Below are 56,215 nucleotides of genomic sequence, written 5' to 3' on the forward strand. Positions count from 1 at the left end.
GCAATTCGGCCAATGTCTGCGCCGATTTCAGCCAGGACAGCTGGTGCCATTGCGCAAAGGCTGCGTGGAAATAGGCGGGGATCGGCAAAAGCTTGTCGAACGAGCGGAAGAGCGTGCCCTTGCCGAGCTTCGGCGAGACGACATGGTCGATAAGGCGAAAATCGAAGGTGTCGCCGGCAATGCCGACACCGCCGTGGGCGAGCGCTCGGGCATCGAGGATCGAGCCCGCACGCTTAAACCGTAAAACCGAAAAATCGCTGGTGCCGCCGCCGAAATCGGCAACCAAAACGATTTCTTCGCCCTGGAGCTTTCGCGCATACCAATAGGCAGCGCCCAGCGGCTCGAACGCGAATTCTATTTGCTCCTTCCCGACCAAAGCATAGGCGCTTTGGAGACGAGTGAGAGCCAAATCCTCGTCCGGCCGCTCGCCCGCGAAAACGACCGGGCGCCCCGCCGCAATGGCGAGGGGCGCGGACCCGCGCAGCGCCGCCTGATCGAACAAATCGCCGAGGAAGGCCGCGACGAGCTGTTCGATCGTGAACCGCTTGCCGAAGAGCCTCGTTTCCGAAAAAAGCGCACTGGCAAGATGGGTCTTGATCGACTGAATGAATCTTTGCTCACCCTCTTGCGCAACCGCGCGGGCGATGGCCTCAGGTCCGGACACATGGGCAATCTTGTGCCGGCCTTCGCGCCAGAACATCAGGGCGGTACGAAAAGTATCGGTCAAACCAAATGCGGAGGGCCAGGTCAGGCTCTCGACATGGCCGCCGGCATAGGCAAGTGCAACCACGCTATTGGTAGTGCCAAAGTCCACGCCAAGGCCAATCGGCGGACCGTTGCCGGACATCGTCAAATCCCCGTGCGCGCAAAACAAAACCCGCGCGGAGATTTCCGCGCGGGTGTTAAGTACCGGCAGCCGCTCAGGCGGCTAAAGGCTTATTCGTCGGCCTGGTCCTTGCCGCCCTTTTTGGGCGCTTCCTCGCGTGCCTTCAGCGCGGCACCGAGAATATCGCCCAGCGAGGCGCCGGAATCGGCGGAGCCATATTGGGCGATCGCCTCCTTCTCTTCGGCAACTTCCAGCGCCTTGATCGAGACGGAAACCTTTCTTGCGCGACGATCGAATATGGTGACCCGCGCATCGACCTTCTCGCCGACCGCAAACCGTTCCGTTCTCTGATCGGCGCGATCCCTGGCGAGTTCGCTCCGCTTGATGAAGGCCGTGAAATCGGTTCCGGCGATCTTGACCTCAAGGCCGCCTTCCTTCACTTCGAGGATCTCGCAGGTGACGACCGCGCCCTTCTTGAGTTCGGCCGCGGCATCCTCACCAGGCTTGGCACCGGCCGCATCGGGCGTCTTCGCCGCGAAGGGATCGGGGGTCAGCTGCTTGATGCCGAGCGAAATGCGCTCCTTTTCGATATCGACATCAAGGACCTTGGCCTTGACGATATCGCCCTTTTTATATTCCTCGATGACCTGTTCGCCGGGCTTGTTCCAATCCAGATCGGAGAGGTGGACCATGCCGTCGACGTCGCCATCGAGACCGACGAAGAGACCGAATTCCGTCTTGTTCTTGACCTCGCCCTCAACTTCCGAGCCGACCGGATATTTGGACGCAAAAGCCTCCCAGGGATTGGTCAGCGTCTGCTTCAGTCCAAGCGAAATCCGGCGCTTCACCGGATCGACTTCAAGCACCTGAACATCGACTTCCTGGCTCGTCGCGACGATCTTGCCCGGATGCACGTTCTTCTTGGTCCAGGACATTTCCGAGACGTGGATCAGCCCTTCAATGCCAGGTTCGAGTTCGACGAACGCGCCGTAATCGGTGATGTTGGTCACCCTGCCCTGGAACCGCGCGTTGATCGGGTATTTGGCCTCGATGCCCTGCCACGGATCCTCGAGCAATTGCTTCATGCCGAGCGAAATGCGGTGGGTTTCGTGGTTGATCTTGATGATCTTGACCCGCACCGTCTGGCCGATGGTCAGAACTTCGGTCGGATGATTGACGCGGCGCCAAGCGATGTCGGTCACATGCAAGAGCCCGTCAATGCCGCCAAGATCGACGAAGGCGCCGTAATCGGTGATATTCTTCACCATGCCGTCGATCACCTGACCCTCTTCGAGGTTGGCGACGATTTCATGGCGCTGTTCGGCGCGGGATTCTTCAAGAACGGTGCGGCGCGAGACAACAATATTGCCGCGGCGGCGATCCATTTTCAGAATTTGGAAGGGTTGCGGCCCCTGCATCAGCGGCGTCACATCGCGGATCGGGCGAATATCGACCTGGCTCCGCGGCAAAAATGCCACCGCGCCGTCGAGATCGACGGTGAAGCCGCCCTTAACCTGGTTGAAGATAATGCCTTCAACCTTTTCTTGTTTCTCAAAAGCCTTTTCGAGCTTGACCCAGCTTTCTTCGCGGCGTGCCTTGTCGCGGGAAATGACCGCTTCGCCGAGCGCGTTCTCGATCCGCTCGAGATAAACTTCAACTTCGTCGCCGACCTTGAGCATGCCCTCTCGCCCAGGTCCTTGAAATTCCTTCAACGCCACGCGGCCCTCGGTCTTCAAACCGAGGTCGACAACGGCGATGTCCTTTTCGATCGCAACGACGCGCCCTTTGATAACGGACCCCTCGAAAGCCTCGTTGCTGCCGTAGCTTTCGTCGAGAAGTGCCGCGAAATCCTCGCGCGATGGCGCGTAGGTAGTGGTAGATGCCATTTGCTCTCCTGGGTGCCCGTAGTCGGGCGGCGCCGGGGTTCGGGTTGATTGCACTTCTAATCCGCCAGCGTTCGTCGCGTTGCGACCAAACCACCGCATAGAGCGGGCCGGCGCTGGGACGGCGGAAAGAAGCAGGGTTAAGGAGGGGTATGTAGCAAGCGACAGGCTTGGCGGCAAGGGGCGGAGAGAGCGGAAGTGAGTCGTTTCGCGGTCCCCCCGGTCATGGCCTGATCCAGACCTGATCCCGAAACGACCCACTTCGGCTTGTCGCCCACTCATATTGGCCCGCGCCGGTGGCGCTGGGCTCATTACCAAGGGCGAAATTTTAAAGATTGATCGAAGATGCCCGGTTAAGGCGAACAATCTTTAGGGTTGCAGTTCCCCGCTCAATCATCCCGATCGCGGCCGCTGCTCCCCTCGCAAGGTCGAGATCCCGGCCCCGAATAAAGGGCCCCCGATCATTAATGCGCACGATCACCGACTGCCCCGTCGTGGGATTGGTCACATGGAGCAGCGTTCCGAATGGCAGGGTTCTGCTCGCAGCAGTAAATCCATGTTGATTGAAGCGCTCCCCGGATGCCGTAAGGCGACCCGACGAATAGAATGAGGCCTTCAGATAATAGCCCTCATATGATCTAGCGTGAGAAGCTGTAGAGAACAATGACATCAACGAGAATATGACAGTTACTACACCTGATAATCTCAACATACCTACCCTTTTTGTTAACGATGCGGGGCAGATATATTTAGATTGTGACCAAAAAGAGATGCCTTAGGTTTTCTCCAGGTTAGGTGAGCATAGATACCTTTTGTTGCTGGAAGTTGATCGAGATAAATTGGAGAAACTCCGCTTTATAGCCTACATAATACAGCCTAGCTGGCTATAGAAACTCAAAAGATTTCGGTCTGTTAGCTCAAGCCGTAGCTTGGTTACTACAAAACTGTTGCGCTTTTGGCTCTGCTCCAGCTGGGCAAAATGAAAAAGCCGGCGTCTCGCGCCGAGGGGACGGCACGCTTAAGTCTGATCGACTGATAATTTTTGCCGGAAGCGCGGCGCGGAAACGTCGATTAGCGCTCGATCTTTTCGCCGGCCTGCGCCCATTCCTGGAAACCGCCGGGATAATGGGCGCGGACGTCGTCGCGGCCCGCCTGTTGGGCCAGAGCCAGCGCGGTGAGAGAACGCTTGCCAGAGCGGCAGGAGAGGACGACCCGCTTGCCGGGGGCCTCCGCGGGCAGGGCTTTGGGATCGAACCGCTGGAGGGGATTGAGCACGGAGCCTGGAATGCGCCCGGCGGCGAATTCATTGGGCTCGCGCACATCGACGAGAAGGATCGAGCCATCGGCCAATCCTTTTTTCAATTCGTCGAGGGGAACGTTTTCAACTATCGCCTTGGCCGTCATGTGCAAGCTCCTCAATCACGCTGTCCACGCCCTACGCCGATGTAATAGTTTTGTCACGCGCGAAGAGAAGTGCCTCGGCCTTTGCAAGATCGGCGGGAGCGTTGACATTGAAAAAGGGATCGTAGGGCTCGCTCGGCCAGTCCACACGGGCGCAGCGGTAGTCTCGCATGAACCGCTCGATCTTGCGCTGATCCTCGCCGACGAGGGCCGAACGCAGATCCTTCCGGATCGCGACCGGCCAGAGAGCCACGACGGGATGTGTCCGCCCCCCTGAAGCCGCGCAGGCGATTTCCGCGCTTTCGGCTTCCCGCGCGAGCGTGAGGCGGGCAACGAGATCGTCCGGCAAAAAAGGCGTGTCGGAGGGAACACTGATCATATAGGCCGCGGAGGGATGGTTTTCGGCGATCCAATCCAATCCCGCGAGAAGACCGGCCAGCGGCCCTTTGAAGTCCGGCACATCGTCGGCAACAATTGGCAAGGAGAAGCTTTGGAATCTGGTCACATCGCCATTGACGCTCAAGACCAGGCCGGAGCATTGCGGCTGGATCGCCGCGATGACGCGCGCGATCAGTGAATAGCCGCCAATGGTTTGCAGGCCCTTGTCGCCACCGCCCATCCGCCGCGAAAGGCCGCCGGCGAGAACGATGCCGTAACATCTCTCAGTGGCCATTGAGACCGCGCCTCGTTCGCTTCCCCGGTGCAGACGAAAGGTCGTCGCGCAAGCTCTTGTGAATATGTATCCAATTAAGAATAAAGTTCATTAAACCAATTTCAGGTCAACGCTCCTCCGAGGTGACGACATAGCCGCTCCGTCGATTGTCAGCATATTGGCAAGACCGAATAATAGCGCTTCGACTTCCAGTGCGGGGACGGAAATAGCATCTGCTATTTTGTTTTTAGTGACCATTCTAGAATTACAATCGCTTATTACATCTTGCAATATATAAGACTGTTCCTTAGTAATTCCATCCGGCTCTATTTTCAGCCATCCCCTCCTAGACATTTCAACATAATTACTTGTGCATTTTCCTTCGCTTATCATTGCAAGCTCACGCAGTCTGTAATTGAGCGCAGAAACTGAGACACGCCAACGCTTTTTATATGCGCGAAGGTCATCAACACTGTGTAATGGCAGCTTACATATCGCTCTTACATCTATTTCTGGCATTAAAAACGCTCCTGCAAAAGCGTTTGCTTCCCTTTCCAGATTATCATTAATGTAATCGCTACCAGCTCCCCCATGTTTGTGAAGGGACAAATGAGCCAGTTCATGGGCCGCATCAAAGCGGCTTCTTTCAGATGATTTGAATCTATTAAGGAATACATAAGGAATATCATCTCGCCACAATGAAAAGGCATCGACTTCTTTAGTGTTTTCAGCAAGAGAAAAAACCCTAATGCCTTTGGCCTCGAGCAAGTGAACCATGTTTTCAATAGGCTTATCACCAATTCTCCAATACTGACGCATAAGCATCGCAGCAGAGATTGGATCTTGGTGCTGTAAATCTAAAACATCTGGTTCTGGACGCGAGTATGATCGAGCTATCCAATCGTCCAGCAGAAATGCAATAGCACCTGACGCCAATGCGGCGTCCATTATCTTGCCAGACTTACTCGCCATGCCGCGGAAACTGGCATTATCGCGACGCGGCTCGTCAATTTCCTGCCCGTTGAAAAATGAGAGAGGGAATTGGAGCTGGGAAGCGATCTTCTGCGCTACCTCATCGGATACAGGAATTTCACCAGTCTCGTAACGCAATATAGTATTCGGAGCTACGCCGATTAGGTCAGCGAGTCCCTTCTTTGTCATCCCACGGCGGCGGCGTGCGAGACTTATTCTGGAATGCGTAGCCATCAATTACCCGAGCTTACGAGTGACAGGAGGCTTTGGCACATCCGCAAAATCTTGCGGAACAATAATCTTACGGATTCCTGGAATTTCTCCGGGCCGAGCAACGATTATCCGATGAGAAAAATTGGTTATTACTCCGGCCGACTCAGAGTCTGGCCGTGATATCTCAATCAAAATACTTTCTTTTGAAAAAGCCACACAAAAATACCATAAATCATCAAGCTCTTCTTTCTCAATAAAATTCATTACAAGCTGACGACCGTTATACCCGATTAATCTACAGGAAGACGGGCCTTTTTCTGATAAGTTTTTCGGGGCCTTCGCTATATTTCCAGTATTTGAATCAGTATTACAAAATACTAGCTTAATCCCGAGTGCTTCATTTCGAATACCTGAAACTTGGTGCTTATCACATAGCTCCCATTCCAAGCTTTTTAGCGCCTTATCTTCTCTGGCGTAACGGGTCCCCCATCTCCAAGTTTCGTATCCTCTGACCGGGGTAGGCTCTTCGTCCGTCACGTTGGCTCTCTCGCCAGCAACTTTGGATGCAAGCTCAAGAATAACCCATCGCGGTAACCTCATTTTCGTCAGAAGGGGAACGACTTCGGTCTCTTCAACAAAGATTTGAGTAGCCATAAATTGGCCTCGCGTTGCGATTTCGGAAATTAATTAAAATCAGAAAACGCAACGCCGGTCAATGGAGTGGCGACTTATCCCATCTTTTTGCGGCGGCTTTCTTGGCAATTTCCGCCCGCCATTCTGGCGTCATGCTTTTAGCCCTTGCCGCGCCGTCTTTTTTGCCAAGCGCCTTCGCGGCGGGATCTTTGCCGTCGTCCGAGATGGTTTCTTCAATCTCGCCGGTGCAATACACATGACACGGACGGCATTGCCGATTACGTCGGCGGGACGCTTCTCGCCTTTAGGTCCGGTCGGCATCGTATCGCTTCACCTTTGCTAAAAGATGGGCAAACTCCGGCGGACTATAAATCGCTCCTTCTGGAGTTGTGATACGAACCCCTCGCTGTCCTTCGCCCATGAGTTGGACAGCCAACTTAATGGCTTCGACAATATCTTCGCGAGCAAAAGAATTCGTGGGTAATGAAGTAGCTCAATCTTATCGGCTCCTTGCTTTGCGCTAAGCATAGCAGGGAGTTGGGCGACGCGCGGGCGCCCGTCAAGGGCATCAAATTTCAAACTGAGACACTACCCCATAGGTTCAAAATCGATACCAGAGCCCCGCAACCGGGCCCAACTCGCGTCCGGCGTTCACCCCCGCAATTGTGAGAAAGCCACCGATCTGCACCGACCATTGGGGCAACAGATCATAGATCAGGCTCGGCTGCAGCTTGGTCCAAATAACTTCTCCGAACTTGCCGGACCCAAGCGAAACCGAGGTGAAGCTTTGCATCATGACGAGGATCGGCGGCAGGGGTCGAAGGCCAGCGGTTGCATCCATTCGCCATTCGCCCGGCTGATTGGCGGCATAGAAACGATAGGCGCCTTCAAGTGCCAAAAAGCCGCTCATCCCGGCGATCGTGAAGCTCTGCCCTGCCAGGCCGCGGACATCGAGGGCCGCCGCGCGGCGCACCTCAAAGGGACCAAGGGAATCCGCAAAGGAAGCCCCCGGGCTGCGCCAACCGATCTGCAGCGAAAGGACGCTTGTGTCCGAGCGATAGAGGCCTACACGCGCGGCGATTTCGCTCTCGCCAATCCCTTCATAGGATGCCCCCGGCGGCGGATTCTTAATGCGGTCATAGGACGGAGAAGCAACCAGCGTCAGCCAATCGGTCAGACCATATTCGATATAGGTGCCTAATTCGAACTTTTGATAGGCTGGAACCGGAATGAGATGGCCTTGGGCGTCGAAAGCGCGGGTCGAGTCGGAAAAAGCCGTATAGGTGATGACCTGCCCGGTGCCGGGGGCCATCAGCCAGGCGCCGCCCCGCGCAACGCCCACGCTTGCACCCAAGGATCCGCTGGCGACTCCCAGGAAAAGAGCGAGATTCAGAACTGGAAAATTACGCAAGGATGGGGCTTCACCGATTGGTGATGTATTGATTGAATACTACCAATAATATTTATCTCATAGTTTATGGGCAAATGCCAAGGCGAAGCTGGCGTTTTTGCGATTCGCCTGCTGCTGGTGAGGCAAAACCGCGCGGATAGTTGCCTCTCGGCGGCGCGATGAAAAACTCATCTTTCAAAGCGATGGTGCTTGTGGTCAATGCGGCCATCTCCTCCCTCGCCTTAAACTGACGCACTCCAGAAGGACGACGACGCTGTGACTCGACTGGTGCGGGGGTTGGCCGAACTCGCGAGCGGCTATGACGTCGTGTTGAGCGACGTCTGGGGCGTCGTCCACAATGGACTTATTGCGTTCAGCAAGGCCGCCGACGCGCTCAGCCGTTTCCGGGCGCAGGGCGGGACGGTCGTCCTCATCACCAATTCGCCCAATCCAAGCCGGTTCGTACAGGCGCAGCTCGATCGGCTGGGCGTGCCGCGCGCAGCCTATGACGCCATCGTCTCCTCCGGCGACGTCACCGTTTCCCTGCTCGTCGAGCGCGCCGACAAGGGAATGTTCCGGATCGGCCCGCCTGAAGAAACCGCTCTTTTTGACGAGATCCTAAGTCGGCACGGAGAACCGCCGCGCCTTGTTCCTTTCGAGGAAGCCGCCTTCGTCCTCTGCACCGGCCTTATCGATCCGTTTCACGAAGCGCCGGCCGACTATGATCCCATCCTTGCCCGGATGCTTGGCCGCCGCCTCGATCTCATTTGTGCCAATCCCGACATTGTGGTCGAGGACGGGGGCCAGCTTTTTTATTGTGCAGGGGCCATCGCGGAGCGCTATGCCGATATGGGCGGGCATGTGATCCAGGCCGGCAAGCCGTTTGCTCCCATCTTTGCAAAGGCGCTGGCGCTCGCCCGTCAGGCAGAAGGCAAGACCGCCGACAGCGCCCGGATTCTGGTGATCGGCGATGCCATGCGAACCGATATCAAAGGCGCCTATGAGCAGGGTCTCGACAGTCTTTTCGTGACGTCCGGCATCCACCGCAGCGAATTGCATGGACCCGTGCAGGGAGCGGCGCTCGACGCTGCCGCATTCCGCCAATTCGTGGAGGCTGCGGATTTCGCTCCCACCTCCGCAATTCCCGAACTGGTCTGGTAGGGCTTTAGGCCCAACCGGGACGAAAACCATCCCCCCGGCTTGACGCAGCCCGGTGGGCAATGCAGGTTCGCGCCGCGTTCGGGGCTGTATCGGCGCCGGCGTGGCCGTCCTTACGAATTCTGGTTCCCTTGGTCGATCCATCCGCCCAGAAGAAATTCATTGTCGCGATCGACCCGACCGCGCCGCCGCCCGGCCTGGCCGGCGCGGTCATTGCGATCGGCAATTTCGATGGCGTTCACCGTGGTCATGCAGCGGTGATCCAACGCGCCGAGGCGCTCGCCCAAAAGCTTGGCTGCCCCTGCGCCGTGCTCACATTCGAACCCCATCCCACTGATTTTTTTCGCGGCCCCAACACCATCTTTCGTCTCACCCCCCTCGATGCAAAGGCGAAAGCGCTCGAGCGGCTTGGCATCGACGGCATGATCGTCGTGACCTTCGATCAAGCGCTGGCGAGACTCTCGGCCGAGGATTTCATATCTGAAATTCTGCTCCGCCGTCTCGGGGTCCGCGCGGTGGTCGCCGGCTATGATTTCCACTTCGGGGCGAATCGTTCGGGCTCGCCGGCTTTTCTGAAGGAAGCCGGCGCACGGCTTGGCTTTACGGTCGAAATCGTCGAGCGGGTCACGGCTGACATAGCCGGCGATATTGAAGCCGCATCCTCGACGGCGACCAGAACGGCGCTGGAGGCGGGAGATGTCGCCCATGCGGCGCGATTGCTCGGCCACCCGTTCTCGATCATCGGCAAGGTCATCCACGGCCAGAAACTCGGCCGGACGCTGGGATTTCCGACGGCCAATGTGCTTCCCGATCCGAGTTGCCGGCTGCGCCATGGCATTTACGCCGTGCGTGTCTTGACCGACGCAAGAAGCTACGACGCAGTGGCCAATTACGGGCGCCGGCCGACCTTCGATGATGGCCGCGCCTTGCTCGAAGCCTTCCTCTTCGACTTCGCCGGCGATCTTTATGGCCAGACCATCGAAGTCTGCTTCGTCGACTGGATCAGAGCCGAGGCGAAATTCGCTTCGGTCGACGCCTTGGTCGCGCAAATGAAGGAAGATACAGCGCGGGCAAAGGCAATTTTGGCAGGTTGAGCCTGCGGATCTCACGGTTTTGGCGCCGGTGAAACATCGATTTTACTTGTGTTCCCAGTCAGCTCCACCTAGATTAATTAGGAATTTGAGGTGAGTTGCTGACGTGAATGCGAGCCCAAAATATTCGCAAATAATGGGTGCCGGGCAAATTATTGCTCCGCCCTGCGGCGGCGCGGCGTTGGCGCTTGCTGGATTGCTTCGGCTTATCCGCCCCTGAGGACCGGCCGGGCCATGAGCCTTGGTGCTCAGGGGTAGCCCAAGCCCGAACGACAATCCCTCACCGGACAATAGCCATGAACGACATTGCATCACCCACCCGAGCCGCCACGAGTCGGCAAAATTCCCAATCCATTGTGATCTTCGACACCACGCTGCGCGATGGCGAACAATCGCCCGGCGCGTCGATGAACTTCGAAGAAAAGCTCGAAGTTGCCGATCTCCTCGACGCTATGGGCGTGGATATCATCGAAGCCGGCTTCCCCGTCACCTCGGAAGGCGATTTCGAGGCGGTTTCCGCGATCTCGAAAAGGCTGAAGAACGCGGGCGTCGCAGGCCTCGCCCGCGCCGCAGCCAAGGATATCGATCGTTGTGCTGAAGCGGTGCGCGACGCGCGGCGGCCCCGCATTCATTTGTTCATTTCGACCTCGCCCCTCCACATGAAATACAAGCTGCAAAAGGAGCCGGCGCAGGTTCTCGAGATGGTGACCGCGAGTGTTGCACGGGCCCGCAATCTCGTCGCGGATGTCGAATGGTCGGCCGAGGATGGGACGCGCTCCGAGATCGATTTTCTCTGCCGCTGCGTCGAAGCGGCGATCAAGGCCGGCGCAACCACGATCAATATTCCAGATACGGTCGGCTATGCGGTGCCGCACGAATACAGGAAACTGTTCGAAACCGTGCGGGAACGCGTGCCCAATTCGGACAAGGCAATCTTTTCGGTTCATTGCCATAATGATCTCGGCCTCGCCGTCGCCAATACGCTCGCCGGTGTGGAAGGCGGCGCCCGACAGATCGAATGCACCATCAACGGGCTCGGCGAGCGGGCCGGCAATGCCGCCATGGAAGAGGTGGTGATGGCCTTGCAGGTACGAGGCGACACCCTGCCCTACCACACCAATATCGATGCGACGATGCTGACGAGAGCCTCCAAGCTCGTCTCGGCGGTCAGCTCGTTTCCGGTCCAATACAATAAGGCGATCGTCGGCCGGAACGCCTTCGCGCATGAGAGCGGCATCCACCAGGATGGGATGCTGAAGAACGCCCAAACCTATGAGATCATGGTTCCCGAGAGCGTCGGCGTCAGCAAGACGTCGCTCGTCATGGGCAAGCATTCAGGTCGCCACGCGTTTAAGGAAAAGCTCAAGGAATTGGGCTATGAGCTCGGCGACAATGCGCTGGAAGATGCCTTCACCCGGTTCAAGGACGTCGCCGACCGCAAGAAGATCGTGTACGATGAAGATCTGATCGCGCTGGTCGACGATGAAATCGTCAATGCGCATGATCGCATCAAGCTCGTCGCGCTGACCGTCATCGCCGGCACCAAGGGACCGCAGTCGGCGGCATTGACCCTGGACATCGATGGCGAGCAAAAAACCCATCAGGCGACTGGAAACGGCCCCGTGGATGCGATCTTCAATGCAATTGTCGCATTGGTGCCGCACACAGCCGTGCTCGAACTCTATCAGGTTCACGCGGTGACGAAGGGAACCGACGCGCAGGCCGAGGTGTCGGTCCGCCTTGCCGAGGATGGCAAATCGGTCACCGCCAAGGGTGCCGATCCCGATACTTTGGTGGCCTCGGCCAGGGCCTATATCGCGTCCTTGAACAAGCTGATGGTCAAACGCGGAAAATCGCGTCCGGGCGCCCTGACCGGTTGACAGGCGCCTTGGTTTGCGGGCGAGGACGCTTTGGATCGGCTCTCAAGGCTGGACAGAGCGGACCTCGTTTGCTACATGCGCGCATGACCTTCCTTTCAGCGGGGCTTGCAGCACTGGAAGCGAAGCCGCTTCGATGGGCGTATAGCTCAGTTGGTAGAGCAGCTGACTCTTAATCAGCGGGTCCACGGTTCGAGCCCGTGTGCGCCCACCATCGAAAAATCAATGGCTTATGGTGATTTCGGGACGCGGTTTTCAAACTGCTAAAATGGCGCTGGGTAACCCATAGGGTAACGATTGACGGGGATGCGGGCCTGTTCGGGGCGGGGCAAACCGTGTTGCCCGCACGACCTGGCAGTGAGATCAAGGGGCCGGTCGTTGCCGTGCCGCGTCTGCCCTGCCTGCTCGATGCGGGCCGATGCTATCGATGCCTGCCGATGCGATGCGGGCCGGAGCCGCCATGAGGAAGCAAGGCGTTTGAATCGATCAAGGAGTCCGATATCAGCCTATCCCTAACGGAAATATTGAATTGGGCCCCGAAATCGGAAAATAGCTAGCGTGCTAGCTTGCAGGTCGCATGGGCCGGCGTAGCCCGCATCGATCGGGTAGACCGGAATTTTGGCTAACTGCAACTCTTGATCATCCTCCGGGACGCGGCCACCGCGTGCGCCGCATAGACCCGCGCCCAGTGTGCGCTCGAACCAGAACAAAGCGAACGCAAAGGAAATGGCGGTCACACGGCCCCGCCCTTATAAACGGCAATCGAGGACAGGGCGCAGCGACAACGGGAGCAGTTGCAAGCTGTAGCAACAACGGCTGATGCGCGCTCGGAGCGTTGGCGCTGGCCACAAGGCAGGACCGAGCGGCATACCGCTTCCAGGCATGGCGGCCGACAGCTCTAGGGAATTGATTGAGATCAATGCGGCGTACAAGCTTTGTGCGATAATTTCAACATTCAGATGGAGATTGTCCATGAGCCCAACGCCGCCCCCGCGGCTTTGCAAGCTGCGGGTGTGCCGATAGACACAAACCTACTAACCAGACGAGACACAGATCGGCTACGCGACGTGCTCGGACGGCTTCGGAACATGGTCGTAGCCGGAAAGTTGGCAAGGGACTTCCGTTTCGAAGAGGTTTTTGCGGTCGCCCAACCCAATGCCTACCAAGAGCAGCGGTCAACTTCTGAAAGCTACGCCTATACCAACTTCGATCACAGCGCAGACGGACAATCGGCTGAGAACAAGAGCCATACCGAGGGCGGCATTAAGACTGATTTTTCCTCTCATGGCTTTGGACGGGTGTCGGAAATATTAGCGCCTCTCATAAACCCCGCCGATTTGGCGACGATCAGCGCCTTGATGCACGCCCATATTGAGGCTCAAGGGGAGCGCTGACGCCACAATGAGAGGACTCGGGGAGTTAGTATTCAGCACCACCAATAAGTGCAACGCGCGTTGCCAAGATTGCCCCATCGTTCCCAGCACGCGCCCATCAGCCCGGCTCCGACTGAAGGATATGACTGGCATCGTTGACGAGGTTCATGCCTGGGGGAGCCTGAAGCTCGTCGTCTTTACAGGGGGCGAGGCATTCCTCTTGGGGGACGATTTACGAAAAGCTGTTTCGCACATCTCTACGAAGGGCGTCTCCACTCGAATAGTCACGAATGGTTTCTGGGCGGACTCTAAGGGAAAAGCGCTTAAGATACTCGGCGATCTCAAGGATGCAGGGCTTACCGAGCTGAACATTAGCTGCGACGACTACCATCAAGCCTTCGTCGCCCTGGACAATGTAAAGAACGCTAATGAGGCCGCCATCGAAATCGGACTTCCTGCGTTGCTCGTGCACCGAAGGAAGCCAGGTGGAACAATCACCGTCGAATATCTTTCAAACTACCTCGGTGTCGACCTGCAAATCTGGCGCGCTGGAAAGGTCAACTCGGATAACAACGTAATCTGCACCTCCCGCAACATTCCGCTTAGCCCACATGCTGACGCGGATGGGGCAAATGCCTGCGAATACGCCGACGAACGCGAATGGGCCGGGCCATGCCAGTCGGTGCTCCGGAGCATCATCGTGTTTCCGGATTTGTCTGTGCAACTATGCTGCGGTATTGCCCTGAACTGGATACCCGAACTAACCATAGGCTCTCTTCCCGAGGACACTCTCCAGACTGTACTAACCAGGGGAAATCAGGATCTAATTGCAAACTGGCTTGCTCTGGAAGGCCCGTCCTCCATTTTGGACTTTGTGCGATCCAAGAAGCCCGCAATCAATCTCGCACACCGTTATGTGGGCCGTTGCCATCTCTGCAATGAGTTGTTCACGAATCCTGAAGTAAGGAAAGTACTGGTCAAGCACGCGGCTGAACGTCGTGAAGGTTTGCTTATGATGAGAGGCGCGCTCGACTGGGTTGCCAACGATTGGGCCGCCCCTGCGGCAGCCTTAGAACACACGGATGCCTCCCCCGAGAGCGCAACCCCCGGAGAAAGCTGTTCGCCGGTCGAATCCTGAGCCGGATGGAGAGCGCTTCAGGTTGGGAACGTAGGTCATCTTTTTTGCCTAGAGCATTTTCCCATCTGAATGAATCGTCTGGGATTCCCAAACCAGCGGGTTTCTGATTCAAGATGCATGCTGGCGAAGGAGGCCGGCATGCATGGCCAAGGCTCTTTCCGTTGATCTTCGCCGTCGCGTGGCGGACGCCATTGAACGTGGTCTTTCGCGCCGGCAGGCGGCGGAACGGTTTGGGGTGAGCGCGTCCAGCGCGATCCGCTGGTTTGAGCGGCTGAAGGAGCAGGGCGACGTCGCGCCAAAGAGGCAGGGCGGCGACCGCAAGTCGGGCCGCATCGAAGCCGAGGCGGACTTCCTCCTTGGCGCGGTCGCCGAGGCGCCGGACATCACGCTCGCCGAAGTTCAGGAAAAGCTGCAGGCGCGCGGCGTCAGCGCCGGCATCGGGACGCTGTGGCGCTTTTTCCTCCGGTGGCGCATCACGTTTAAAAAAGACGGCGCACGCCGCCGAGCAGCAACGCTGCGACGTGAAGGCTGCTCACGAGGCGTGCTTCGAAGGGCGATACCAGCTGCCACGTTGTCTCGACCGTCGTCGGCAATTGTGCGGCTTTAGCGGTATCCGGCACGTGCGGAGCGCGCGGCTGGGCGACAGCGCGCAATCGCCCAGCCGCTACCGGAGTTGCAATCAATAGCTGCGCATCGTTTGGCGGAACCAATTGCACCGTCCGTCGCTGGGTCTGCGACGGCGGATAGAAAGAAGAAGACGTCAACGCATCATAATGACGGCGGCTTTCTCGCCCTGCCGGTCCTTATTGATCATCTCGCCGGTACAAAAGAACACCAGATCGCCGAACATCCAAAACTGGGTGTCGATGGTATCGGGGCTGTCGACCCTGAACACGTGACCGGACTGCGTGACCAGTGTGCCGCCGCGAGGCGAAACACGGACCAGCCTGTCTTCTTCGCAACCCGAATGATTATCTGGATAAAATGGGCTGCCGCGTCTGGCCTTGGCTGCGGAGGTCAGGAAAACCAAAGCCAACCCCGCGAATGTCATGATTGCGACGCGTTTAATGGAGGCCTCCGTTAAAATCTCGGCTTCGGCTTAAGAGCGCCAGCTATATCTTTGCCTTATCTAATTGGATTAAGGCGTTTGACCAGCCGGCTCACCATAACGCCGAGAAGTTGGACGGCCAACAGCCAGCTGAACGTCCACAATTTTACCCAGAAGGAGACAACCGCCCAGTTTTCCGACATGGACGCCTCCTTCAATTTTCCGGCCACAAAACGATCGATTCGGAGGCGACTGATTTTGCGCTCGTCTGGGGCCGATTCCAGACCGTGGAACGGCGCTTTCCAGACCCTCGCGTCGGTCAAGGCGCGCCCAGGAGCAGGTCCTGTCTCGTAAGTGTCGCCCATTGACATCGAACCGCTCCTGTTTGGTTAACGCCTCGCTCTGATAATCAATGTATTTCGGAATAGGTTGCAGAATTGGTAAGGGCTCACGTTTTTCTGATCACGAAATATTCCGGCCGCAAAAAGCCCCGGAGCGGCAAACCCGATCCGAGGCAATTCTTAATTTCCGTTAAGGAGCGTCGCGAGTGACGGCGCTCGATAATTCGCGGTTACAGCGAACGAGGGGTGGTCGAGCTGCCTTCCGAGAGACGCGTGCCGGATTCGTCCCAATAAGGCTGCGCGTTGTAATGCCGATGCACCTGCGATTCCCAGGCGCGATTGGTCCAGCTATCATCACTGAATTCTGGCGCGTCCTTAAGTTGCTGCTCCGTCACGTTCGTCATATATCCGTCGCGTTGCTTGTCGTAAGTGAGCGAGCTCCATGGCAACGGGTAATGGCTGTGGCCGAGGCCCAAAAAGCCACCAAAGCTCATGATGGCATAACGAACCTGTCCTGAAAGCTTGTCGATCATGAGGTGATCGACGTTGCCGATCTCATTTCCGCTTGGATCAAAAACCGCGGTGCCCTCAACATCTTCACTTGAGATCAAGTTGAATTCCGGATTCGCAGTGCCCATTTTTTACTCCTGTCATGATTGGGATACGCCAGCGCCCTCGCGTGACCACGGCGCAAGACTTCGCAGAATCTCCAGGGGATAGATGCGACGGCCCCGCAAATTTCCGAACAACTCAAGCGGAACGCGAAGGAGGCATTGTCTTGCGCCAAGAACGCGCCGCCCTATGAAGGGTTCCTACGGCAAGCAGCCGCTTTCGAATCTACGCACCACCTTCGAGCGCAGCAGAGTTGCGATTAATTTCTTCGTTTGCGAAGATGGCTCCGAGCCGCGACATGGCGTTGGCGTGGAACATTAGCGGGATCGATCCGGTTGTTCCGTCCCACCATGAGATCGGACGCACAGAGATGACAACGCGCAAGCAGAAGAGCCGAAAATGGTCAGCTGACGTCACCGAAAACAGCGATGCTCTCGATCTTGAAAAGGACGTGTTCAAAAGCGGGAGTCCGGCCGAGATCGCGCACTCCCTCGAGCGGTCGGCGGAGCGAAGCGACAGACGCAAATCCTCCCCGTTCCGGTCAGCCATGTCGATGCTGACGTTTTACATCAATCGGGCCGGCAAAAACTTGAGCTCCGAGCGAAAACGCGAACTCGAAGCCGCCAAGAGCGAGCTCCGCCAAATATTTAAAAAAAAGCAGAAATAGACTTTCACCTTCGTGTTGAAGAAACCAAGATTCCACGTTGAATCGCACAGCCCGATCAAACATTTTGCCCGAACATTCAGGGCACATGGGAACCTTTGCCGCGGGTAGGCTCGCGGGAACATGCCCCGACACCGAGCGTCGCCTCGCGGCGGCCATCGATGCCTGTTCGAAACTGGCGAAGACCCGACCCTTTTGGTCGTCAATGTCCCATCGCGGCTCGCGACTGCGCGGGCGTGATGCGCCAGACAGTGTTGCCTACGTCGTCGGCGACCAGCAGCGCCCCGGCTCGGTCGAAAGCGAGCCCGACGGGGCGGCCAAGGGCCTTGGCGTCGGCGCTCAAAAAGCCGGTCAGTACGTCCACCGGCATTCCATTCGGATGCCCATCGGTGAAGGGGACAAAGATCACCTTGTAACCGCTGAGCGGCTTGCGATTCCATGAACCGTGCTGCCCGATGAAGGCGCCGCTTTTGTAGCGTTCGGGGAGAAAACTATCGTTTGAAAATGCAAGTCCGAGCGAAGCGGTGTGATTCCCGAGAGCGTAATCAGGGACGATGGCCTTTGCGACGAGATCGGGCCGTTGGGGCGTTACCCGGTCGTCCAAATGCCGGCCATAATAGCTGAAGGGCCAGCCGTAAAAACCGCCCTCCTTCACCGACGTCAAATAGTCGGGCACAAGATCGCTGCCGAGTTCGTCGCGCTCGTTCACGACGGTCCACAATGTTTTGGTTTCGGGCTCCCAGGCCATTCCCACGGGATTGCGCAGGCCGGAGGCGAAAATCCGCGATTGGCCGGTGCCGACGTCGATTTCCAGAATGCTCGCGCGGCCAGCTTCCTTGTCGATGCCATTCTCGGCCGCATTGCTGTTCGAACCGACGGATGCATAAAGATGCGATCCATCGGGGCTGGCAATGAGATTTTTTGTCCAGTGATGATTGAGCGGACCGGCCGGTAAATCGTAAATCTTGACACCCGACTCGTGAATCTGCGTCGCGCCGTCTGCATAGCTATAGCGCATCACCGCATCGGTATTGGCAACATAGAGGTCTTGGCCGATCAGGACCATGCCGAACGGCGAATTCAGGCCGCTGAGAAAGGTCGATCGGGTCTCCGCCACACCATCCCCATCGGCGTCGCGGAGCAGAGTGATCCGGTTAGGACTGGGCACGCCAGCCCCAGCCCAGCCCTGCACCAGCTGGGAGATCCGACCCTTAAGGCCGCGATTGTCTTCCGGCCGCGGCGGACCGTCCGTTTCGGCAACGAGGACATCGCCATTGGGAAGCACATAAAGCCAGCGCGGATGATCCAGTCCCTTGGCATAGGCATTGACCGAGAGCTCGGAACCGGGGACAGGCTTTGCCCCCTCAGGCCATCCCTTTGCGGGGGCAATATTGACAGTCGGGATTAGGCTTTCGTTCGGCGGCGGCAAAATCGGATTCGGACCGAATGTGGATTCTTCGGGCACGCTGGCCGTGTCGCTCCAGGCAGCAACAAAGATCGTTATCAAGCCTGCCAAACAGACTTTCATCGGCGCCTTCATAAGACATCTCCGCAAAGCTTTCGATGGGCTGCGCAAGGAACAACGCGCATGCCGGTTGGTTCCCTCAGCTCGCGCAAACGAAAGCGGATGCCAAGCAGAATTCCGCGTCTCCCGCCGACCAACCGGAAACGAACTGCGCAGCCAAACATTAAGCATCCAGGTGACCGGGGGCGCCGCGCGGGATGGTCGCTAGAGGGGATCATTGGTCTCTTGCGCGATCTTCACTGAACTTTCGACTATTTCACCTGAGCCAAATAGGTCAGCGCCGATTCCGCGGATGTGAGAGCAGCATCTTCATGGCCGGCCTTGATGTAATCGACCGCGCCGGTCAATTTCGCGATCGCGCTTTCGGTATGCGTGTTTGGCTTTTCTTGCTCCGCGGCCTTGGCATGGTCCAAGGCCAATTGCGCTTGATCCGCAAAGCTGGTGGATTGTCCCTGCTGCCCCAGATTAATGGCTTCCTTGATATGTTCGACCGCTTCCGCGACGTGATTTTCGGTCGCGGACAAGGCGGGCGCAACGAAGAGGGAGACTGCGAGCACGACAGCGACGGCTCTCTGTTTGCGGCATGCCATTTTTGCTGCTCCGATACGGCCTTGACCGGCGCCGAGTCCGATTTCTCGAATGCGAGTCCTCGACCGGACAGCGAAACAGGTGGGCCATCAAGAAGTTCCACCACGGATGCGAGCCGCCGTATTCCAACGGGGCGGCAATCCAAATCTTTGCGGAGAGGGAGGGGATAGGGGTATGTAGAGATTGGACCTTGCGTAGCCCAAAAGTGACCTGCCGTGTAGCTTAATGAAGCTTCACCACGGGCGCGTTGCGCCGGCCAAAGGTCCTGGCAATCGTACCCAGGACAACCTTGGCCAATCCGTGCAGGGCCGCCTCATGCATCGTATAGAGCGAACGATACATCAAATGCGCGAAGTAGCCTTCGATGAAGAAATTCTTGCCGACCAGAAACCCCATCAGACTCCCGACTGTACTGAATCGACCGAGCGAAACGAGCGAACCAAAGTCGTGGTAGACATAGGGCTTCAACGACTCTCCCTTCAGATGCCGGGGAAGCTGTTTGATGAGATGCGATGCTTCCTGATGGGCAGCTTGAGCTCGCGGAGGAACGTCACCGGCGCCGCCCGGTTGCGGGCACGCCGCACAATCGCCGATCGCAAAAATATTGGGGTCGCATGTTGTCTGCAGGGTGGGCGTGACGACGAGTTGGCCGATCCGATTGGTTTCGAGACCATCCAATTTCCTTAGGACGTCGGGACCTTTGACCCCGGCGGACCAGACCACCAGTTCGGAAGGGATGAAACCGCCGTCGGCAAGCTGCACCCCGTCGGCGCGAACTTCCGTCACTCTCGCGTTTGTCCTGACGTCGACGCGGAGAGACTTCAACAATTTGGTTGTCGCATCCGATATTCGCGCCGGCAATGCGGGCAAGATCCTGTCGGCGGCCTCAATCAGAGTGATATGAATGTCTCTTTCCGGATCGATGCGATCGAGGCCGAAGGCGACAACCTCGCGGGTGGTGCGATGAAGCTCCGCCGCCAATTCGGTGCCGGTCGCGCCGGCGCCGACGATGACGACATGCAGCTGCCCCGGCCGCACCGGTTCAGGCTGTGCGTCGGCGCGAATGCAGGCATTGACGAGCCGATGATTGAAGCGCACCGCCTGCTCGGGTGTCTCAAGCGGAATAGCATATTGGCTCACGCCGGGCGTGCCAAAATCATTGGTGATGCTGCCGATGGCAATGACCAGCGTGTCGTAGCGGAGCGATCGCGGCGGGGTGATCTCGACGCCCTCTTGATCATAGGTCGCCGCCAGATGAATCTGTTTCCGCGCGCGATTGAGCCCGTCCACCTCTCCGAACCGATAGCCGAAATGATGCCAATGCGCTTGCGCCAGATAATCCAGCGCGTGCTCGTCAAAATCGAGGCTTCCGGCCGCCACGGAATGGAGAAGCGGCTTCCAAAGATGGGCGCGTGCCTTATCGACGAGCGTGATCCGCGCGTGCTTACGCTTTCCGAGCGTGTTGCCAAGACCGGTGGCAAGTTCCAGGCCAGCTGCGCCTCCTCCGATGATAACGATCTCTGGAGGCGTCCCCTCGGTCGTAAGCGGTCGGCCAGAATTTGGGCTTGGCTTGCGGTCTTCGACCGTCGCGGCAGGCTCTGACATCGGGCATTCCAGTCTGCTTAGGGGAAAGTTGCACAAAGATTGGCCCGGTTCGACATTTCCCGCAAGACGAAGCCGGAAATGAGCGGCGCAAATCACAAAATCTGATAGGCTAAATCGAAGTGGCCGATCCTCGGCATCGCCGCAATTTGATGCATCGCGCATTTAGGCCGCATTTGGCCGCGATTGACAATTGCGAAACATGCGGAAAATAAGGGGCCACCGATGTTCGCTCGGCGGGACTGACACGCGCCGGGACGCGGCGTTGCCGCCTAACTCGCAGGTGTCACGTCATGGCCAGTCTTGCCGTCATTATTCTGACTTTCAATGAGCAAAAGCACATCGAACGTGCAATCGCCTCCGTCGCTAGAGTCGCGCAGGAAATTATCGTCGTGGATTCCTTTTCCACCGATTCGACCGTCGAATTGGCTAAGGCGAAAGGCGCCGTCGTCCTTCAAAACAAATTCGTAAACTACGCGAACCAGTTCCAATGGGCGCTCGATCAGGCGCCCATCACTTCGGATTGGATCATGCGACTGGATGCCGATGAAATCATCGAATCCGACCTCGCCGCCGAAATTGCCGCAAAACTGCCGGCCCTTCCCGCAGATGTCGCCGGGATCAATTTAAACCGCAAGACAATCTTCCTCGACCGCTGGATCAAGCATGGCGGCCGCTATCCGATGTTCCTATTGCGGATATGGCGGCGCGGTTCCGGCCGTATCGAGAATCGCTGGATGGATGAACATATGATCGTTCAGGGCGGGCGCACCGTGAACTTCGAAGGCGGCTTCGCCGATTACAATATGAACGATTTGACGTTCTGGATCACCAAGCACAACCATTACGCGACCCGGGAAGCGATCGATGTCTTGAACAAAGCCCATGGCCTATTCGAGTCCGATCGCGCGCTTGTCGACTCCGGAACGTCGCAAGCCAAGATCAAACGGCTGTTGAAGACCGAAGTCTTTGACAAAGTCCCGTTTTGGTTTGGGACTACGGCGTATTTCCTCTACCGCTATGTTTTACGCGGCGGTTTCCTCGATGGGGTGGAAGGGCTTATCTATCATTTCCTGCAGGGCTATTGGTATCGCTTCCTGGTCGGGGCCAAAGTGTTCGAATATCGGCGCGCGCTCGCCAAATTTCCAGAACCCGAGAAAAAGGCCGCGGAGCTTTCCCGATTGACCGGCTACCAGCTCCGACTTTGAATGCGGACAATCCGTCGCAGGGGCCCTTCACGCTTGCGGCGCAACGATAAATTTTTGAACGAACGGACCGATGTCGCTTCGCGGCGGACGCGCTGCCCTGGTGCAATTCATATCGATATGGGCTTGGGTATACATCGAAGCGAGAACGACGCCCTCCGGATTGGTCGCGAAGGCATAGTCCAGCAGCATTTCGCTCGCCATGAAGGGCGGGCCGTATCCGAGCTGAGACGCCAGCGCACCGAGCCGCCCGCCGTCGCCGATGAGAAGATGCGACAGCCGATCGAGCGCGCCAAGCCCGAACACGCTGTGGCTGACGAAAAACAGCGACGCGTCTCCGGCAAGCGCATCCTTTACGCGTTCAAGCGCCTGTGCAAAGGGGTTTTCCGGCAGCTGCGCGATTCGATAAAGCTCCGACTTGCGGACCCCCCCGATGATGGCCTCAGGGGATCCGGCAATCGAGACGGTGCGAACATAGCCTTTGCTGATCATCCGCTGCAATTCATTCAAGATCGACTCATTGGTGCAATCTTGAGGGCTGGGGTCATGCAAGGCCAGCACGTCCACATAGTCCGTCCTGAGGCGGCGCAAGCTTTCGACGACCGAATTTTCAATCTGGCCCGCCTGCAACCGATCGTTGTGCCTGGGCGCAATCGCCTTTTTGCCGCCGCGTAAGCGGGGCACCACCTTGGCCATGGCGCGGACCACCGGCCGGAGGAAGCGCGTCATCGGCGTCACGGAGGGCCGAGGAACCCCAAATGTCGTACAAATCTCAACCCGGTCCCGACGGCCGACCAAAAACCTTCCCAATATGGCCTCCGCTTCCCCGTCGCCGTAAGGAGGCGCCACATCGTACCAGGTCACGCCGCGCTCAAATGCACACGCAAGCGCCCGAAGGCCCTGGCTCTCGGACACTCTCGATCCGAGCGGAGCACAGCCAAAACCCAAAGCCGAGGCACTCCGGCCAAGACTCGAAACATGGACCGTTCTCATGCGGGCTCTCCCCTTTTTATGCCGAAACGGCGCTTGGAGACGGCGGCTTGCCCGTCGGAGACAGTTTCGCCGGCGCTTCGGCCCGGAACATCGTGTTTGCTTCGCCTGATGAAGTGAACACGTCTGTCAACGTAAATATATAAACTCGCGATCCCATGTACATGGAATTTAGTTGGGATGCTTGAGCTGGGCATACATTCGCTGGCGCCGAGGCCAAGCATAAACTAACATTCGAATTCAATCATCCGATCGGGGCGCCGCAGGATGAACAATGCCGTTACGGAGAGCCACCTTAATGACTCAAGCTACACTAAAGGCACCGCTTAAACTCGCTCCTATTGAACTGATCAATCGCGACGACTGGATCCTTGAAAGAGTCAAAGGCAAAAAAATCCTCCATGCCGGTCCGACGGACAATATGCTTACGGAAAGCCGTGCCGAATCGGATCAGCTGCTGCACCAGAAACTTCGTCAGGCTGGGTGTCAGGTGACCGGAGTAGACATCGATATCGAGGGTATCAATCGCCTGCGAACAAGATTTGGCATTGACGATATCGTCCACGGTAGCATCGAGGTTCTCGATGAAGTGTTCCCCAACCAAAAATTTGACGTGATTTTGGCTGCCGATGTTATGGAACACCTCAATAATCCAGGATTATTCTTGGAGTCCGCCAGAAAAGTGCTTGAACCGGACGGGGAGTTGATCATCACGGTTCCGAATGCATTTTCGTTTAAGAAATTCCTCGGCGTGGCGCTCTTCCATGAGGAAAGAAATCACCCCGATCACGTCTCTTTCTATTCACAAATGAACCTACATCAGCTGCTCGGCCGGTTCGATTTCGTGATCATCGAAAAGCTGGCTTTTTTGATTGTCGACCCGAACAAGCGCCGCGCCAATGTCTGGGGAAACCGCATCGCCCATCTCGTGATGCGCCTGCTGCGGAACAACAGCGTTGCGGATGAGCTTGCGGTTGTCGCCAAGCTCGCCTAGCGGTTCAGGAGTCGCTTTCCGGAAACCGAATTCTGCGCGGTTTGAGGGCACGCGCGGGATTGCCGACATACACTGTCCAGGGCTCAAGATTGGCGAATGTGCACCCCCTCGCCCCAAGCACGGCGCCCTCGCCGATTGTGACCCCTGGGCCGACAAAAGCTTCGGCAGCGACCCAGGCCCGCCGCCCAATCGCGATCGGCCGAGCGATGGTCTGGAAATGTGGGTCCTCAATGTCGTGCCCGGCGGTACAAAGCTGGGTGCCCTGCGAGACGACCGCGTAATCGCCAAGCGTAATTTTGGCGACCGAATAGACCGTCACATTCGGGGAAATGGAGGCATAAGCCCCAAGTTCCAGGTTGGGCGGATACCAAATCCTGGCGCTGCCATAGATATTGGCGGTCGGCGCGACCTTCGCCCCGAAAAGTCGCAGCAACCATCGCCGCCAACCGCGCAACGGCGGCGGAGTCCAGGACGCGAAAACGGCCCAGGTCAAATTCCAGCAGGCACGGAAGACGCGATTGCGCCAAGGATAGGTCGCGCCGCCCTCGACGGGCCGTGTCACCTTTGCATCGAGCACGCCTATGCCCCTTTGCCGGCAAAAGCCTGGATCAGCTGCGGCGCCATGGTTCCGATATCGAATTTCTCGACAAATCCTTGGCGGGCCCGCTGACCCATGCTCTGCTTTGCGTCCTCCGGGAGGGCGAGGAATTGTTCCAGCAGGCGGGTGATGCCCGCGAGATCGTCATTGTCGATCAGGCCAGCCCCGCTATCTTGGACTTCGCGCCAAGTATTGACCTTCCGGGTCGTCAGCACCGGCTTCCCGCAGGCCATCGCCTCGGCTATGACAATGCCGAAATTTTCCTGATGTGAAGGCAGGATGAAAGCCTCCGAGGCACGAAAGGCACCCCATTTTAAATCGCCTTTCAACATGCCGGGCCAATGAATCCGGTCCTGCACGCCAAGCTCCGCCGCCATGGTCTTCAGGTCCTTTGTCCAGCCGCTGGCATCGGGCCCCGCCATCACCAGATCCAGCATTGGCGCTTGGCCTGCGACCTTCGCAAACGCCTGGATCAAGAGATCGCAACCCTTCTTGGGATGAATCCGGCTCAGAAACAAAACGAAACGGCGACCGGCCAATTGGGGAACCGCGCTGCGAAACGCTGCGATCTGCGCCTCGGCATCCCCCTCTATGTCGCGGGTGCCATAAGAGATGACGCGTTCCCGGCATCGAAACGGCCAAAAAGAATGTCGCGCAAGCTGGCGTTCTTCCTCGGTCGTAAAAAACACAGTGCGGGCATTTGCGACCAAGCGGCCTTCGCTGAACCACCAGAAGACCTGCTTGACCGCTGCCTTCAGCGGATGCGCCCGGTTGAAATAGGGATCGAGCATGCCATGCGTATAAACAAAATAAGGCGTTTCGCTCTTGGCCAGCGCGCGCCATGCACCCAGTGCGGTGTAATTCCATAGGCCATGGACGATGACAGCATCGTAGAACTTAGCGTTTTCCTTGAGCCAGGGCACGAAATGAGGGGTATAGCCATAGCGCAACCAAGGGAGTCTGCTTTTCCACGCCCGATAGCGGGGATTTCTGATCCCCATCGCATGGAGCGGCAACTCGGCCGTCTTAACCCAGGGTTCATAGGGCGAATCGAGCGTCACGATCTCCTGGTTGCAGCCCTGCGCCTTCAAAACCGCGATGGAATTCATTATGCCTTCGACGGGGCCCCCGGATTCGGGGTTCATCGAGGCTATCACGCGCAAAACATTCATCGCGGTTCATGACCTGTCACGGAGAAAGGGCCAAAATCGGTATCCTTGAATGTTAGCATAAGCTTGCCACACAAAACCACGCTTCTCGCGTGATCCATACGCGGTTCCGTGTCATTTTGAGGAACGCCCCGGACCCGCTTTGCGAAATCATCGGGTCCAAGCCTCCCGCCAACACCTCGGGACCGGTAAGATTTTGAACACGCGTCTCAAACAGGCCCACGCCCAATGACCCATGTGGCAACGCTCATTTGCAGCCCAGCCTCGCCCATCCTGACGGATCAGCTGCTGCGGCGGGCCATGGGTGCCTTGAGAAAACCGGAGCCGCCGCATTGGCTCGACCCAGCAATCGCAGCCGACATCGCCTTTGAGCCGGTGCCGCCGACGGACACGCGAGCCATCGCCGATTCGGTGCGGAGCGCTCTCGAAAGCCAGTCGATCGACGTCATCGTGCAAGACGCGCGGGACCGGCGTAAAAAGCTTTTGCTGGCCGACATGGATTCGACCATGATCGGCCAGGAATGCATCGATGAACTCGCCGCCGAGGTCGGCAAGAAAACCCATGTCGCCGCGATAACCGAACGCACCATGCGCGGCGAGATCGAGTTCGAGCCGGCTTTGCGCGAACGCGTTGCCCTTCTCAAGGGGCTTTCTGGTGATACCATCTTGCGCGTGGTCGCCGACAAGATCAGCTTGACGTCGGGCGGACCGACTCTGGTAAGGACCATGCGGGCACATGGAGCACGGACCGTCCTCGTTTCCGGTGGCTTTTCCGTCTTCACGTCGATTATCGCGGAAAAGATCGGCTTTGATGAGCATCGAGCCAACCAGCTTCTTCTCGACGCCGAGGGCCGCCTCAGTGGGCTTGTTGCCGAACCTGTGCTCGGCAAGCAAGCCAAACTCGCGGCCCTGCTGCAGTTGCGCGAAAAGTGTGGCCTTTCCAGCGAAGAGACTCTTGCCGTTGGCGATGGCGCCAACGATCTTGCGATGCTCGAAGCCGCCGGCCTCGGCGTTGCCTTTCACGCCAAACCCAAAGTCGCCGCTGCCGCGCACGCCCGGATCGATCACGGCGACCTCACCGCCCTGCTTTATGCCCAAGGCTACCGCGGCGAGGAGTTCGCCGTTGCGCGGAAATTGTCGACGGGCGAAGCATGATTTTGGGCCGGAAACTTGGATCGCTCGTTCAATTGAGACCAACCGGTGAAACAGCAGATGCACAGCGTCGATTTGAATTGCGATTGCGGTGAGGGCTTCGGTGCCTATCGCATCGGTGACGACCTTGCCATGCTGGATATCGTCACGAGCGCTAACATCGCGTGCGGTTTTCACGCCGGCGATCCGGAAATCATGACGGAGGTGTTCAGGATCGCAAAGGCCAAGGGAGTTGCGATCGGTGCGCATCCGGGCTTCCCGGATCTTTGGGGCTTTGGCCGGCGGAGATTGCCTTTCAGCGCCGCCGAAATCGAGCGGCTCGTCGCTTATCAGATCGGCGCCGCCTCGGGGCTTGCTGCGTTTGTGGGCCATGAACTCGGTTTTGTGAAAGTTCATGGCGCCTTGAGCAATATCGCAACCGAGGACGCGGTGGTCGCGCAAGCGATTGCCCACGCCGTGAAAATGGTTGACCCTCGCCTTGGCTTGCTCGCCCCGGCCGGGACAAAATTGGAAACGGCGGGGGGCGCCCAGGGGCTTGCGGTCTTCCGTGAAATCTATGCTGATCGCGCCTATGCGGACTCTGGCCTGCTGGTGGACAGGTCTCACCCCGGCGCCGTGCTGCATGAAGCCGCCGAGGTTGCCGAGCGTGTCCTCGCCATGGTTTTGGAAGCGGCGATCATCACCGTCACCGGCAAACGTTTGGCCGTCGGCATCGATTCCATCTGCGTGCATGGCGACAGTCCAAACGCCGTGGCGATGGCCAGGGCCGTACGCTCGCGGCTCGAGGGAGCCGGGATCGCACTCGCCCCTTTCACACATGTTCCGGCACCGGCCCCAGCATGACCGCTTATTCCGCGCCACGCTATTTGCCGGCCGGCGAATCGGCGCTTGTCGTCGAATTCGGCGACAGCATCGATCAAGCGATTCATGACCTTGTTCTGGCGCTTGACGCGGCCGTCGGCCAAGCCAAATGGGATGGCGTAATCGAGACCGTGCCCACCTATCGCTCGCTCATGATTCATTTCGATCCGCGCCGCTTGACCACCGAAACATTGGTCCACAATCTTGTTCGTCTCGACACCCTTGCCACCCCGATCCGGAGGCCAGCAAAATGCTGGCGTATCCCGGCCTGCTATGATCCGCCGTACGGCGAGGATTTGGGCGAGGTGGCCGCGCGGCTCGGCCTGCCGCAGCAACAAATCATCGATTTGCATCTGGGTGCGCGCTACCGGGTGTACATGTATGGTTTCGCGCCGGGATTTACATTTCTCGGCGGCCTTCCAAAAGAGCTCTTGATTCCACGCCGCCCGAGCCCGCGCGATCCGGCGCCACCGGGTTCTCTGCTCATCGCCGCGGGCCAGGCGCTCATTACCGGTTGCGCGATGCCAACCGGCTGGTACGGCGTAGGCCGCACGCCGCTCAAGGTGTTCGACCAAAGCCGCGACCCGGTTTTTCTCATTGGCATCGGCGACGAGGTGCGCTTTGAACGGATCGATCCTTTAGCTTTCGAGGCTCTCGGCAGCGCCGCCGCCAGTGGGGATCCTGTCGCGCAGCAGATTCCCTTGAGCGAGCCCTGACATGCAAGCTTGCCTGCGCGTGCTGCGCGCCGGTCCGGGCGCTACGGTTCAAGACGGCGGACGTCATGGATATCTTCGCTTTGGCGTGACCCCGGCCGGCCCGATGGATTGGACCGCGTTTCGGACTGCCAACTTAGCCCTCGGCAATGATGATCGCGCAGCCGCCGTTGAAATTCCGGCCGGCGGCATTGAAGTCATGTGCGAAGGCACGCCGCTTGCGGTTGCTTTTGCTGGCGCGGCTTTCGAGTGGCGCCGCGACGGCCGGACTTTACCCAAGCCGACACGCCTGCGCTTGCAACCCGGCGAGACCCTATCGGCGCGCGCCGGCAAGGATGGCACATTCGCTTATCTTGCAGTCGAAAACGGATTCGATACGCCGGTTGTGATGGGAAGCCGGGCGACGCATATGCGATCGGCGATCGGGGGTATCGAAGGGCGGATGCTGATGCCGAGCGACGTCCTTCCCGCCAGGGGCCGTTCGGAGGCGCAAACCGCTGACAGCTTCGAGGCTACAATCGACGCGCCTTGGTTATTGCGCGACAAACAAGCCATCCGAGTCGTGCTGGGGCCGCAAGACGATTATTTTGCCGAGGAGAGTTTGGACCGTTTCTTCCGCGCGCGGTTTACGCTCACCCCGACCGCGGACCGCATGGCCTATCGTTTCGACGGACCGGAGATCGTACACGCGCGGGGCTATGACATCGTATCGGATGGCATTGCGCTTGGCGCCATTCAAATCGCCGGGGACAAGAAACCTCTGGTCCTGATGGCAGATCGCCAGCCGACCGGAGGCTATCCAAAGCTCGGCCATGTGATCCGAGCGGATATTGGCCGCCTCGCCCAGATGTTTCCGGGCGAGACCTGCCAATTTAGCAAAGTCAGCATCGAAGAGGCGCGAGCGGCGCTTTTTGCGCTCGAAGACGAAATCGCGGAAACGCCATCTCGCCTTCGCCCACTGCGCCGGGACCTCTCGTCATCGGAGCTGCTCGGGACCAATCTGATCGATGGTTTTGTCAATGCCAACGATCAGATCCCCCAAAACAGGGATTAGTGACCACCGTGCCCACCGCCACCATGCCCACCGCCACCGCCGCCGTGCCCGCCGCCACCGCCGCCATGCCCGCCGCCACCACCGCCGTGCCCGCCGCCGCCACCGCCGTGCCAGCCGCCGCCACCGCCGTGCCAGCCGCCGCCACCGCCGTGCCAACCGCCACCACCGCCATGCCAGCCGCCGCCACCGCCGTGCCAACCGCCGCCACCGCCATGCCAGCCGCCGCCACCGCCGTGCCAACCACCCCCACCGCCGTGCCAGCCGGGGCCGCGCCAGCCATGCCAGCCGTAGCCGCCTCCCCAGCCATAGCCGCGCCGCCAGGGATAGCCGCACCAGTACCAGCCAGGTCCGTGCCAGCCGTTGCCATACCAGCAATAATTATTGCCACCCCAATAAAACTGAACCTGTTCCACCGGCACGGCGTGCTCCGCCGCGACAGCTACGCCAGCATTTGGTAGAAATCCGGCCTGCGCGCTTCCGCCTAGCCCCGCACTGGCAACAATAGACGCGAACGCGGTCGCAATGTTAATCAACCGGCGCATTTGCTTCTCCTTGGAATGTTTCTGGCTCAACCTACAGTCTTCACCTTGGTCGATCCGGAAGGAAATCAATCGCGTTCGAGCAAATAAGATGTGACTTCAATCACGTCGCTAGAGCATATTCCGAAAAAGTTGACCGACTTTTTCGATCAGAACATGCTCCACTCGTTGTACTTGAGCGATTCCTTTTCGATCAGATGATTCCATCTGATCGGGAAGCGCTCTAATGTCAGCCCAACACCCTCCGGGCGCGTTTGGCCAATGTTCGCAGGCGCAACGCATTGAGCTTGATGAACCCGGCCGCGTCACGATGATCGTAGGCGATGGCGCCTTCCTCGAAGGTCACGAGATCCTGATCATAGAGCGAATAAGGGCTCGAGCGCCCGACCACAGAGGCCGAGCCCTTATAAAGCTTCAAGCGCACGCGGCCGGTCACGAATTCCTGGCTCCGGTCGATGAGAGCCTGCAACATTTCCCGTTCGGGCGAGAACCAGAAGCCGTTGTAAATAAGCTCCGCATATTTCGGCATCAGTTCATCCTTCAAATGCGCGGCGCCGCGATCAAGCGTAATCTGCTCAATGCCGCGATGCGCGAAATAAAGGATCGTACCGCCCGGCGTTTCATACATGCCGCGCGATTTCATGCCGACGAAGCGGTTCTCGACCAGATCGAGCCGACCAATTCCATGCGTGCGTCCGAGCCCATTCAGATGCGCGAGCAAAGTCGCGGGAGACATCGGCTTGCCGTCGACGGCAACTGCGTCGCCCCGCTCGAAATCGATCTCGACATAGGCCGGCTGGTTCGGCGCATCTTCGGGATTGACGGTACGTGAATAGACATAATCCGGCACTTCCTGCGCGGGGTCTTCCAGCACCTTGCCTTCCGAAGATACATGCAGAAGATTGGCGTCGACCGAAAAAGGCGCGTCCCCCCGCTTGTCCTTGGCGATCGGAATCTGATTTTGCTCGGCAAACGCGATCAGTGCCGTGCGCGAGGTCAAGTCCCACTCCCGCCACGGCGCGATGACCTTGATGTCGGGTTCGAGCGCATAATAGGAAAGCTCGAAACGGACCTGGTCGTTGCCTTTTCCGGTGGCGCCATGGGCCACCGCATCGGCACCGGTCTTGCGCGCAATCTCGACCTGCTTTTTGGCGATCAAGGGTCGTGCGATCGACGTGCCGAGAAGATATAGCCCTTCGTACTGCGCATTCGCGCGAAACATCGGAAACACATAGTCGCGGACAAATTCCTCGCGCAAATCCTCAATGAAAATATGCTCCGGCTTGATGCCGAGAAGCAGCGCCTTTTCCCGCGCCGGTTCCAATTCCTCCCCTTGGCCGAGGTCGGCCGTAAAGGTCACGACCTCGCAGCCATAGGTCGTTTGCAGCCATTTGAGGATAATCGACGTGTCCAGGCCGCCCGAATAGGCAAGCACAACCCGTTTCACGTCTTTCGTTTCAGCTGCCATGAAGAACTCGCGGAGATGGGAAGGAGGAGGCCCGCGACTATAGTGGCGAAGCCAGTCCGCGCAAGTGTGTTGGGACGCTGAGATTAGGTTTTCTTGCGCCGAACCCTTACTCGAGGCTTCGCCTTCAAATGAGTCCGCCAGACCCGCCCGTTCCTATCCCAGGCTTCGAGCGGCGCGGCTCTTACCCCCGGCGCAGCGCTCAACGATCGCAAGTGAGGCGGCGAAGGCCGCCTCCACATCCAGCTCGGTCGTATCGAGGACGATGGCATCCTTGGCCGCTTTCAAGGGTGCCGTGGGGCGGTTGCGATCGCGCTCGTCGCGCTTCAGAATATCTTCGAGCACGGCAGCATAATCGACCTTTTCGCCGCGGCCTCTCAGCTCCAGGGCCCGGCGCGTCGCACGCGCCTCGGGACTGGCCGTGACAAAAATCTTAGGACACGCTTCGGGACAAATCACCGTGCCAATGTCACGGCCGTCGAGGACCGCGCCGCCGGGGCGGTGGGCGAAGCCACGCTGAATATCGATGAGTGCGGCCCGAACCTCTGGAATGGCGGCCACAATGGAGGAGGCTTCCGCCATCTCGCGGACGCGCAGCAGTGCCTCGTCAAAGTCGGTCAGCGCCAGGCCGCGCGCGGCGGCAACGGCGGCTTCGCGGTCGGTGAGATTATGGCCGCTTTCCATTAGAGCCCTCGCGGTCGCCCTGTAAAGCAGCCCGGTATCGAGATGCGGAAGGTTTAAATGGCGGGCGAGGCTCCGCGCCACGGTCCCCTTGCCCGAGGCCGCCGGACCGTCGATGGCGATGATCATTGAAACCGGGCCCCCAGCCTCTCCATCAGGGTTCTAAACGTCGGAAAACTCGTCGCAATCATACGCGAATCATCAATCGCCATGGGCCGCCGCGAAGCGAAACCGAGGCAAAGAAAGCTCATCGCAATGCGGTGGTCGAGATGGGTTACGACGCTGCCGCCGCCCATGACGTCGCCGGCGCGCCCCTCGACGAGAAGATCGTCGCCGAGGATTTGACAGCCGACCCCGGCAAGCCGCAAACCATCCGCGATTGCCCCAAGACGGTCGGACTCCTTGACCCGCAATTCGGCAAGGCCATTCATCCGCGTTTCTCCGGTGGCAAAGGCGGCCGCGACCGCGAGAATCGGATATTCATCGATCATCGAAGGGGCGCGGGCCGCCGGGACATCGACACCTTGCAGCATGGCCGCGCGTACCCGCAAATCAGCAACCTCCTCGCCTCCCTCATCGCGGCTGTCGAGGATCTGAATATCGGCGCCCATTTCCAGCAAAGTGGCAAGGAGGCCCGTCCGCAAAGGATTCATCATTACCGCCTCGATGACGATGTCGGAACCGGGAATGATCGTCGCGGCGACCAATGGGAAAGCGGCGGAAGACGGGTCCGCCGGCACGATGATCTGCGCCGGGCGCAACTCTGGGCGGCCTTCCAGACTGATTTTCCGGCCGTGCGCCTCAAAAGGCTCCACCTTGATCGCGGCGCCGAAATGGGCCAGCATTTTTTCGGTATGGTCTCGACTGGCTTCGGTTTCCCTGACGCTCGTAAGCCCGGGAGAATTGAGACCGGCAAGCAGGATCGCCGATTTGATCTGCGCCGAGGCCACCGGCAATAAATAGTCAATAGGAACAGGCTCGCTCGTGCCCCTGACTACAATCGGACAGCGTCCGCCCTCTGCCTGCGACAAAATCTCCACCCCCATCTGGGATAGCGGATCGAGAATCCGCTGCATGGGCCTTTTGCGCAGGGATGCATCGCCGTCGAAACAGGTCGTGAGCGCATGGCCTCCGGCAACGCCCATCATGAGCCGCATGCCGGTTCCCGAGTTTCCGAAGTCGAGGGGTTCGCGCGGGGCAAGCAAGGAGCCGATGCCACAACCGCGCACCAGCCAGCTTCCCACGCCCCGGCGCTGCACTTCCGCACCCAGGGCGCGGCAGGCCACGGCGGTGTGCAAAACATCGTCGCCTTCGAGTAAACCCTCAATTTCGGTTGTACCGACGCAAAGCAAACCCAGAATCAGGGCGCGATGGGAAATTGACTTGTCGCCCGGCGGTTTAAGCCTTCCGCGCAGGGGACCCTCCGCCCGCGCCACCAGCGGAGCCGCTTTTCCCTCCATCACAGCCCCCAAGCCGGAAAATTGTGTAAAGACAAGTGAGTTCCTATGGTTGCCACGCGCGGTCGCGAAGCTGGTAGCATGGCGGCAGGTATCCTGTCATCAAACCGGTAGCCTGCATCAACTTCCATTTGACAGGCGGCCCGCGCATCACTAACGGGACCGAAAACTATTGTGTCGGCGGCCTTGGCTCACGGGGGCTGCCGTCTCTTCGAGAGGTAGGTTCAGTGGCCAAACCCGAACTCGGTAACAAACACCAATGCCTGAACTGCGGCGCGCGTTTCTTCGACCTAAATAAATCGCCGATTACATGCCCTAAATGCGGAACAGTCTTTCAAGCCGCGCAATTAGCACGTGCCTCCCAGCGCGCCGCGGCGCCCGAGGAGGATGAAATTGAGACGGGGGCGGGAGCTGAATTGGTTTCGCTTGAGGAAGCCGATCCCGGCGAGGACAAAATCCCGGTGGTGGCGGACGACGACGTTGAGATTGAAGCCGCCGACGATACTTTCCTGGCCGAAGAGGAGGAAGACGGCGACGATGTCGGCGATCTGATCGACGGCGAGATCGGGGACGACGAAGAACGCTGATGTTTAGCTTGTGAAGCGCGGCGGTTAACGCTATACAGCCGCCGCGCGTCCTGTCCCATCGGGACGCCGCGTCTCAACCGAGATCCGTGCTAGTGGATTGACGAGACGATGGAATTTAGGCGGAAGCCGGGGTCATAGCTCAGTTGGGAGAGCGCTTCAATGGCATTGAAGAGGTCGGCGGTTCGATTCCGCCTGGCTCCACCAAAACCTTAGCTTTGTTGCGCCTTTTGCTCGCGGTCGAGAACGGCGACGGTGTCATTATAAAGCCGGTCCGCCTCAGCAAGCGTCGGCCCGACGCAGACAATTCCAAGCTTGCCATATTCCGAAAGCGCTCCAATGAGGTGGAAGACGACACCCTGCTGCGTCGCGCCATTAAAATGCAGACCGTTCAACACCGCGATATCGAGCAGGTCGGTGGGCGTCAGTCCCCGATAGACCGGCGCCTCGAGATTGTCGGACGCATAATAGCAACAGGAGCCGCCGGTGGGGGTCCGGAACTCCCCGGTCTCGGGTTCATAGCGCCCATCGGTAAGAAACTGGAGCATCATGAAGGGATGGGTGGTTCCGCCCTTGCGGAGATTGATCTCGATCGCGTAATGCCGCCAGCTTGAACCATCGCGCACCGACAGAAAATCGATGCCGAACCGCCCGAGTACACCGCGATCCCGCAAGATCCGGGCGGCTTTCAGTCCTTCCTCCTGGATTGCCAAGCGGTAGGCGACATCGGCGGGAAACCGGCATCCCAAGAACACCTGGTTGGACCGCCCTCCGAGCACTTGGTCATGCGTCGAAACGACGGCGATTTCGCCGAGCGGATCGATACGATATTGAACCGAGGGCGATCGCTTCTCTTCGCCCTCGATAAATTCTTCGACGATCGCGCCCATCTCGCGGAGCTTGGCGTTATAGGCCTCCCACGACATATCCCGGGCTTCGAAAGCAAGCGCGGGCAGCTTTGAGCGGATCCAGCCTTCAAGGCCGCTGTCAGGCGCCGCTTCAAAGCCAAAGATCGCATTTCCCTCGCCCGAGAAACCTTCGTTGAGTTTCACCACGGCTTTTCGCAAGTTCGGATTGCGCCGCTTCAATTCGGCAAGGGCGCCGGCGACGTCGGTTTCGTCGGCAAGGTCTTCCAAACCCGCCGGGATAGGCACCCCCGCCTCCTTGAAGATCGACCGGCCCCCGCTTTTCGATCCAAGCGAAAGCAACGCCGGATCGCATCCATAGATCGGAATGCCGAGCTGCACTGCCAAGCTGCGTTCGAGCGTGGAAACATTGAAGCAGGACATGTGGGCCGTCGCGGTCTCGGGGATCGCCGCGCGGAGCCTTGCAAGCAGCCGCGGCCGCGCCAGGATCTTGGCCGCAAGCGGTTTGGGCGCCGAATCGAAACAGGAGAAAAGCATCAGGCGCTGACGCGCGTGTGCCGACGGAATCCCGGTCAGCAGATTCAGGTAATAGTCGATAATTTCCTCGGACACCGGCTGGCTGGTGACATAGATGATTCGGGTTCGAGGAAATTTCAGAAGCATCAGCATGCACAGCATGCGTTCTTCGTAATGATGCGCGCCAGTGACCCGCGCCATGACGTCCTGGTCGAGACTGAGGCTTGGGATGATCACCACGGTGCGGGGCGCGCAAGGATCGGGGAATACCGTGCGGAACAGCTCCGGCAAACGAGCCTGCAGGTCTCGGAAGGCGGCGAGTTCGGCGGCCGACCCCGGCTCCAGCGCGCCAATCGGGGGCAAGGCCTCGCTCATGTTCAACGCTCCCCGAAGCCTGACGCCAGGGGCGAATGCCACTCGATGCGGCGATGATTGAACTCAGAGCGCGTAGCGACTCTCCCGGTGATGGATGGCTCGAATATAGAACAACGTTCGATTCGAAACGATCCCATCACCGCGATATTTGTTGTCGGTCGCGACCTTACAACCGGCGGGCGAGGTCACCCCTTGCTCAGGCTTCCCCCGTCTTAATGTATCCCGGTTTCGTTTTTGCCCCATTGCAGCAATTTGGACGTGGTGGTGGTCAGCGAATTGACCGCGTTTTGCACCAGTCCGAATGCCCCATTGCTTGCAAAATTTTGCTGAGGCGCAGGCGCTTCGGCCTTTGGCTCCGCAACCGGCATCGACTCAGGCGGCGGGCTGACCGAAAGCGTCTCCGACCTGCTGGCAATCCGTTGAGGCTGGGGACGAACGGCCTCTTGTCGGGGCGCTGCTGGTTTTGGCGCCTTGGCCACATGTACAGCCGGTTTGGGCGTCCGAGTCTTGGCCGTCGCCACCGGATGGGCGGCCGGGGAGCGGGCCTTGGCTTGCGCCGGGGCATTTTTGACGACCGGCGTGATGTGAGCGGCGGCGGCCTCCGCCTGCTTTGAGCTGGCTTTGATTGGCTCCGGCCCGGCTAAATGCGGCACGCTGGCCGCCTCCGCCGACGGTTGAATTTGCGCAGGCGGCGCTTGATCGGCAGTTAATTGTGGCGGGTCTTTGGAAAGCGGCGTGGCATCCAAGAGGAGTGCTTCGTTCGGCCGAGCCAAATCAGCCCGATTTTCCTCCTGCTGATTTGGGGGCGCCTCGGCTGCCTCGGTCAGCACTGGCGAGGGGTCTGCCATCGCCGTCCCCGCCGCCATTTCGGTCTCGACCGGGGCCTGTGGTTCCATCGAAGCCACCACAGGCTGGGCTTGATCCTGAGGCGGAAGCGCCTGGGCGATTTGCTCGGTTTCCGTCACGCGAGGCGCACGCTCCACCGCCCTGAGAATGGCGGCGTTCTGAACCGGACTTTCCGTGGCGACGTGCAACGCGGTTAAATCCCTCTCACTCTCAATCGTAGCAATCTCGGATTCGCCCGAAACATCGCTCCTGAACCCGTAACTGGCAACCATTCCGGCAATTCCGGCAAAAACGATCGCTCCCAGAACATAAACAGGTCGACGGGACCTGATTTGGGTCTCGGCCAGGCTCCCGCCATTGCCGGCGGGCTGCCCCGGAGGAAGCCAACGTTCGGCTCCCAGGTCGACCGTGGGGAAACCCTTTGCCAAGGCCACGTCCGAGAATTTCTCCCCCGTCTTCCGGGTCGCACTCCACAATCCCGCCTCGATAGCAGCAAAGTCGCTGCCGACCTGGGGCGCGATCGGCTTTTTCGGTCCCGCCTTCGAGACGACCTCCGGCCGAAGTGCAATTTCAAGCCGCTGGGCACCGAGCAATCCGGCTTCGATGGCCGCGAAATCGCCTCTGACGATGCTGTCGGATACCAGTTTCGGCGTCTTGAGCGCTTGCGGCGCTTTGGGGTCGCGATCGACCTTCTGCGACTCGCTTTGCCGGCCAATGGCGCGGAGAAGTTCGGTGATGGGTTCAACCTCTTCCCGATGGAAGGACGGTGGTCTTCCCAACTCCTTTTCGAGTTCCCCTATATCGATCATCGGTGGTTGCCGTTTGGTAACGGAATCACTCATACTTCCGGCCTCCTGTTTCGGCGACGTGGCGGACTGCGCGGGCCTATCCATGTCGCGTGAGTGCGGATCTCAAAATCAGCAATCGGCCACGCCACGCATTTTTCGCTCGGCGCGCTTTCAAAATGCTGGCCCAGGGCAAAGAGCCGCTGCCAAACCAAGGTTGCAGCAGATCAAGCCGACCCCTCTTTATTAGGCATTTATTAAGGTTCGGAATTGTGGCTGATCTTTGCCGCTTTTAGTTGAGATCTAATTACATGATATCGTTAAATAAATTCTAATAAGGGGTTTTCGCCGCGGCCTGTGGCCGCGCCGAGGAGGGCTCCAGCGAAGGGGATCGGTCACAATCATATGCCAATTCTCTATGACATAGACGCTTAGAGGGGCGGGCGATTCGGGTGTCCCGGCGCCATCAATTCAGAGCCGATGGAACTGCCCCCTGGAAAGGAAACCCGCATGCGCGCCTTGCTTTGTCTTGGTTGCTTATTTGCGATCCTCGCTTTCAGCGAAGAAGCAGGCGCAGAGGCCCTTTGGCTCACCCTTCCCGAGACACCGGCTCTGCCAGAGGCGGGGCGCAGCGGCTACGCGCCGGTGAACGGAATTCGAATCTGGTATGCCGAATATGGGAGTGGACCGCCGGTGATCCTTTTGCACGGCGGACTCGCTCACGCGAATTATTGGGGCAATCAGGTGCCCGAACTGGCGAAATCATATCGGGTGGTGGTGATGGACAGCCGCGGTCACGGGCGCAGCACAAGGGATGATCGGCCGTTCACCTATGATTTGATGGCGTCAGACGTCGTAGCCCTGATGGATTTTTTGAACATCGGCAAGGCGGCGATCGTGGGTTGGAGCGATGGGGCCATCGTGGGATTGGACATCGCTATCCATCATCCAGATCGCATCACCAAGCTTTTCGCGTTCGCCGCCAATTCCGACCCGAGTGGCGTGAAGGACATTTCCGCCAGCCCGGTTTTCAACAAATTTATCTCCCGGGCCAAGACGGAGTATGAGCGCCTTTCCCCAACCCCGGACCAATTCGAGGATTTCCGGCGCCAGATTGCGGAGATGTGGGCGACCCAACCGAACTTCACGGTGAAGCAGCTTCGTCGAATTTCCCTGCCGGTGTGGATCGTCGACGGCGATCACGACGAAGCGATCAAGCGTGAGAATACCGAATTCATGGCCGCTGAGATTCCCGATGCGGGATTGCTGCTCCAGCCGGACGTCAGTCACTTCTCGTTCCTGCAGGACCCAAAGCAGTTCAACAGCGACCTGATGCATTTTCTGGATCGCGCATCTCAATAGAAGCGATTTTGAACTGCGGGTTCGACGCCGCAGCCGGTCCCGCCCCGCGCAAGTCAACCAATGCAAACCTTGATCTTGAACCGGCTTGACTGGATAACAGGATCGAAGCATCGAAACCGTCTCGGCGTTTATCTGTTTCGGGGGAATTATTGGAAGCTTCTCTGAAGAAGGGAGCGCTCAGTCTCTTCGATTCGCTCGCGATGGCCATCGCCGGCTCGGCCCCGGCCTATTCGATCACGGCCAGCACGGCCGCCCTGATCGCCGCCGTCGGAGTCGCGGGCCCGGCAGCGCTCTGGGTTGCAGCCCTGCCGATGATTGGCATCACCATCGCGTTCGCCTATTTGAACCGATGGCGATCGGATGCCGGCGCCGCCTATGCCTGGGTTGGCCGCGCGCTGCATCCAGCATTGGGCTTCCTGGCGGGCTGGGCTCTGTTGAGCCTTTCCACGATCTTCATGGTCGCCGCGGCCCTCCCCGCCGGAGAAGCGACACTCGATCTCTTCGCACCTGACCGCACCCATGATGTCGTCTGGGCAACGGGAGTTGGAGTTGCCTGGTTTCTCGGGGTGCTGGCTCTCGTGACTTTAGGCATCGAAGTGAACGCGAAAGCGCAGATTGTTTTAACCCTTCTTGAGGTCTGTGCTCTCGTTGTCATCGGCGCTCTTGCAATCTTTCACTCGCTGTCCATGCCGGTTGCAGTATTTTCGTGGGACTGGTTTTTTCCCTCGACGTTTGGCACGTTTCAATCCTTCTCGGCCGGAATGCTGGTCGCTATTTTCTATTATTTCGGTTGGGACGTCTCCGCCAATCTCGCGGAAGAAACGGCCGGGGCCAAGACGGTTGCAGGGCTCGCGGGCATCCTCGGGGTGATTGTGATTTTCGGCCTTTTTGTCCTGGCGCAGGTGGCAGTTCAAATGACACTCACCCCCGATGAGATCGAGGCGAATGGCGGCAATCTGCTCCCTGCCCTTGGTGCTGCGGTGCTGCCAGCCCCCTGGAACGTCGTCGCCGTCCTGACGGTCCTCGTCAGTGCCGTCGCGACGATCGAGACCCAGCTCCTGCAATGTACAAGGTTGCTGTTCTCGATGGCGCGCGACGGGGTGATCAGCAAAATGATGGGCCAACTTCATCCGCGTTTTCAGACGCCTTGGCTCGCGGGCTTTGCGGTCGCGAGCGCCTCGCTTGTTTTATTCGCGGGCTCCGCCACTGTTCCGTCTGTCGGCAAATTGATGAGCGAACTCATCAATGCGATCGGCGTCCAAGTCGCCTTCTACTATGCCTTGGCAGCGACCGCTTGCGCCTGGCACTTTCGTAACGCGATGCGGACCGATTGGAGGATGTTGGTGTTTGCCGGAATGATCCCTTTAGTGTCGGGCGCGTTCGTTGCCTACGTTGGAATTTATCAGCTTCCCCATCTTGGCTGGCGCGTTTCATTGCTGAGTACGGGCTCCATCCTGATCGGCGTTGTCCCGCTCTGGTACTACCGCCGGCGCTACCGTAGTTCCTTCTATGATACTACTTCCAGCCCATGATCTTAGTTACGACAGCGTTTGAACCTCACGCCGAAAAGCGTTAACTCCTTTGGGTCCAAATCTTCCAAAGTGAAGTTGGCGGGCCGCTCATACGATGCGGTCAATGCAGCCTGCGCATACGTCTTTCCCTGGAGCATATTCGTGAAGATCGCTTCTTTCCATAAGGACGCGGAGCATTCATGAACCTGAACACCATCCTCGAATTGAAAAGACCCGCATCGACGGAAGAGATCGCGCAGTGGCGCAGCGGATATGCCTGGCTCGCGGGCGGAACATGGTTGTTCTCAGAGCCGCAGCTTTCGACCGATACGCTGATCGATCTCGAGCAATTGCACTGGCCCGCGCTGCATGCCTCGGACACCGGGCTCGACATAGCCGCGACCTGTCGTCTCGCGGAATTGTATCATTTCCGTGGTCCGGCCGAATGGTCCTGCACACCGCTTTTCCGCCATTGCTGCAATGCGCTGCTGGCTTCATTCAAGATTTGGAACGCGGCAACGGTGGGAGGAAACATCTGCATGTCCTTGCCGGCCGGCGCAATGATTTCGCTGACCGTGGCGCTGGAGGGACGCTACACCTTGTGGCCGCGCGATGCGCCGCCCCGCGACGTCCAGGCCGCCGACTTCGTTACCGGAAATCATCGCAACATCCTGCAGCCGGGCGAATTGCTGCGGAACATTCATCTTCCTGCCACCGCATTGAAAAAGCGCTTCGCATTCCGCCGGCTGTCGCTCACCCATCTCGGGCGTTCGGCGGCACTGTTGATCGGAACGCAAAGCAAGGACCGCAGCGATTTTCTCCTCACCATCACCGCGGCGACGCCCCGCCCCGTCCAGCTCCGTTTCGCCTACACCCCCGACGCGGCTGAACTCCGCGAGGCGATCGACGCGCGGATCGCCGCCGATTCCTATTTCGACGATGTGCATGGGGCGGCGGCCTACAAACGTCACCTGACCCCTTATTTCGCCGAACAGATTCGTGCCGAACTGGCGCAGGCTGAAGGCGAGGCGGGAGTCTGGATATGAATTGCACCATCAATGGAAAGCTGCATTCCGCCGAGCCGAAACCTGGCCAATGTTTACGGACTTTCTTGCGCGACTGCGGCGTGTTCGGCGTCAAGAAAGGCTGCGACGCGGGCGATTGCGGCGCCTGCACCGTCTGGATGGATGGCACGCCCATACACTCCTGCCTGATGCCCGCGTTTCGTGCCGAGGGGCGCACGATCACAACTATCGAAGGCCTTTCCAAAGGCGGTGCGTTGCATCCGATGCAGCAGGCCTTCCTCGATGCCCAGGCGTTCCAATGCGGCTTCTGCACGGCCGGCATGATCATGACGGCGGCCTCGCTGAATGAAGACCAGCGTGCAGATCTCCCCCACGCGCTCAAGGGCAATCTCTGCCGATGCACAGGGTATCGTGCCATCGACGACGCGATTCATGGAATTGCCTCCGCCGAGGCGGACATCGCCGGCCAGGCTTGTGGCGCCAGCCTGAAAAATCCGTTCTGTGAAACCATCGTCACTGGACGCGCGCATTACACGATGGATGTCGGGATGGAGCACCTGCTTCACCTCAAGGTGCTGCGTTCGCCCCACCCCCATGCGCATATTCTCCGTATCGACCGCGGCAGCGCGTTGCGTGTCCCCGGAGTGGTGGAGATTTTTACCTGGGAGGATGTCCCGCGCCGGCTCTACAGCACCGCGACGCACGAGGACCACCTCGTTGATCCCGACGATACCTATATGCTCGACGACGTCGTCCGGTTTGTCGGTCAGCGGGTCGCAGCCGCGGTGGCAGAAACCGAGGCCGCCGCGGAAGAAGCCTGTCGCCTACTCGACGTTGAATACGAAATCTTGCCTGCCGTCTTCGATCCTGTGACAGCCATGGGAGCTGACGCACCGATCCTTCACGACAAGGGTGGAGCCGCAAAAGGCAACATTTATGTGGATATCCATGGCGAGGTCGGCAACGTGGCCGAAGGGTTTGACGACGCGGACGCCATTCATGAGATGACTTATTCGACCTCCCGCGTTCAGCATGTGCATCTCGAAACACATGGCTCATTGGCGTGGACGGGAGACGACGGCCGGGTGCATGTGCGCACCAGTACGCAGGCGCCCTTTATTGCCCATCAAAAGCTCTGTCATCTGTTTGGACTGCGGCCGCGCGACCTACGTGTCTTTACCGAGCGTGTGGGTGGCGGCTTCGGGGGAAAGCAGGAGATGCTTTCCGAAGACCTCTGCGTTCTTGCCACATTGAAGACCGGGCGCCCGGTGAAATGGGAGTTTACGCGCGAGGAGCAGTTTATCGGCGCGACGACCCGCCACCAGATGACTACACGCGTCAAGCTTGGCGCAAAGCGGGACGGAACGCTGACCGCCATTGAGGTTCATGTTGTCTCCAATACCGGCGCCTATGGAGGGCATGGGGGTGAGACACTCGCGGCCGCCCTCGGCAACCCGCTGACGTCCTACCGCTGCGCCAATAAGAAGGCGGATGGATATACGGTCTACACGAACATGGTTCCGGGCGGCGGTTTTCGCGGCTATGGTTCCTCGCAGACGACATTCGCCATCGAATGCGCGATCGACGATCTTGCACGGCTGCTCGCGATCGATCCGTTCGCAATCCGCCGAAAGAATATGATCCGGCCTGGTGATTGGATCGAGTCGGTCTGGAAGGACCCTTCCGACGTGGATTTTGGCAGCTACGGGCTCGACCAATGCCTCGACCGCGTCCAAATGGAATTGACGGCGGGCGGCAGCTCTCCAAAACCTGACGGCGAGGACTGGACCGAGGGGACCGGCATCGCGCTCGCCATGCTGGAATGCGGCCCGCCGACGGAGCACCGTTCGGGCGCGCGGATGACGCTTCTGCCTGATGGCAGTTTTCACCTTGCCGTCGGTTCCACGGAAATGGGAAATGGATCCGTGACGTCGCACCGCCAGATCGCCGCCTCGATTTTGGGTAGCCGCGCCGACAGCATCGCCATCATCAATGCCGACACGGATCTCACGCCCTATGACTCCGGAACATTCGCCAGCACCGGCACAGTCGTCGCGGGACAGGCGGTGGCATTGGCCGCCGCTGCCTTGCGCGACAATATTCTCGATTATGCCAGCCGACATTTAGGATGGGATCTCGACGCCTGCCGCCTGGAAGACGGCACCGTGCTTTACGAAAACCAACGGATCGCTTTGAGCGAGCTTCATGCGGCGGGGATGCGGGACTCACATCGGTTCGAAGCCAAGCGAAAGGCTTATCTCTCACCCCGCACGGTCGCTTTCAATGTCCACGGCGTCAGGCTCGCCGTTCACCGTGTCACCGGCGAGATTTCTGTCCTCCAAAGCGTGCATGCCGCCGACATCGGCCGGCTGATCAACCCCATGCAGTGCCGAGGCCAGATCGAGGGCGCCATCGCCATGGGCTTCGGCTGGGCGCTCACCGAGAATATGGTCTATGACGACAACGGCGCCATGGTGAATCCGGCGCTCCGCAATTATCGAATTCCAGCCTTCGCCGATGTGCCGCGCACGGAGGTATTTTTCGCCGATACGCACGACCGGATCGGCCCGCTTGGCGCAAAGTCCCAGGGCGAATGCGCGATCAACCCGGTCGCGCCCGCCATCGCGAATGCGGTTGCCAACGCCACCGGTGTCCGGTTCCCGGATTTGCCCCTGACACCTGACCGGATCTTCAGCCGCCTTGGGCCTCGGCCATGAGCGAGCCCGCGGGCGCTCCTGAAGCCAAGGCTTCGCCCCATAGCTGCGCCGTGACGATCGTCACGCAGACGCGGATCCGGCCCGGGCAGGCCGAGCCCTTTGCGCGCTGGCAGGAAAAAATCGGCCAGGTCATCGCGCGATCATCTGGCTTTCTCAAGCAGACGGTCATCCCGCCGAGCCCTCCGGCTCAGACCGATTGGGTGATCCTCCAGCGTTTTGCCAGTGCCGACACGGCGGCGGCGTGGTTGAATTCAGAGAGCAGACTGAGCTTGCTGGAAGAGGCGCTCCCCCTGTTGATGGGCAGCGACGATGTCCACATCGTCACGGACGATGGGCCGGGCGTTTTGCCTTCGCCCGTGTCGGTCGTGATTTCGACCCGGATCAAGCCCGGTCATGAAGAAGCCTATCGGGCCTGGGAGCAGCGAATCGCCGCCGCTCAATCAAAATCGCCGGGCTTCCAGGGCTATAAATTCGAGCCGCCGATCCCGAACGTGCAGAATGATTGGCTGTCGATCCTGCGGTTCGATTCGGAAGCCAACCTCCAAGCCTGGCTGAACTCGCCGGAACGGTTGAAGCTCCTGGAAGAGGCGGACGCCTTCACCGAGGAGTTCCATACGCGGATCGTCCGCACAGGGTTCGATCAATGGTTCCCGGCGGGGACCGTCGATCGCCCAGCACCGCCAGCGTGGAAGCAGAACATGCTGGTTTTGCTGCTGCTCTATCCGGTGGTGTTCCTGTTTGGGGTGTTCGCACAAAATCCATTGCTGATCGAAAAGGCTGGTCTGCCCTTCTGGCTGGCCTTGTTCATCGGCAATATCGTGAGCGTCATATTGCTCAACTGGCTGGTTCCATGGGCCAGCAAACGGTTCGACTGGTGGCTGCGTCCCTCGGGACGAAATTCAAGACTCATCGATCTTGCCGGCACCGGACTCGTGATTGCCCTTTACGCTCTGTGCCTCATCGTGTTTTCGCAATTTCCCTAAATGCTGCTAGCCCACATATCCGGACGGAGGAGCGGAAATGAAACTCTTGAAAAGCCCTTTCCAACTGGCGTTTGTGATCGCGGCAGTCTCCGCGCCGCTGATCGATGCGAGAGGCCAAGTAGGGGGCGGCTGCATTTATGATTCCTATCCCGGCACCTGCACCACTGTGGCGGTCTCCAAGACCAAAGCGTCCATCGGCCAGAAGACCATGGCTGGCGGCCCAGGCTATGAGGGTCTCGACGTCAAATTTTCCTATGCAGGCGAGGCTCCCAGCGACAAGGCTCTGGTGCGGCAAGCCCTTGGGATGCAACACGACCTTCGCCTCGCCAACAGCTGGTATCCAGGCCCGCGCTTTCTGGCAAAATACGAAATCGCCCCGGGCAAAAAGTTCGGGTGCGCGCTCAAGGTCATCAGAACCGGATCCTGCACGCCGACGGTATTTCAGTTTTCGACGATCGATCTCACGGACTATTCCGAGCGCTGATGGCTCAGTCTTTATGTTTTGAAAAATGCGGACGCGGCATTGAGAGAGGCTTGCTTGAGCCGGCGCGCCTCCTCGAGCCGCGTGATTTCGGCATGCAACGCCGCGATACGCTCATCGAGTTCGTGCACCGAAAGATCGTCAAGGCGCTGTCCGACCTCATGCAAAGCCGCGGCCTTCCGCGGCAAAGCGCCAAACAAATCGTCTTTGTCATCAGCCATGGCGCGCTCGCTCCGCTGAGAAAACTTCCGAATTATATCGCCCCGCTTCGAGCCGCGCCATTCGGTTTGCTCAGGCAAGCGGAGGTTGAGGCCCCGGCTCTGCTGGCGGTGAGGACTGCGCAGAAGGCGCGAGCGCGGGCGCCCGACTGGCCTCCAGCATCGACTTCTCAACAAACCAGGCGCGCCAAGGCCAGCGGCCCTCGATCTCGACTTCCATCGACCAGCTCAAGATGGTTCTGATCAGGACGATCATGCCGAGAACGAGCACATTGTCTAGCCCCGGATGCTCGACCGAGACCGTTCGGATGATGTCCCCACCGACCATGAACTCAAGACCGAGGAGGATCGATCGGCCAAGGTTCTTGCGGTAGAGCCGGAACGAAACGCCGGCCTCGTTTCGACGTCCCACATAGAGAATTGTCGCGGCGGCCGCGCCAATGAGGATGACGAGAACTCCGGCCACATCAAGGGCGAGGCCAGCGGCGGTGATAAGGTCGCGGATATACGCCATCCCCATGATTTCTTTCTCCCACGCCGCGCTCAATGCGGAGGCATCCAGATCCAGAGCGGCGGCCGATCGGCGAATCTTACATCTTTCGTGATCGTCGCATCATCGACGTTATCCGGTTTAAGATAGATGAAGTAGCTGTCGTTACGTTGGAATAACGCGTCGCGCGGGGTGCTTTCCGGGCTGATCAGCATGTTGTTGGTAAAGCGGACATGCATATAATGCGGCAGCAGCTGGGTGAATTTATCCACGCGCGCATCCAAAACATAGCGATAGAGCTGCTTGCCGGTAATCTTCAGGACCGAGGCCATCGCCTCTGCGGCCGGCGTCAGCGGCAGTTCCTGCCAATCGGAGCCGACCTGAATGAAGGCCTGTATATTCGGGGCCATCACATAGATCGGCTTGTCGCTTGCGTTCTCGAGATAGATCGTTACCTCGTAGCGCCGCTCGCCCAGGCTGGTCACGGAAGCGATTTCGCTCTTCAAGGTTGACGTCGCCAATTCCTCCAGCGCGTCGAGACGCTCCTTCCGCACCCAGGCCTGGTGGCGTTGGTAACGCGCCAAGCCATAGTTGCCGGCCAGCACCAGCGCAAAAATCAGACCTCCAAAAACCAGCGCTCGTCCTGCGGCAGCCCAAAGAGTTTCGCCGAGTTGAGCGACCGCTCGGGTGGCGTCCTCGGGCCGGGCCGCATCGGCGGCGGGTGCCACCTTCGGGGGACCGAAGCGCCGCTCCGGCCGGGCCGGCGCCATCGCACCTTCAGGCAGATCCGTCGCCGCGAGTACCCCCTGCTTCATCTCGAACATGCGGTCCGCACGCTTGGCCAGCTCGAGATTGTGCGTGACCACGATCATGCCAAAAGCTGCTTCGCGCCGCAGCTCCTCCAACAAAGCAATGATATCGTTTTCGGTATCTTCGTCGAGATCGCTGGTCGGCTCGTCGGCCAGAAGCAGACGCGGCTTGTTGATGAGCGCCCTGGCGATGACCACGCGCCGCTGTTCGCCGCCGGACATTTCGCCGGGGTAAGCCGACATTTTGTCTTGGAGGCCGACCCGCGTCAGCAATTCCTGGGCGCGCCGATAGGCGTCCGGCGCCGGCAGGCTGCGTCCGAGCAAAGCCGGCAAGGCGACATTGTCCACGGCGCGTAGATTGGCAAGAAGGCTGAAAAATTGGAAAATAAATCCGATCTGCCGGCAGCGAAGATCCGCCAAAGCGGCCTCCGGCAAGGACCAGACGTCTTTGCCGTTGAGCAGAACTTGGCCGCCGCTCGGCCGCGTCAATGCTCCGATCATCGCCAGAAGCGTCGATTTGCCGGAGCCCGAGCGGCCGACGATTGCGACGAACTCCCCTTGTTTGAGCGTGAGTTCGGCCTCGCTGACCGCTTCAAATCCGGCGCCGGCGCCGTAGCGCTTGATAAGACCGGACGTCCGCAAGATCATCGAGTGGTCTCGGTCTGGATCATCAGATAAGGCTCCTGCCCCCGCGCGCGCCAGGCGGGAACGAGCGCTCCAAGGACCCCGATGCAAGCGGCAGACATGATCGCGATCACGGCCGCGAGCCAGATCGCCCCGTCGGGCGGCCACGCGAAGGGCACGCCGAGAGAGGCGAAGTAAAAGCCGAGCGAACGGGCGAAGACGAGCACCAGCGAGAAACCAAATCCGAGACCGAGCAGACCGCCGAGGCCGGTGATCAATCCGGCCTCGATGAGGATGATGCTTATGATCTGAGCGGCGCGCGCGCCCAATGCGCGCAAAAGACCGATCTCGCGGTAGCGCTCTTGGACAATGGCCGAAAACAGCAGGGTGACGAGAGACATGAGGGCAAGCAACAGCAGGCCCGCGAAGACTACAATTCCCCGGAAAAGACTGCCGAGGGCCTGCCGGGATGAGGTGAAAACCGGATTGCCCGCAATGATCTTGAGTCCGGGGATCTGGCCGACCGCGAATTTCACCGACGCGGCGGAAGCCCCTGGCGACAGCTGAAGCAAGAATGCAGAAACCTGGCCTGGCTTGAGATCGGGAAGGCAGTCCATCGGTCCCGCCGGACCCGCGTGGTGATGCAGGCTCCCCGACGCATTGAGAGTCTGCGCCGGCGCCGCGGGCTGCGCGGCAGCTGGAAGGCCAGAGGCAGGGGCAAGCTTTTGCCGCGCGAGGATCAAGTTATCGAGGGCCGCAAAGCTGAGAAAATAGGACTCGTCGAAGGGGCCGACGCCGGTCGTTCCAAGGCGAGCTTCAAGAATCATTGAACGGCCGCAAATATTCAAGACTTCACCGGGCTTGCTCTGGACCCGCTCGCCGGCAATGAGGCTCTGGGCAGTCAACTTCTGCCGCGCGCCTTCGGCGAGCCAGGGTTGAATGGTGAAGTCCGCCGTAGGGTCGAAGGCGATCAAATTAATGCCGCGTCCTTCGACCTCGGCGCGCACGATTCTTTGCGGCGCGACCTGTGCGATTCCTGGAATGATTCGTAATTTTTCAGCCAATGCGGCGTCGATTTCCTGGTCCGTTGGCTGCACCGTCAAAAGCGTGCTGGTAATGTTGACCAGCGTGCCGAGAGGCACGACCACGAGATCGGCGCCCATGCGGGAGAAGCTGGTTGCAATGCCGTCCCGCAATGCCCAGCCGGTCACGAAGCCCGCAAAACCGACGCCGACGGCCATCGTAACCGAGAGGGCAAGAAACAGCGTCCGCAAGCGGCGCCTGCCGACATTCTGAGCGGCGAGCCGGAACAACAGAAAAAACGTTCCCGTGCGTGTCGTCATACAGCGCGCCGATCAAATTTCGGGTCAGACCGTCGTGCAGCGGCTGTGGATCAATTCCTGATTATTGCGCGGGACGATCACGCAATCATGGTGGCCCCCGAAGTTCGGCAGATAGCCGACGGGTTCCAGAGTGTCCTGCGTGAAGACGAAAGTGCCTCCTTCCAGCCTTTGAAAGCCGCTGAAAATCTGCAAGACATATTTTCCATCGTAGGTGACATGCATGGTCTGGCAATCGACTCCGACATTCTCGAAGCGCTTGATGGTCGTCCAGGTCGCCGTATCGACGACGACAATGGCGCTCCTAGCCGGTTTTTGGTGCAGCTCCGAGACAAACATTTTGGACCCGTCCATCGAATAGGTGATATGGAACGGGCTCGGCGTCGATCCGACCCAATGCGAGTCCTTGAAATCGGTGATCCGCTTCCATTTCCGCGGGTCCGGATCGACACAGTCGAACACGCCCATGCTGTTTTGGCGGGTATTGTTGGTCATGACGAACCATTTGCCGTTCGGTCCGAACCCGCATTCATGGCCCGACGTCATCACCGTATCCAGTTTGATTTCCCATATGCCGTCGCTGACTTTCGTCACCGGAATATTATCCTTCGGGGTTCCGGCCGGTGAGGAGATGCAGGCGACGGGCTCCATGCTGGTACGGTCGAAGACGACGCCAACGGCGAACATCCGCAGGGTCACAAGCGAGAGCGGATGGATCGGATGGTGCACGCAATTGTCCGAGCCGGTGAGGGTCCGGACGGAATCGCCCGGCAGCTGGCCCGTATAGACGAGATATTCGCCCATCGGCACCATTTCCCAGTCGAGTTTGTTCCCTTTGGTCCCGCGGTAATCGTAAAGGCCTGTTTCCGGCGCCATCACAAGTTTGGTGATCCGAACCCTGCCGCCCTTGAACCAATTGTCTTCGAGCGCACCATCGGTTTCATTTCCGTGCCAATCGAAGCGGAAGGCCGCGATGACTTTGGTTTTCTGCTGTCCCGTCGCCCGCGTGAAAAATGCCACGACATCCTTCTGTCCGTCCGAACAGGAAAACCCCGAAGCATCCGGGAAGATCACGGTGTGGACGCCGACGCCAATGCCGGTCGTCTCGGCGATATTCTCCAACAGGTTCATCTGCTGCCCGTCGAAGCCGACGCGATAGATCTGATTGCCCTGGCCCCAGATCGGATCGAGCATGCCATGCTCCCGGATCTCGCTCGGGATACCATAGATCAGCACGTTCTGGCCGCCCTGGGTCGAGTTCACGAATTCAAAACCTTTGCGCGGGTCGGGGGATGGGAAAGCCGCGAGGTGATGCGCAATCGGACAGCTGTCGCCATAGTTCCAATATTCGATCCAGGCCAGCGTCTTGCCCGTCGAGAGATCCTGTACTTGTGCCCCGCCCCCAAGCTTCGTCGGCGTCAACCAGAGGTAATCTCCGAGCTGATTGAAATGCGGACTCGCCCCTTCGATCTTTGCGGCGGTTTCAGCGGGCGCGTTATCCGAAGACCCCCAAAGGCCGGAGAAAAAGCCGCCCGCCTTGGCAGAACCTCCGCCCAGAATCGTGCCGATGAGTCCACCGGACGCAGCTTGCAATATTTTCCGCCGGTTCACCGGCCCATGCCGGTTAAAAAGTCGAGCGACCGAGGGAGCGGCAATGCTATTTTGAGGGGAAATCTTATTCGCTGACGGGGGTATCGGATCTGAGTCCATCGTTGCCATTCCCTTGATCTTCAAGCCGGTGGGAAATGAATCAGCAGCGCCAGGCAGACGCCAAAGAATTGCTTCGCCGCAGATTCAACAATTGGGGATTGGCTTAGACTAGGCCAGCTCGGTCGAGCCCCGCCAAACCCCGCGCAGGCTTTTGCGCCCGCGCGTCGCACGACCCAGAGATGTCAATCCCTGCTTCATGAACTGGCGTGTCCAAAGGGTCTGAGTCTTAGAAAGACAAACCCTTTAAGGAGAGCGAAAATCGGTTTCCGGCGGAACCCGTTAGCCCTCGCGATTGGGAGTGCCGAGGACATGAACATTCGGCGGCAGCATCACATTGTCGAATTGCTGCGTGAACATCGCCGCGGCGAAGAAAGCGACAGCGCGCAAAGTTTCATTGCCGGTATTGACGAGGTCGTGTCGCACCGGTGTCGGGATGACAAAAACGCTCCCCGGTTTGACCTGGTGGGTCACTCCGCCTTCCATGCGCAGCTCGCCGGTGCCGGCAAGAATATATTGCGTCTCCTCGGTCGCGTCGGTGTGCCAGCCGAGGCGATGGCCAGGCTCGATCTCATAAACGATGGTCGAGGACTGGGTCGTTCCATGTCCTCCGTAAGCGGCAAAAGCGCCGGCCCATTGGACTGTCGGGTCATCCACCCCTCCGACTTTAGCCCGTGGGAGATCGCCGGTCGCAACGACAAAGACTGTATCCAAGAGAGCCTCTCCTCATGAAGATCGCCGCTCCGGGGAAAATTCCTGTCTCGGCGGCCAGCCCATTGCTTACGTGGCAATTGCTGCACGGATGTGATGTTAGCGAGGCACGCAATTGCCGTCAAACTATAGGAGACTTTTATAAATTATCATTTGCCTCGGCGACGCCGACGCCGCCAATCCAAAGCTACACCTGAAGCCAGCCAAGCGCTGGAAGGGCCCTACTCCAGATCGATCGTCTCTTCGACAACATGATTGAGCGGCGCGTTGTCTGCTGTGAGCGTCATGCGTAATTTCAGCTTGTTTCCCTCAACCTTTCCGTCGCGAACGACCCGTTCGATCTCGCGTTGCGAGGTAATGCCGACCACCTTGAGGAATTTGCGCACTGCCATGTTGAAACTCTCTTCGTCCATGCGACCCTCCCATTTTGCCGACAAATGCTCGGTGGACCTGCCAGCACTCAGCTCACGACGCGGTTGAAGCTGCCCTGCCCATGGATATTGAGGTTTTCAATCGTAATTTGGTTCGCCCGTTGATCGGCTCCAACCATAAATGTGACCGCACTTGGCCCATACGCATTCTCACCGACCGGCTGGTAGGTGAACACATCGCGATCGAAGTGACGCAGCGGATAGGGCTGCTGCTTGGGCCCCAGCTTCAGGGTCAGCCCGGCGTCGCGCCCCATGATTTCAATCGGTCCGTAGAGATCATTGTGATAGCCACCAAGATAAGCGGCAGTCGAAAGTGCCGGGGCGATTTGTGCCGGCGGTTTCAGATAATCGACGGCAGTGCCATATTCGGGCGCCATTATCTTCGCGAATTGTTGCCCGAACAATCCAAGCCAGTCCTTCTCGACTTTGCCTGACAGAACGAGGTCGAGAAAGCTTCGGCAAAGGGCCTCCGGCAGGCCGACGGGAGAAGCATTGGTCAGCACCACGATGCCGATTTGTTCGTGGGGAAGCACATTCACACATGTCGCGGCCCCGAGATTGAACGCCCCCGAGTGACTCCAGCGGATACGGCCAGCCTCGTCGTAATTCACGCCCCAGCCAAGTCCGTAGAACGACGAGCGGTCGACCATCGGGTTTTCGGCGGGCGTGCTGACGATTTGCGGGCGGTGGGTCTCATCCAAAGGTGCCGCCTTGACGATTTCACGGCCGTCCACCGTCCCCCTGCCAAGCTGCAAACGCAGCCACAACGCCATATCGCGGGCTGAAGAAGAGACTCCACCCGCCGGCGATTGGGCGTCGGCGTCGCGAATATATTTGGCGACCCAGGTGTCACCTTGCTTGACATGGCCGATGGCACGATTCGAGGCGTTGGAAAAATCGGCAAAGCGTGAACTCGTAGAGTTCATGCCGAGCGGCCGATAAAGCCGGTCCGCACTTAGCTCTTCCCAGGATTTCCCGCTGGCTTTTGCTGCCGCGACCGCAGCCGCGGTCAGGCCGAAATTCGTGTAGGCGTACTGCGAGCGAAAGCTGCTGTCGGGCTTTACAAAGCGCAATCGATGCAGGACCTCGTTTCGGTCATAGCCGATGTCTTCGAGGAAATCGCCGGCATGGTCCGGCAATCCGCTTCGATGACAGAACATATCGCGCAACGTGATCGCTCGTGTCACCCATGCGTCGTGCATCGCAAAGGCCGGATCGTGGCTGACGATCTGATCGTCCCAGGTCACACGCCCGTCACCCGCTAGCGCCGCGACGACCGTGGAGGCGACCGGCTTCGAAAGTGAAGCAAGCTGGAAAATTGTGTCGGAATCGACAGGCTCCGCCGTGCCGGCCCGCCGCACGCCGAAGCCCTTGAGGTAGAGGACGTTGTCCCCGTACGCAACGGCGATCGAAAGGCCCGGCACTTTAGTTCGTTTCAGGGCCTCGCCGGCGAGCTTGTCAAGTTCCGGAAGCGCCTGCTCGACGACCGCCCGTGTTGGCGCCTTGGCCTGAGCAAATGCCATCCGTGGCATAAGCGCAGCCGCGGTCGAAAGGAGCGCGGACCGTCGTGACAATTTCATCGGATGAACAACCTCGCCGCCGCTCCCCAGCGCCCGCAACACCTTGTGAAAATCAGGGAGTTGCCCACGGGTCGACGTCCAATGTCATTGATTAGGCGGCATTTTCTGAAAACTTAACCGGTATTCGCGGCGACTGCAACAAATGGCCCCCTTGCGGCGACCTCCTCGACCATCCATATACCATCCATGTGGATGTTATTGGGGATAGGCGATGGCGGGAACTGTGCACCGGCTGCCGGACAGGGTGGGCGAGTCCGAGAAAATTACGGTCAACGTGGGCTACGTCGACCTTGGCCACATCGACCTGCTGGTGCAAGAGGGTTTCTACTCCAACCGCAGCGACCTCATCCGCACAGCGATTCGCAATCAGCTCGCCATTCACGCGGATGCCGTCAAGCAGTCGATCGTCCGGCACACGCTTGAGCTCGGCCTGCGACGCTACAGCCGCGAGAATTTGGAAGCCGTGAAGGCCACCGGCGACAAACTGCGGATCAATATCGTCGGACTGGCCGTCATCGCCGACGACGTATCGCCTGAGCTTGCGAGCGAAACCATCGAGTCGATCAACGTTCTTGGCGCCCTGCAGGCCAGCCCGGCGGTCAAGGCGGCACTTTTTGACCGCATACGGTGATTGCACCGCGACCCCCTCCTTTGAAGGACATGAGAATGAAGAGCCTCTTCAGCGGTGCCATGCACAAGGCTGCGAAACTTACACAAAATCAAAACGTCATCGAAGCCACGCGCGTGATTCGGCGCGCGCTGTCCGGGGGGCGAGAGAATAGCTCCTGGCCCACCGATACGTCCTCCGAAAAAATCCAGCGGATCGAACCGAAGCAGACTCCGGCCGAGGTGGCCGGTTTTGCCCGAGCTGGCGCCGGCATCGGCGCAGAGGGCGCCGCGAGAGACTTTGGTTTTAACCCCGGGCGTGTCAAGCGGCCGCTGGGAGAGATTTTGGAGCTGCTGCGAACGCCCGACCTTCCCGGATTCGGGCTGCCCTCAAAACCGGCCGTAAAAGCCCGAAGCGCCCCTCCGGTGCCGCCGGACGGGGCAGGGTTTTTGACCCGAACCTTTGCTTGCGAGGCTGGTTCGAGGGACTACAAACTCTACGTTCCAAGCCGGATGAAATCCTCGAAGCGTCCGTTGATCGTGATGCTTCATGGCTGCGCGCAAAATCCCGACGATTTCGCCGCCGGGACCGGCATGAATCTGCTGGCAGAGGAACATGGCTTTATCGTCGCCTATCCCAGGCAACCGACAAGTTCCAATCCGACCGCCTGCTGGAACTGGTTCAACATCAAGGATCAGATGCGCGACATTGGCGAACCGAGCATTCTCGCCGGAATCACGCGCCATATCATGGCGGAGTTCGATATCGATTCAAAAAAAGTGTTCATGGCGGGTCTCTCCGCCGGCGGCGCCATGACGGCGATCATGAGTACCGCCTATCCGGAGCTGTATGCCGCGGCAGGCATTCATTCCGGGCTCGCCTATGGGTCTGCCACGGATCTGCCCTCGGCATTTGCGGCGATGCGTGGCAATCCAGGTCTGGCCGAGAAAACACCCAAAAGGCGGCGGTCAGGAAAGGCCGGTGGCGTTCGCACGATCGTGTTTCATGGCGCATCCGATCAAACGGTGCATCCCGCCAACGCCGATCGAATCGTGGCTGCGGCGCGGGCGGAACTGTCCGATCCTGAACTGGAAATAGAGCAAGGCCAGGCGGGTGGGCGAAAATATACGCGCACCATCATCACCGAGGCGAGCGGCGTCCCGCATGTGGAATATTGGGCCATCCAGGGATTAGGGCACGCCTGGTCGGGAGGTCGCCCGGAAGGCTCCTACACGGATCATCAAGGGCCCGACGCGACGCGCGAAATGCTGCGGTTCTTCCTGAAACGTCCAACGCCGACCCCGAGGTAGGCACCTTGATCCGAGGCAAATGCTTAATCTTTGCCTCGGGCCTTGCGGATGGGGGCCGGCGCACCATATAAGGTAAGGCAATGTCGATGCCTTCGGGCTCTGTTGCCGGATACGGTCGCGATACGAAGTGGTAACGCCGGATGTACGCGTACTACTTGGTTCGTGGCCGTTGTTTTTTGGTTTCAGCCTTACCTCTGCCGCCCGTGCAGTGGCGTTGTTTTCCAGGCTGAACTTTTTCGCGGATTGTCGGGGCAAGACCGCAACAGGCTCGCATGCCGACCACCCCTTATAAAATTCCGTTGCCAACTCCTCCGACCGGAAAAACCAATGGCTCAACATTTGTATGCAATCGGCCAGCACGTGAATTTCGATGGACAGATCGGGTCACAGATGAAACCGGCCGGTACTTTCATTGTCACCAAGCTTCTGCCGCCGCTCGGCGTCGAATTTCAGTACCGAATCAAAAGCGAAC

General features: G+C 59.0%; 57 protein-coding genes, 2 tRNA genes and 1 pseudogene (2 of these 60 running past the window's edge). 26 read left to right on the top strand and 34 right to left on the bottom strand.

All coding sequences use genetic code 11. The features are described from left to right. The 10 genes and pseudogenes from CU048_06435 to CU048_06480 all read right to left on the bottom strand — a co-directional run. Positions 1-847: the 5' portion of an Hsp70 family protein gene (locus tag CU048_06435; GenBank protein ID QBR70977.1), read on the bottom strand. 479 nt of this gene lie to the left of the window's left edge; only the first 847 of its 1,326 coding nucleotides appear in the window; its start codon is at positions 845-847; its stop codon lies off the left edge, out of view. An 89-nt stretch (positions 848-936) separates the two neighbouring features. Beyond that, complete coding sequence (locus CU048_06440) at positions 937-2,712, bottom strand: 30S ribosomal protein S1 (protein ID QBR72714.1); 1,776 nt, start codon at positions 2,710-2,712, stop codon at positions 937-939. Between the two features lie 325 nt (positions 2,713-3,037). Further along, entirely contained in the window at positions 3,038-3,379 is a 342-nt protein-coding gene (locus CU048_06445) for a septal ring lytic transglycosylase RlpA family lipoprotein (GenBank protein QBR70978.1), read from the bottom strand. Positions 3,380-3,780: 401 nt separating this feature from the next. After that, complete coding sequence (locus CU048_06450; protein ID QBR70979.1) at positions 3,781-4,113, bottom strand: sulfurtransferase; 333 nt, start codon at positions 4,111-4,113, stop codon at positions 3,781-3,783. A gap of 31 nt (positions 4,114-4,144) precedes the next feature. Then, positions 4,145-4,783 (bottom strand): molybdenum cofactor guanylyltransferase MobA, encoded by a 639-nt coding sequence (locus CU048_06455; protein ID QBR70980.1) that lies wholly within the window; start codon positions 4,781-4,783, stop codon positions 4,145-4,147. A 90-nt stretch (positions 4,784-4,873) separates the two neighbouring features. Then, positions 4,874-5,968: an XRE family transcriptional regulator gene (locus tag CU048_06460; protein QBR70981.1), complete on the bottom strand. Its 1,095-nt coding sequence runs from the start codon at positions 5,966-5,968 to the stop codon at positions 4,874-4,876. A 3-nt stretch (positions 5,969-5,971) separates the two neighbouring features. After that, positions 5,972-6,601, bottom strand: coding sequence for a hypothetical protein (locus CU048_06465; protein QBR70982.1), 630 nt, complete (start codon positions 6,599-6,601; stop codon positions 5,972-5,974). A gap of 58 nt (positions 6,602-6,659) precedes the next feature. Next, positions 6,660-6,901, bottom strand: a pseudogene (locus CU048_06470) (RNA-binding protein). Between the two features lie 18 nt (positions 6,902-6,919). Continuing rightward, complete coding sequence (locus CU048_06475) at positions 6,920-7,159, bottom strand: hypothetical protein (GenBank protein ID QBR70983.1); 240 nt, start codon at positions 7,157-7,159, stop codon at positions 6,920-6,922. 22 nt (positions 7,160-7,181) lie between these two features. Next, positions 7,182-7,922, bottom strand: coding sequence for a hypothetical protein (locus CU048_06480; GenBank protein ID QBR70984.1), 741 nt, complete (start codon positions 7,920-7,922; stop codon positions 7,182-7,184). Positions 7,923-8,246: 324 nt separating this feature from the next. Between CU048_06480 and CU048_06485 the strand changes: the two genes are divergently transcribed. The 4 genes from CU048_06485 to CU048_06500 all read left to right on the top strand — a co-directional run bounded on the left by CU048_06485 (position 8,247) and on the right by CU048_06500 (position 12,310). Next, entirely contained in the window at positions 8,247-9,131 is an 885-nt protein-coding gene (locus CU048_06485; protein ID QBR70985.1) for a TIGR01459 family HAD-type hydrolase, read from the top strand. Positions 9,132-9,190: 59 nt separating this feature from the next. After that, complete coding sequence (locus CU048_06490) at positions 9,191-10,222, top strand: bifunctional riboflavin kinase/FAD synthetase (protein QBR70986.1); 1,032 nt, start codon at positions 9,191-9,193, stop codon at positions 10,220-10,222. A 293-nt stretch (positions 10,223-10,515) separates the two neighbouring features. Then, positions 10,516-12,099 (top strand): 2-isopropylmalate synthase, encoded by a 1,584-nt coding sequence (locus CU048_06495; GenBank protein QBR70987.1) that lies wholly within the window; start codon positions 10,516-10,518, stop codon positions 12,097-12,099. Between the two features lie 135 nt (positions 12,100-12,234). Further along, positions 12,235-12,310, top strand: a tRNA-Lys gene (locus CU048_06500). A gap of 298 nt (positions 12,311-12,608) precedes the next feature. On the opposite strand, the gene CU048_06505 is transcribed toward CU048_06500, so the two are convergent. Beyond that, entirely contained in the window at positions 12,609-12,833 is a 225-nt protein-coding gene (locus tag CU048_06505; GenBank protein QBR70988.1) for a hypothetical protein, read from the bottom strand. A 222-nt stretch (positions 12,834-13,055) separates the two neighbouring features. Between CU048_06505 and CU048_06510 the strand changes: the two genes are divergently transcribed. The 4 genes from CU048_06510 (at position 13,056) to CU048_06525 (ending at position 15,354) form a co-directional block, all read left to right on the top strand. Continuing rightward, positions 13,056-13,490, top strand: a complete 435-nt coding sequence (locus CU048_06510; GenBank protein ID QBR70989.1) for a hypothetical protein — start codon at positions 13,056-13,058, stop codon at positions 13,488-13,490. Continuing rightward, positions 13,468-14,607 carry a hypothetical protein gene (locus CU048_06515; GenBank protein ID QBR70990.1) on the top strand — a complete coding sequence of 380 codons (1,140 nt, stop codon included), beginning with the start codon at positions 13,468-13,470 and terminating at the stop codon, positions 14,605-14,607. Before CU048_06510 ends, CU048_06515 begins: the two co-directional genes overlap by 23 nt. A 142-nt stretch (positions 14,608-14,749) precedes the next feature. After that, positions 14,750-15,214 (top strand): hypothetical protein, encoded by a 465-nt coding sequence (locus CU048_06520; GenBank protein ID QBR70991.1) that lies wholly within the window; start codon positions 14,750-14,752, stop codon positions 15,212-15,214. After that, positions 15,136-15,354, top strand: a complete 219-nt coding sequence (locus CU048_06525) for a hypothetical protein (protein ID QBR72715.1) — start codon at positions 15,136-15,138, stop codon at positions 15,352-15,354. The genes CU048_06520 and CU048_06525 overlap by 79 nt, the downstream gene beginning before the upstream one ends. Positions 15,355-15,367: 13 nt before the next feature. Here CU048_06525 and CU048_06530 read toward each other — a convergent pair whose 3' ends face one another. The 3 genes from CU048_06530 to CU048_06540 form a co-directional block, all read right to left on the bottom strand. Beyond that, complete coding sequence (locus CU048_06530) at positions 15,368-15,658, bottom strand: hypothetical protein (protein QBR70992.1); 291 nt, start codon at positions 15,656-15,658, stop codon at positions 15,368-15,370. Between the two features lie 74 nt (positions 15,659-15,732). Beyond that, positions 15,733-16,020 (bottom strand): hypothetical protein, encoded by a 288-nt coding sequence (locus tag CU048_06535; GenBank protein ID QBR70993.1) that lies wholly within the window; start codon positions 16,018-16,020, stop codon positions 15,733-15,735. Between the two features lie 206 nt (positions 16,021-16,226). After that, the gene (locus CU048_06540) at positions 16,227-16,634 is read right to left on the bottom strand and encodes a photosystem reaction center subunit H (GenBank protein QBR70994.1); all 408 of its coding nucleotides are present in this window, start codon (positions 16,632-16,634) and stop codon (positions 16,227-16,229) included. Positions 16,635-16,978: 344 nt separating this feature from the next. Here CU048_06540 and CU048_06545 point away from each other — a divergent pair, with 344 nt between their 5' ends. Next, positions 16,979-17,275, top strand: a complete 297-nt coding sequence (locus tag CU048_06545; protein ID QBR72716.1) for a hypothetical protein — start codon at positions 16,979-16,981, stop codon at positions 17,273-17,275. A 199-nt stretch (positions 17,276-17,474) separates the two neighbouring features. Here CU048_06545 and CU048_06550 read toward each other — a convergent pair whose 3' ends face one another. The 3 genes from CU048_06550 to CU048_06560 form a co-directional block, all read right to left on the bottom strand. Then, positions 17,475-18,812: a sorbosone dehydrogenase gene (locus tag CU048_06550; protein ID QBR70995.1), complete on the bottom strand. Its 1,338-nt coding sequence runs from the start codon at positions 18,810-18,812 to the stop codon at positions 17,475-17,477. Between the two features lie 236 nt (positions 18,813-19,048). After that, positions 19,049-19,387 carry a hypothetical protein gene (locus CU048_06555; protein QBR70996.1) on the bottom strand — a complete coding sequence of 113 codons (339 nt, stop codon included), beginning with the start codon at positions 19,385-19,387 and terminating at the stop codon, positions 19,049-19,051. Between the two features lie 220 nt (positions 19,388-19,607). Beyond that, entirely contained in the window at positions 19,608-20,990 is a 1,383-nt protein-coding gene (locus tag CU048_06560) for an FAD-dependent oxidoreductase (protein QBR72717.1), read from the bottom strand. A gap of 290 nt (positions 20,991-21,280) precedes the next feature. Between CU048_06560 and CU048_06565 the strand changes: the two genes are divergently transcribed. Further along, entirely contained in the window at positions 21,281-22,195 is a 915-nt protein-coding gene (locus tag CU048_06565; GenBank protein ID QBR70997.1) for a glycosyltransferase family 2 protein, read from the top strand. Positions 22,196-22,222: 27 nt separating this feature from the next. Here CU048_06565 and CU048_06570 read toward each other — a convergent pair whose 3' ends face one another. Beyond that, positions 22,223-23,185 (bottom strand): aldo/keto reductase, encoded by a 963-nt coding sequence (locus CU048_06570; GenBank protein QBR70998.1) that lies wholly within the window; start codon positions 23,183-23,185, stop codon positions 22,223-22,225. A 271-nt stretch (positions 23,186-23,456) separates the two neighbouring features. On the opposite strand from CU048_06570, the gene CU048_06575 reads away from it, so the two are divergent. Further along, on the top strand, positions 23,457-24,176 hold the full coding sequence (locus tag CU048_06575) for a hypothetical protein (protein QBR70999.1): 720 nt from the start codon (positions 23,457-23,459) through the stop codon (positions 24,174-24,176). 4 nt (positions 24,177-24,180) lie between these two features. On the opposite strand, the gene CU048_06580 is transcribed toward CU048_06575, so the two are convergent. Next, entirely contained in the window at positions 24,181-24,759 is a 579-nt protein-coding gene (locus CU048_06580; GenBank protein ID QBR71000.1) for a putative colanic acid biosynthesis acetyltransferase, read from the bottom strand. Next, the gene (locus CU048_06585; protein ID QBR71001.1) at positions 24,756-25,946 is read right to left on the bottom strand and encodes a glycosyl transferase; all 1,191 of its coding nucleotides are present in this window, start codon (positions 25,944-25,946) and stop codon (positions 24,756-24,758) included. Before CU048_06585 ends, CU048_06580 begins: the two co-directional genes overlap by 4 nt. A 225-nt stretch (positions 25,947-26,171) precedes the next feature. Here CU048_06585 and serB point away from each other — a divergent pair, with 225 nt between their 5' ends. The 4 genes from serB to CU048_06605 are packed head-to-tail and all read left to right on the top strand — an operon-like array spanning position 26,172 to position 29,723. After that, positions 26,172-27,098 (top strand): phosphoserine phosphatase SerB, encoded by a 927-nt coding sequence (gene serB, locus CU048_06590; protein ID QBR71002.1) that lies wholly within the window; start codon positions 26,172-26,174, stop codon positions 27,096-27,098. Between the two features lie 57 nt (positions 27,099-27,155). Then, positions 27,156-27,938 carry a hypothetical protein gene (locus CU048_06595; protein QBR71003.1) on the top strand — a complete coding sequence of 261 codons (783 nt, stop codon included), beginning with the start codon at positions 27,156-27,158 and terminating at the stop codon, positions 27,936-27,938. Further along, positions 27,935-28,672 (top strand): allophanate hydrolase, encoded by a 738-nt coding sequence (locus CU048_06600; protein QBR71004.1) that lies wholly within the window; start codon positions 27,935-27,937, stop codon positions 28,670-28,672. Before CU048_06595 ends, CU048_06600 begins: the two co-directional genes overlap by 4 nt. A gap of 1 nt (position 28,673) precedes the next feature. Beyond that, positions 28,674-29,723 carry an urea amidolyase gene (locus CU048_06605; GenBank protein QBR71005.1) on the top strand — a complete coding sequence of 350 codons (1,050 nt, stop codon included), beginning with the start codon at positions 28,674-28,676 and terminating at the stop codon, positions 29,721-29,723. Here the strand turns inward: CU048_06605 and CU048_06610 are convergent. The 4 genes from CU048_06610 to aroA all read right to left on the bottom strand — a co-directional run bounded on the left by CU048_06610 (position 29,720) and on the right by aroA (position 33,868). Then, complete coding sequence (locus tag CU048_06610) at positions 29,720-30,265, bottom strand: hypothetical protein (GenBank protein QBR72718.1); 546 nt, start codon at positions 30,263-30,265, stop codon at positions 29,720-29,722. The genes CU048_06605 and CU048_06610 overlap by 4 nt on opposite strands. A gap of 226 nt (positions 30,266-30,491) precedes the next feature. Further along, complete coding sequence (locus CU048_06615; GenBank protein QBR71006.1) at positions 30,492-31,730, bottom strand: argininosuccinate synthase; 1,239 nt, start codon at positions 31,728-31,730, stop codon at positions 30,492-30,494. A gap of 153 nt (positions 31,731-31,883) precedes the next feature. Further along, positions 31,884-32,537: a cytidylate kinase gene (locus CU048_06620; GenBank protein ID QBR71007.1), complete on the bottom strand. Its 654-nt coding sequence runs from the start codon at positions 32,535-32,537 to the stop codon at positions 31,884-31,886. Beyond that, positions 32,534-33,868, bottom strand: coding sequence for a 3-phosphoshikimate 1-carboxyvinyltransferase (gene aroA / locus CU048_06625; protein ID QBR71008.1), 1,335 nt, complete (start codon positions 33,866-33,868; stop codon positions 32,534-32,536). Before aroA ends, CU048_06620 begins: the two co-directional genes overlap by 4 nt. A gap of 224 nt (positions 33,869-34,092) precedes the next feature. Here aroA and CU048_06630 point away from each other — a divergent pair, with 224 nt between their 5' ends. Both CU048_06630 and CU048_06635 read left to right on the top strand, forming a co-directional pair. Next, positions 34,093-34,452: a TIGR02300 family protein gene (locus tag CU048_06630; GenBank protein QBR71009.1), complete on the top strand. Its 360-nt coding sequence runs from the start codon at positions 34,093-34,095 to the stop codon at positions 34,450-34,452. Between the two features lie 128 nt (positions 34,453-34,580). After that, positions 34,581-34,656 (top strand) — tRNA-Ala (locus tag CU048_06635). Between the two features lie 5 nt (positions 34,657-34,661). Here CU048_06635 and CU048_06640 read toward each other — a convergent pair. Both CU048_06640 and CU048_06645 read right to left on the bottom strand, forming a co-directional pair. Further along, positions 34,662-36,206 (bottom strand): carboxylate-amine ligase, encoded by a 1,545-nt coding sequence (locus tag CU048_06640; GenBank protein QBR71010.1) that lies wholly within the window; start codon positions 36,204-36,206, stop codon positions 34,662-34,664. 212 nt (positions 36,207-36,418) lie between these two features. Continuing rightward, a complete protein-coding gene (locus CU048_06645; GenBank protein QBR71011.1) occupies positions 36,419-37,861 on the bottom strand; it encodes a hypothetical protein in 1,443 nt (480 codons plus the stop codon). A 486-nt stretch (positions 37,862-38,347) separates the two neighbouring features. Between CU048_06645 and CU048_06650 the strand changes: the two genes are divergently transcribed. The 6 genes from CU048_06650 to CU048_06675 all read left to right on the top strand — a co-directional run bounded on the left by CU048_06650 (position 38,348) and on the right by CU048_06675 (position 45,919). Next, entirely contained in the window at positions 38,348-39,199 is an 852-nt protein-coding gene (locus CU048_06650) for an alpha/beta hydrolase (protein ID QBR72719.1), read from the top strand. Between the two features lie 149 nt (positions 39,200-39,348). Then, entirely contained in the window at positions 39,349-40,731 is a 1,383-nt protein-coding gene (locus CU048_06655; protein ID QBR71012.1) for an amino acid permease, read from the top strand. A gap of 179 nt (positions 40,732-40,910) precedes the next feature. Continuing rightward, entirely contained in the window at positions 40,911-41,756 is an 846-nt protein-coding gene (locus tag CU048_06660) for an FAD-binding molybdopterin dehydrogenase (protein ID QBR71013.1), read from the top strand. Continuing rightward, positions 41,753-44,452: an aldehyde oxidase gene (locus CU048_06665; protein ID QBR71014.1), complete on the top strand. Its 2,700-nt coding sequence runs from the start codon at positions 41,753-41,755 to the stop codon at positions 44,450-44,452. The genes CU048_06660 and CU048_06665 overlap by 4 nt, the downstream gene beginning before the upstream one ends. Beyond that, positions 44,449-45,435 carry an antibiotic biosynthesis monooxygenase gene (locus tag CU048_06670; GenBank protein QBR71015.1) on the top strand — a complete coding sequence of 329 codons (987 nt, stop codon included), beginning with the start codon at positions 44,449-44,451 and terminating at the stop codon, positions 45,433-45,435. The genes CU048_06665 and CU048_06670 overlap by 4 nt, the downstream gene beginning before the upstream one ends. A 37-nt stretch (positions 45,436-45,472) precedes the next feature. Then, positions 45,473-45,919 (top strand): hypothetical protein, encoded by a 447-nt coding sequence (locus CU048_06675; GenBank protein ID QBR71016.1) that lies wholly within the window; start codon positions 45,473-45,475, stop codon positions 45,917-45,919. Positions 45,920-45,930: 11 nt separating this feature from the next. Here the strand turns inward: CU048_06675 and CU048_06680 are convergent, their stop codons facing one another. The 8 genes from CU048_06680 to CU048_06715 form a co-directional block, all read right to left on the bottom strand. Then, the gene (locus tag CU048_06680; GenBank protein QBR71017.1) at positions 45,931-46,137 is read right to left on the bottom strand and encodes a DUF1192 domain-containing protein; all 207 of its coding nucleotides are present in this window, start codon (positions 46,135-46,137) and stop codon (positions 45,931-45,933) included. A gap of 70 nt (positions 46,138-46,207) precedes the next feature. After that, positions 46,208-46,654 carry a hypothetical protein gene (locus CU048_06685; GenBank protein QBR71018.1) on the bottom strand — a complete coding sequence of 149 codons (447 nt, stop codon included), beginning with the start codon at positions 46,652-46,654 and terminating at the stop codon, positions 46,208-46,210. A 23-nt stretch (positions 46,655-46,677) separates the two neighbouring features. After that, positions 46,678-48,081: an ABC transporter ATP-binding protein gene (locus CU048_06690; protein ID QBR71019.1), complete on the bottom strand. Its 1,404-nt coding sequence runs from the start codon at positions 48,079-48,081 to the stop codon at positions 46,678-46,680. Then, complete coding sequence (locus CU048_06695; protein ID QBR71020.1) at positions 48,078-49,400, bottom strand: ABC transporter permease; 1,323 nt, start codon at positions 49,398-49,400, stop codon at positions 48,078-48,080. The genes CU048_06690 and CU048_06695 overlap by 4 nt, the downstream gene beginning before the upstream one ends. 24 nt (positions 49,401-49,424) lie before the next feature. Continuing rightward, entirely contained in the window at positions 49,425-50,993 is a 1,569-nt protein-coding gene (locus CU048_06700) for a hypothetical protein (protein QBR72720.1), read from the bottom strand. A gap of 393 nt (positions 50,994-51,386) precedes the next feature. After that, on the bottom strand, positions 51,387-51,818 hold the full coding sequence (locus CU048_06705; GenBank protein ID QBR71021.1) for a cupin domain-containing protein: 432 nt from the start codon (positions 51,816-51,818) through the stop codon (positions 51,387-51,389). A gap of 218 nt (positions 51,819-52,036) precedes the next feature. Beyond that, on the bottom strand, positions 52,037-52,228 hold the full coding sequence (locus tag CU048_06710; GenBank protein QBR71022.1) for a hypothetical protein: 192 nt from the start codon (positions 52,226-52,228) through the stop codon (positions 52,037-52,039). 47 nt (positions 52,229-52,275) lie between these two features. Continuing rightward, positions 52,276-53,826, bottom strand: a complete 1,551-nt coding sequence (locus tag CU048_06715; protein QBR72721.1) for a serine hydrolase — start codon at positions 53,824-53,826, stop codon at positions 52,276-52,278. Between the two features lie 211 nt (positions 53,827-54,037). On the opposite strand from CU048_06715, the gene CU048_06720 reads away from it, so the two are divergent. The 3 genes from CU048_06720 to CU048_06730 all read left to right on the top strand — a co-directional run. Next, positions 54,038-54,457 (top strand): CopG family transcriptional regulator, encoded by a 420-nt coding sequence (locus tag CU048_06720; GenBank protein QBR71023.1) that lies wholly within the window; start codon positions 54,038-54,040, stop codon positions 54,455-54,457. A gap of 35 nt (positions 54,458-54,492) precedes the next feature. Continuing rightward, on the top strand, positions 54,493-55,743 hold the full coding sequence (locus CU048_06725; GenBank protein QBR71024.1) for an esterase: 1,251 nt from the start codon (positions 54,493-54,495) through the stop codon (positions 55,741-55,743). A 327-nt stretch (positions 55,744-56,070) separates the two neighbouring features. After that, positions 56,071-56,215: the 5' portion of a hypothetical protein gene (locus CU048_06730; protein ID QBR71025.1), read on the top strand. The gene runs 122 nt beyond the window's last position; the window shows 145 of its 267 coding nt (coding positions 1-145); the start codon lies at positions 56,071-56,073; its stop codon lies off the right edge, out of view.

Source organism: Beijerinckiaceae bacterium, from assembly GCA_004564215.1.
In the GTDB taxonomy this organism is placed as follows: domain Bacteria; phylum Pseudomonadota; class Alphaproteobacteria; order Rhizobiales; family Beijerinckiaceae; genus Methylocapsa.

Bases quoted from the DNA above. Each gene is read 5' to 3' on its own strand.
- CU048_06520 (QBR70991.1), top strand. From the start codon at position 14,750: ATGGCCAAGGCTCTTTCCGTTGATCTTCGCCGTCGCGTGGCGGACGCC.
- CU048_06560 (QBR72717.1), bottom strand. From the start codon at position 20,990: ATGTCAGAGCCTGCCGCGACGGTCGAAGACCGCAAGCCAAGCCCAAAT.
- CU048_06555 (QBR70996.1), bottom strand. From the start codon at position 19,387: ATGGCATGCCGCAAACAGAGAGCCGTCGCTGTCGTGCTCGCAGTCTCC.
- CU048_06670 (QBR71015.1), top strand. From the start codon at position 44,449: ATGAGCGAGCCCGCGGGCGCTCCTGAAGCCAAGGCTTCGCCCCATAGC.
- CU048_06570 (QBR70998.1), bottom strand. From the start codon at position 23,185: ATGAGAACGGTCCATGTTTCGAGTCTTGGCCGGAGTGCCTCGGCTTTG.
- CU048_06605 (QBR71005.1), top strand. From the start codon at position 28,674: ATGCAAGCTTGCCTGCGCGTGCTGCGCGCCGGTCCGGGCGCTACGGTT.
- CU048_06575 (QBR70999.1), top strand. From the start codon at position 23,457: ATGCCGTTACGGAGAGCCACCTTAATGACTCAAGCTACACTAAAGGCA.
- CU048_06610 (QBR72718.1), bottom strand. From the start codon at position 30,265: ATGCGCCGGTTGATTAACATTGCGACCGCGTTCGCGTCTATTGTTGCC.
- CU048_06600 (QBR71004.1), top strand. From the start codon at position 27,935: ATGACCGCTTATTCCGCGCCACGCTATTTGCCGGCCGGCGAATCGGCG.
- CU048_06540 (QBR70994.1), bottom strand. From the start codon at position 16,634: ATGGGCACTGCGAATCCGGAATTCAACTTGATCTCAAGTGAAGATGTT.
- CU048_06665 (QBR71014.1), top strand. From the start codon at position 41,753: ATGAATTGCACCATCAATGGAAAGCTGCATTCCGCCGAGCCGAAACCT.
- CU048_06620 (QBR71007.1), bottom strand. From the start codon at position 32,537: ATGATCATCGCCATCGACGGTCCGGCGGCCTCGGGCAAGGGGACCGTG.
- CU048_06660 (QBR71013.1), top strand. From the start codon at position 40,911: ATGAACCTGAACACCATCCTCGAATTGAAAAGACCCGCATCGACGGAA.
- CU048_06510 (QBR70989.1), top strand. From the start codon at position 13,056: ATGGAGATTGTCCATGAGCCCAACGCCGCCCCCGCGGCTTTGCAAGCT.
- CU048_06490 (QBR70986.1), top strand. From the start codon at position 9,191: ATGCAGGTTCGCGCCGCGTTCGGGGCTGTATCGGCGCCGGCGTGGCCG.
- CU048_06565 (QBR70997.1), top strand. From the start codon at position 21,281: ATGGCCAGTCTTGCCGTCATTATTCTGACTTTCAATGAGCAAAAGCAC.
- CU048_06585 (QBR71001.1), bottom strand. From the start codon at position 25,946: ATGAATGTTTTGCGCGTGATAGCCTCGATGAACCCCGAATCCGGGGGC.
- CU048_06530 (QBR70992.1), bottom strand. From the start codon at position 15,658: ATGACATTCGCGGGGTTGGCTTTGGTTTTCCTGACCTCCGCAGCCAAG.
- CU048_06640 (QBR71010.1), bottom strand. From the start codon at position 36,206: ATGAGCGAGGCCTTGCCCCCGATTGGCGCGCTGGAGCCGGGGTCGGCC.
- CU048_06460 (QBR70981.1), bottom strand. From the start codon at position 5,968: ATGGCTACGCATTCCAGAATAAGTCTCGCACGCCGCCGCCGTGGGATG.
- CU048_06715 (QBR72721.1), bottom strand. From the start codon at position 53,826: ATGAAATTGTCACGACGGTCCGCGCTCCTTTCGACCGCGGCTGCGCTT.
- aroA (QBR71008.1), bottom strand. From the start codon at position 33,868: ATGGAGGGAAAAGCGGCTCCGCTGGTGGCGCGGGCGGAGGGTCCCCTG.
- CU048_06455 (QBR70980.1), bottom strand. From the start codon at position 4,783: ATGGCCACTGAGAGATGTTACGGCATCGTTCTCGCCGGCGGCCTTTCG.
- CU048_06690 (QBR71019.1), bottom strand. From the start codon at position 48,081: ATGATCTTGCGGACGTCCGGTCTTATCAAGCGCTACGGCGCCGGCGCC.
- serB (QBR71002.1), top strand. From the start codon at position 26,172: ATGACCCATGTGGCAACGCTCATTTGCAGCCCAGCCTCGCCCATCCTG.
- CU048_06615 (QBR71006.1), bottom strand. From the start codon at position 31,730: ATGGCAGCTGAAACGAAAGACGTGAAACGGGTTGTGCTTGCCTATTCG.
- CU048_06465 (QBR70982.1), bottom strand. From the start codon at position 6,601: ATGGCTACTCAAATCTTTGTTGAAGAGACCGAAGTCGTTCCCCTTCTG.
- CU048_06445 (QBR70978.1), bottom strand. From the start codon at position 3,379: ATGTCATTGTTCTCTACAGCTTCTCACGCTAGATCATATGAGGGCTAT.
- CU048_06645 (QBR71011.1), bottom strand. From the start codon at position 37,861: ATGATCGATATAGGGGAACTCGAAAAGGAGTTGGGAAGACCACCGTCC.
- CU048_06545 (QBR72716.1), top strand. From the start codon at position 16,979: ATGACAACGCGCAAGCAGAAGAGCCGAAAATGGTCAGCTGACGTCACC.
- CU048_06450 (QBR70979.1), bottom strand. From the start codon at position 4,113: ATGACGGCCAAGGCGATAGTTGAAAACGTTCCCCTCGACGAATTGAAA.
- CU048_06685 (QBR71018.1), bottom strand. From the start codon at position 46,654: ATGGGGATGGCGTATATCCGCGACCTTATCACCGCCGCTGGCCTCGCC.
- CU048_06595 (QBR71003.1), top strand. From the start codon at position 27,156: ATGCACAGCGTCGATTTGAATTGCGATTGCGGTGAGGGCTTCGGTGCC.
- CU048_06680 (QBR71017.1), bottom strand. From the start codon at position 46,137: ATGGCTGATGACAAAGACGATTTGTTTGGCGCTTTGCCGCGGAAGGCC.
- CU048_06650 (QBR72719.1), top strand. From the start codon at position 38,348: ATGCGCGCCTTGCTTTGTCTTGGTTGCTTATTTGCGATCCTCGCTTTC.
- CU048_06720 (QBR71023.1), top strand. From the start codon at position 54,038: ATGGCGGGAACTGTGCACCGGCTGCCGGACAGGGTGGGCGAGTCCGAG.
- CU048_06725 (QBR71024.1), top strand. From the start codon at position 54,493: ATGAAGAGCCTCTTCAGCGGTGCCATGCACAAGGCTGCGAAACTTACA.
- CU048_06535 (QBR70993.1), bottom strand. From the start codon at position 16,020: ATGGGCGACACTTACGAGACAGGACCTGCTCCTGGGCGCGCCTTGACC.
- CU048_06695 (QBR71020.1), bottom strand. From the start codon at position 49,400: ATGACGACACGCACGGGAACGTTTTTTCTGTTGTTCCGGCTCGCCGCT.
- CU048_06495 (QBR70987.1), top strand. From the start codon at position 10,516: ATGAACGACATTGCATCACCCACCCGAGCCGCCACGAGTCGGCAAAAT.
- CU048_06440 (QBR72714.1), bottom strand. From the start codon at position 2,712: ATGGCATCTACCACTACCTACGCGCCATCGCGCGAGGATTTCGCGGCA.
- CU048_06675 (QBR71016.1), top strand. From the start codon at position 45,473: ATGAAACTCTTGAAAAGCCCTTTCCAACTGGCGTTTGTGATCGCGGCA.
- CU048_06710 (QBR71022.1), bottom strand. From the start codon at position 52,228: ATGGACGAAGAGAGTTTCAACATGGCAGTGCGCAAATTCCTCAAGGTG.
- CU048_06550 (QBR70995.1), bottom strand. From the start codon at position 18,812: ATGAAGGCGCCGATGAAAGTCTGTTTGGCAGGCTTGATAACGATCTTT.